Origin of the sequence: Aeromonas sp. S8(2024), assembly GCF_041403085.1 — a bacterium.
Lineage (GTDB): Bacteria > Pseudomonadota > Gammaproteobacteria > Enterobacterales > Aeromonadaceae > Aeromonas > Aeromonas dhakensis.
In genome coordinates, this window is sequence record NZ_JBGLRF010000011.1 from 56,553 (window position 1) to 112,271 (window position 55,719).

Annotated in this window: 53 protein-coding genes and 1 tRNA gene (2 of these 54 running past the window's edge); 31 read left to right on the forward strand and 23 right to left on the reverse strand. The window is 62.0% G+C overall.

Annotated elements, in window-relative coordinates; genetic code table 11:
• The 6 genes in view from agaF to kbaZ are tightly spaced (at most 46 nt apart) and all read right to left on the reverse strand, a layout consistent with a single transcriptional unit that may run on beyond the window.
• Positions 1-126, reverse strand: the beginning of a protein-coding gene (agaF, locus tag ACB031_RS20250) for a PTS galactosamine/N-acetylgalactosamine transporter subunit IIA (RefSeq protein ID WP_010635027.1). 309 nt of this gene lie to the left of the window's left edge; the window shows 126 of its 435 coding nt (coding positions 1-126); the start codon lies at positions 124-126; its stop codon lies beyond the left edge, outside the window.
• Between the two features lie 46 nt (positions 127-172).
• On the reverse strand, positions 173-1,051 hold the full coding sequence (gene agaE, locus ACB031_RS20255; RefSeq protein WP_371140137.1) for a PTS N-acetylgalactosamine transporter subunit IID: 879 nt from the start codon (positions 1,049-1,051) through the stop codon (positions 173-175).
• Positions 1,041-1,817: a PTS N-acetylgalactosamine transporter subunit IIC gene (gene agaW, locus ACB031_RS20260; RefSeq protein ID WP_371140138.1), complete on the reverse strand. Its 777-nt coding sequence runs from the start codon at positions 1,815-1,817 to the stop codon at positions 1,041-1,043. Before agaW ends, agaE begins: the two co-directional genes overlap by 11 nt.
• Positions 1,818-1,832: 15 nt before the next feature.
• On the reverse strand, positions 1,833-2,306 hold the full coding sequence (gene agaV, locus ACB031_RS20265; RefSeq protein WP_005309404.1) for a PTS N-acetylgalactosamine transporter subunit IIB: 474 nt from the start codon (positions 2,304-2,306) through the stop codon (positions 1,833-1,835).
• The gene (locus tag ACB031_RS20270; protein WP_017780936.1) at positions 2,306-3,475 is read right to left on the reverse strand and encodes an SIS domain-containing protein; all 1,170 of its coding nucleotides are present in this window, start codon (positions 3,473-3,475) and stop codon (positions 2,306-2,308) included. Before ACB031_RS20270 ends, agaV begins: the two co-directional genes overlap by 1 nt.
• Before the next feature lie 12 nt (positions 3,476-3,487).
• The gene (kbaZ, locus tag ACB031_RS20275) at positions 3,488-4,801 is read right to left on the reverse strand and encodes a tagatose-bisphosphate aldolase subunit KbaZ (RefSeq protein ID WP_371140139.1); all 1,314 of its coding nucleotides are present in this window, start codon (positions 4,799-4,801) and stop codon (positions 3,488-3,490) included.
• Positions 4,802-5,073: 272 nt separating this feature from the next.
• On the opposite strand from kbaZ, the gene ACB031_RS20280 reads away from it, so the two are divergent.
• A complete protein-coding gene (locus ACB031_RS20280) occupies positions 5,074-5,871 on the forward strand; it encodes a DeoR family transcriptional regulator (protein WP_017764749.1) in 798 nt (265 codons plus the stop codon).
• Between the two features lie 176 nt (positions 5,872-6,047).
• Here ACB031_RS20280 and ACB031_RS20285 read toward each other — a convergent pair whose 3' ends face one another.
• From ACB031_RS20285 to barA, 3 genes are all read right to left on the reverse strand, one after another.
• Positions 6,048-6,947, reverse strand: coding sequence for an N-acetylmuramoyl-L-alanine amidase (locus ACB031_RS20285; RefSeq protein WP_371140140.1), 900 nt, complete (start codon positions 6,945-6,947; stop codon positions 6,048-6,050).
• Positions 6,948-6,950: 3 nt separating this feature from the next.
• Positions 6,951-7,430 (reverse strand): DUF1456 family protein, encoded by a 480-nt coding sequence (locus ACB031_RS20290; protein WP_005309414.1) that lies wholly within the window; start codon positions 7,428-7,430, stop codon positions 6,951-6,953.
• Positions 7,431-7,501: 71 nt separating this feature from the next.
• Positions 7,502-10,213 carry a two-component sensor histidine kinase BarA gene (gene barA / locus ACB031_RS20295; protein WP_371140141.1) on the reverse strand — a complete coding sequence of 904 codons (2,712 nt, stop codon included), beginning with the start codon at positions 10,211-10,213 and terminating at the stop codon, positions 7,502-7,504.
• A gap of 153 nt (positions 10,214-10,366) precedes the next feature.
• Between barA and rlmD the strand changes: the two genes are divergently transcribed.
• The 14 genes from rlmD (at position 10,367) to rpoS (ending at position 24,991) form a co-directional block, all read left to right on the forward strand.
• Complete coding sequence (gene rlmD, locus ACB031_RS20300) at positions 10,367-11,689, forward strand: 23S rRNA (uracil(1939)-C(5))-methyltransferase RlmD (RefSeq protein ID WP_371140142.1); 1,323 nt, start codon at positions 10,367-10,369, stop codon at positions 11,687-11,689.
• 264 nt (positions 11,690-11,953) lie between these two features.
• Positions 11,954-14,167 carry a GTP diphosphokinase gene (relA, locus tag ACB031_RS20305; RefSeq protein WP_005309420.1) on the forward strand — a complete coding sequence of 738 codons (2,214 nt, stop codon included), beginning with the start codon at positions 11,954-11,956 and terminating at the stop codon, positions 14,165-14,167.
• Positions 14,168-14,249: 82 nt separating this feature from the next.
• Positions 14,250-15,047: a nucleoside triphosphate pyrophosphohydrolase gene (gene mazG / locus ACB031_RS20310; protein ID WP_371140143.1), complete on the forward strand. Its 798-nt coding sequence runs from the start codon at positions 14,250-14,252 to the stop codon at positions 15,045-15,047.
• A 141-nt stretch (positions 15,048-15,188) separates the two neighbouring features.
• The gene (pyrG, locus tag ACB031_RS20315) at positions 15,189-16,826 is read left to right on the forward strand and encodes a glutamine hydrolyzing CTP synthase (protein ID WP_005309423.1); all 1,638 of its coding nucleotides are present in this window, start codon (positions 15,189-15,191) and stop codon (positions 16,824-16,826) included.
• Between the two features lie 89 nt (positions 16,827-16,915).
• Positions 16,916-18,217: a phosphopyruvate hydratase gene (gene eno / locus ACB031_RS20320; RefSeq protein ID WP_005309426.1), complete on the forward strand. Its 1,302-nt coding sequence runs from the start codon at positions 16,916-16,918 to the stop codon at positions 18,215-18,217.
• A 178-nt stretch (positions 18,218-18,395) separates the two neighbouring features.
• On the forward strand, positions 18,396-18,713 hold the full coding sequence (gene ftsB, locus ACB031_RS20325; protein WP_005309428.1) for a cell division protein FtsB: 318 nt from the start codon (positions 18,396-18,398) through the stop codon (positions 18,711-18,713).
• A complete protein-coding gene (ispD, locus tag ACB031_RS20330) occupies positions 18,706-19,437 on the forward strand; it encodes a 2-C-methyl-D-erythritol 4-phosphate cytidylyltransferase (RefSeq protein ID WP_371140144.1) in 732 nt (243 codons plus the stop codon). Before ftsB ends, ispD begins: the two co-directional genes overlap by 8 nt.
• Positions 19,434-19,910 carry a 2-C-methyl-D-erythritol 2,4-cyclodiphosphate synthase gene (gene ispF / locus ACB031_RS20335; RefSeq protein ID WP_005309431.1) on the forward strand — a complete coding sequence of 159 codons (477 nt, stop codon included), beginning with the start codon at positions 19,434-19,436 and terminating at the stop codon, positions 19,908-19,910. Before ispD ends, ispF begins: the two co-directional genes overlap by 4 nt.
• Positions 19,910-20,968 (forward strand): tRNA pseudouridine(13) synthase TruD, encoded by a 1,059-nt coding sequence (truD, locus tag ACB031_RS20340; RefSeq protein ID WP_017764740.1) that lies wholly within the window; start codon positions 19,910-19,912, stop codon positions 20,966-20,968. The genes ispF and truD overlap by 1 nt, the downstream gene beginning before the upstream one ends.
• Positions 20,949-21,695: a 5'/3'-nucleotidase SurE gene (gene surE / locus ACB031_RS20345; protein WP_005309435.1), complete on the forward strand. Its 747-nt coding sequence runs from the start codon at positions 20,949-20,951 to the stop codon at positions 21,693-21,695. The genes truD and surE overlap by 20 nt, the downstream gene beginning before the upstream one ends.
• 4 nt (positions 21,696-21,699) lie before the next feature.
• Positions 21,700-22,317 carry a protein-L-isoaspartate(D-aspartate) O-methyltransferase gene (locus tag ACB031_RS20350; protein ID WP_005309437.1) on the forward strand — a complete coding sequence of 206 codons (618 nt, stop codon included), beginning with the start codon at positions 21,700-21,702 and terminating at the stop codon, positions 22,315-22,317.
• The gene (locus tag ACB031_RS20355; RefSeq protein ID WP_026141142.1) at positions 22,314-22,895 is read left to right on the forward strand and encodes a YqaA family protein; all 582 of its coding nucleotides are present in this window, start codon (positions 22,314-22,316) and stop codon (positions 22,893-22,895) included. The genes ACB031_RS20350 and ACB031_RS20355 overlap by 4 nt, the downstream gene beginning before the upstream one ends.
• A gap of 9 nt (positions 22,896-22,904) precedes the next feature.
• Positions 22,905-23,960, forward strand: coding sequence for a peptidoglycan DD-metalloendopeptidase family protein (locus ACB031_RS20360; RefSeq protein ID WP_025202185.1), 1,056 nt, complete (start codon positions 22,905-22,907; stop codon positions 23,958-23,960).
• Between the two features lie 47 nt (positions 23,961-24,007).
• On the forward strand, positions 24,008-24,991 hold the full coding sequence (gene rpoS, locus ACB031_RS20365) for an RNA polymerase sigma factor RpoS (protein ID WP_005309444.1): 984 nt from the start codon (positions 24,008-24,010) through the stop codon (positions 24,989-24,991).
• Positions 24,992-25,075: 84 nt separating this feature from the next.
• On the opposite strand, the gene tsaD is transcribed toward rpoS, so the two are convergent.
• Positions 25,076-26,089: a tRNA (adenosine(37)-N6)-threonylcarbamoyltransferase complex transferase subunit TsaD gene (gene tsaD, locus ACB031_RS20370; protein ID WP_017764738.1), complete on the reverse strand. Its 1,014-nt coding sequence runs from the start codon at positions 26,087-26,089 to the stop codon at positions 25,076-25,078.
• Positions 26,090-26,268: 179 nt separating this feature from the next.
• Between tsaD and rpsU the strand changes: the two genes are divergently transcribed.
• From rpsU to ACB031_RS20395, 5 genes are all read left to right on the forward strand, one after another.
• On the forward strand, positions 26,269-26,484 hold the full coding sequence (gene rpsU, locus ACB031_RS20375) for a 30S ribosomal protein S21 (protein WP_005309452.1): 216 nt from the start codon (positions 26,269-26,271) through the stop codon (positions 26,482-26,484).
• Positions 26,485-26,499: 15 nt separating this feature from the next.
• Positions 26,500-26,943 (forward strand): GatB/YqeY domain-containing protein, encoded by a 444-nt coding sequence (locus ACB031_RS20380; RefSeq protein WP_017780947.1) that lies wholly within the window; start codon positions 26,500-26,502, stop codon positions 26,941-26,943.
• An 88-nt stretch (positions 26,944-27,031) separates the two neighbouring features.
• Positions 27,032-28,819 carry a DNA primase gene (gene dnaG, locus ACB031_RS20385; protein WP_206866453.1) on the forward strand — a complete coding sequence of 596 codons (1,788 nt, stop codon included), beginning with the start codon at positions 27,032-27,034 and terminating at the stop codon, positions 28,817-28,819.
• Positions 28,820-29,002: 183 nt separating this feature from the next.
• A complete protein-coding gene (gene rpoD, locus ACB031_RS20390) occupies positions 29,003-30,898 on the forward strand; it encodes an RNA polymerase sigma factor RpoD (protein ID WP_322111590.1) in 1,896 nt (631 codons plus the stop codon).
• 194 nt (positions 30,899-31,092) lie between these two features.
• A tRNA-Ile gene (locus tag ACB031_RS20395) sits at positions 31,093-31,169 on the forward strand.
• Between the two features lie 67 nt (positions 31,170-31,236).
• Here the strand turns inward: ACB031_RS20395 and ACB031_RS20400 are convergent.
• The 4 genes from ACB031_RS20400 to purH all read right to left on the reverse strand — a co-directional run bounded on the left by ACB031_RS20400 (position 31,237) and on the right by purH (position 35,403).
• A complete protein-coding gene (locus tag ACB031_RS20400) occupies positions 31,237-31,800 on the reverse strand; it encodes a cytochrome b/b6 domain-containing protein (protein WP_279701872.1) in 564 nt (187 codons plus the stop codon).
• Complete coding sequence (locus ACB031_RS20405; protein WP_005309462.1) at positions 31,781-32,155, reverse strand: cytochrome b562; 375 nt, start codon at positions 32,153-32,155, stop codon at positions 31,781-31,783. The genes ACB031_RS20400 and ACB031_RS20405 overlap by 20 nt, the downstream gene beginning before the upstream one ends.
• A 255-nt stretch (positions 32,156-32,410) precedes the next feature.
• Complete coding sequence (gene purD / locus ACB031_RS20410; RefSeq protein WP_095592088.1) at positions 32,411-33,700, reverse strand: phosphoribosylamine--glycine ligase; 1,290 nt, start codon at positions 33,698-33,700, stop codon at positions 32,411-32,413.
• 110 nt (positions 33,701-33,810) lie between these two features.
• Positions 33,811-35,403 carry a bifunctional phosphoribosylaminoimidazolecarboxamide formyltransferase/IMP cyclohydrolase gene (gene purH, locus ACB031_RS20415; protein ID WP_201990357.1) on the reverse strand — a complete coding sequence of 531 codons (1,593 nt, stop codon included), beginning with the start codon at positions 35,401-35,403 and terminating at the stop codon, positions 33,811-33,813.
• 408 nt (positions 35,404-35,811) lie between these two features.
• On the opposite strand from purH, the gene zntR reads away from it, so the two are divergent.
• From zntR to ACB031_RS20430, 3 genes are all read left to right on the forward strand, one after another.
• Entirely contained in the window at positions 35,812-36,249 is a 438-nt protein-coding gene (gene zntR / locus ACB031_RS20420; RefSeq protein WP_005309469.1) for a Zn(2+)-responsive transcriptional regulator, read from the forward strand.
• Positions 36,239-36,793: a dihydrofolate reductase family protein gene (locus ACB031_RS20425; protein ID WP_371140145.1), complete on the forward strand. Its 555-nt coding sequence runs from the start codon at positions 36,239-36,241 to the stop codon at positions 36,791-36,793. Before zntR ends, ACB031_RS20425 begins: the two co-directional genes overlap by 11 nt.
• A gap of 135 nt (positions 36,794-36,928) precedes the next feature.
• On the forward strand, positions 36,929-37,147 hold the full coding sequence (locus tag ACB031_RS20430) for an alternative ribosome-rescue factor A (protein ID WP_005309473.1): 219 nt from the start codon (positions 36,929-36,931) through the stop codon (positions 37,145-37,147).
• Between the two features lie 254 nt (positions 37,148-37,401).
• On the opposite strand, the gene hemW is transcribed toward ACB031_RS20430, so the two are convergent.
• Both hemW and rdgB read right to left on the reverse strand, forming a co-directional pair.
• The gene (hemW, locus tag ACB031_RS20435) at positions 37,402-38,547 is read right to left on the reverse strand and encodes a radical SAM family heme chaperone HemW (RefSeq protein ID WP_324043934.1); all 1,146 of its coding nucleotides are present in this window, start codon (positions 38,545-38,547) and stop codon (positions 37,402-37,404) included.
• A 133-nt stretch (positions 38,548-38,680) separates the two neighbouring features.
• The gene (gene rdgB / locus ACB031_RS20440; protein WP_005309479.1) at positions 38,681-39,277 is read right to left on the reverse strand and encodes an RdgB/HAM1 family non-canonical purine NTP pyrophosphatase; all 597 of its coding nucleotides are present in this window, start codon (positions 39,275-39,277) and stop codon (positions 38,681-38,683) included.
• A 221-nt stretch (positions 39,278-39,498) separates the two neighbouring features.
• On the opposite strand from rdgB, the gene ACB031_RS20445 reads away from it, so the two are divergent.
• From ACB031_RS20445 to ACB031_RS20455, 3 genes are all read left to right on the forward strand, one after another.
• Positions 39,499-40,662, forward strand: coding sequence for a multidrug effflux MFS transporter (locus tag ACB031_RS20445; RefSeq protein ID WP_054544163.1), 1,164 nt, complete (start codon positions 39,499-39,501; stop codon positions 40,660-40,662).
• A 108-nt stretch (positions 40,663-40,770) separates the two neighbouring features.
• Complete coding sequence (locus ACB031_RS20450; RefSeq protein ID WP_017786488.1) at positions 40,771-41,820, forward strand: oxidoreductase; 1,050 nt, start codon at positions 40,771-40,773, stop codon at positions 41,818-41,820.
• Positions 41,821-42,129: 309 nt separating this feature from the next.
• Positions 42,130-42,375: a hypothetical protein gene (locus ACB031_RS20455; RefSeq protein ID WP_005309486.1), complete on the forward strand. Its 246-nt coding sequence runs from the start codon at positions 42,130-42,132 to the stop codon at positions 42,373-42,375.
• 101 nt (positions 42,376-42,476) lie between these two features.
• Here ACB031_RS20455 and rimJ read toward each other — a convergent pair whose 3' ends face one another.
• Positions 42,477-43,028 carry a ribosomal protein S5-alanine N-acetyltransferase gene (rimJ, locus tag ACB031_RS20460; protein ID WP_371140146.1) on the reverse strand — a complete coding sequence of 184 codons (552 nt, stop codon included), beginning with the start codon at positions 43,026-43,028 and terminating at the stop codon, positions 42,477-42,479.
• Positions 43,028-43,582 (reverse strand): GNAT family N-acetyltransferase, encoded by a 555-nt coding sequence (locus tag ACB031_RS20465; RefSeq protein WP_065017345.1) that lies wholly within the window; start codon positions 43,580-43,582, stop codon positions 43,028-43,030. The genes rimJ and ACB031_RS20465 overlap by 1 nt, the downstream gene beginning before the upstream one ends.
• Before the next feature lie 352 nt (positions 43,583-43,934).
• Between ACB031_RS20465 and ACB031_RS20470 the strand changes: the two genes are divergently transcribed.
• Positions 43,935-45,704, forward strand: coding sequence for a M4 family metallopeptidase (locus tag ACB031_RS20470; protein WP_010634996.1), 1,770 nt, complete (start codon positions 43,935-43,937; stop codon positions 45,702-45,704).
• Positions 45,705-45,756: 52 nt separating this feature from the next.
• Here the strand turns inward: ACB031_RS20470 and ACB031_RS20475 are convergent, their stop codons facing one another.
• Positions 45,757-46,656, reverse strand: a complete 900-nt coding sequence (locus ACB031_RS20475; protein WP_017764724.1) for a LysR family transcriptional regulator — start codon at positions 46,654-46,656, stop codon at positions 45,757-45,759.
• Positions 46,657-46,865: 209 nt separating this feature from the next.
• On the opposite strand from ACB031_RS20475, the gene mdtH reads away from it, so the two are divergent.
• A complete protein-coding gene (mdtH, locus tag ACB031_RS20480; RefSeq protein ID WP_005309498.1) occupies positions 46,866-48,059 on the forward strand; it encodes a multidrug efflux MFS transporter MdtH in 1,194 nt (397 codons plus the stop codon).
• A 61-nt stretch (positions 48,060-48,120) separates the two neighbouring features.
• On the opposite strand, the gene ACB031_RS20485 is transcribed toward mdtH, so the two are convergent.
• From ACB031_RS20485 to aspA, 3 genes are all read right to left on the reverse strand, one after another.
• The gene (locus ACB031_RS20485) at positions 48,121-49,212 is read right to left on the reverse strand and encodes a porin (protein ID WP_268027229.1); all 1,092 of its coding nucleotides are present in this window, start codon (positions 49,210-49,212) and stop codon (positions 48,121-48,123) included.
• 201 nt (positions 49,213-49,413) lie between these two features.
• Positions 49,414-50,733 carry an anaerobic C4-dicarboxylate transporter gene (locus tag ACB031_RS20490; RefSeq protein ID WP_005309503.1) on the reverse strand — a complete coding sequence of 440 codons (1,320 nt, stop codon included), beginning with the start codon at positions 50,731-50,733 and terminating at the stop codon, positions 49,414-49,416.
• A gap of 127 nt (positions 50,734-50,860) precedes the next feature.
• On the reverse strand, positions 50,861-52,303 hold the full coding sequence (gene aspA, locus ACB031_RS20495; protein WP_005309505.1) for an aspartate ammonia-lyase: 1,443 nt from the start codon (positions 52,301-52,303) through the stop codon (positions 50,861-50,863).
• A gap of 449 nt (positions 52,304-52,752) precedes the next feature.
• Here aspA and ACB031_RS20500 point away from each other — a divergent pair, with 449 nt between their 5' ends.
• Positions 52,753-53,229, forward strand: coding sequence for an FxsA family protein (locus tag ACB031_RS20500; RefSeq protein ID WP_371140147.1), 477 nt, complete (start codon positions 52,753-52,755; stop codon positions 53,227-53,229).
• A gap of 23 nt (positions 53,230-53,252) precedes the next feature.
• Here the strand turns inward: ACB031_RS20500 and ACB031_RS20505 are convergent, their stop codons facing one another.
• Positions 53,253-54,653 carry an MATE family efflux transporter gene (locus ACB031_RS20505; protein ID WP_019839813.1) on the reverse strand — a complete coding sequence of 467 codons (1,401 nt, stop codon included), beginning with the start codon at positions 54,651-54,653 and terminating at the stop codon, positions 53,253-53,255.
• Positions 54,654-54,834: 181 nt separating this feature from the next.
• Here ACB031_RS20505 and ACB031_RS20510 point away from each other — a divergent pair, with 181 nt between their 5' ends.
• A complete protein-coding gene (locus ACB031_RS20510) occupies positions 54,835-55,128 on the forward strand; it encodes a co-chaperone GroES (protein WP_005309514.1) in 294 nt (97 codons plus the stop codon).
• Between the two features lie 42 nt (positions 55,129-55,170).
• Positions 55,171-55,719, forward strand: the 5' portion of a protein-coding gene (gene groL / locus ACB031_RS20515; protein WP_005309517.1) for a chaperonin GroEL. 1,086 nt of this gene lie beyond the right edge of the window; the window shows 549 of its 1,635 coding nt (coding positions 1-549); the start codon lies at positions 55,171-55,173; its stop codon lies beyond the right edge, outside the window.

Here is a 55,719-nt window from a genome sequence, read left to right on the forward strand (position 1 = left end):
GGCCGTGGTGGAGGACTCGGGAAAGTCGATGGCGACCACCGCCTCCTGCTCGCCGAGGATCTGCAACATGGCCTGTTCCATGCCGCTGGCGAAGCCGCCGTGTCCGCAAATGATGATGCCCAACATAATCTGTTCCTTTACAGCAAAGGGCCGGCCTGGTGCCGGCACCGGATTAGAGGAAGCCTGCAAACTTGCCGACGATGCCGAGCACGACCGTGATGACGATGAGGCGCAGCGGGCTCCAGCCGCGGCGGATCAGCCCATACATGGCCAGGGTGTAGAGCAGCGGCAGGAAGGCGGGCATCAGCTTGTCGAGCACGTCCGCCTGCAGCTTCACCACCGCATCGCCGGCGGTGATCTCCAGGGTGGTGCCGAGTCGCACATAGGTGGCGACCAGGGCGCCTATCACCGTCATGCCGACGATGGAGGCGGCATGGCCCACCTTGCGGGTGTTGGCCTTGATGAGCGGAATGGCGGCCACCCCCATGCGGTAGGCGTAGTGCGCCAGCCCGAAGCGCAGGCCGAAGTGCACCAGGTTGAACAGCAGGAAGAAGACCACAGCTCCCATGATGGAACCCTGCAGGGCAAGATCTGCCCCGATGCCGCCGCAGATGGGCAGCAGGGTGAGCCAGAACATGGCATCGCCGATCCCGCCGAGCGGGGCACCGACCGCGATCTTGGTGCTCTGGATGCTGTTGACGTTCTGCTTGGAGCGCTCCATCGCCAGCACTATCCCCATCACGAAGGTGACCAGGAAGGGGTGGGTGTTGAAGAAGCCCATGTGACCCTTCATCGCCCGGGAGAGATCCTTGGGGTTGGTGTGGATCTTCTGCAGTGCCGGCAGCAGGCTGTAGAGCCAGCCGGAGGCCTGCATCCGCTCGTAGTTGAAGGAGGCCTGCAGCAGCAGGGAGCGCCAGGCGAAGCGGTTGATGTCCTGGCGGGTCAGCTCGGCCCCCAGTTGCTGATCTTCGTAGACGTCGTCGGAGACGGTGCGGGTCGGTTGCGGCTCGGCCGCCTGGGTCAGCCGGGTGGCGGTGTTGTTAGATGCCATCTTCAGTTTCCTCCTGGGTGGGGCGGGCTTGTGGCGCCGGGTCCTTGCGCATGAAATCGATCAGGGCCATGGCCAGGGCGGCCGCAGCGATGGCCAGCACCGGCAGCTTGAGCCAGGCGGCGGCAACGAAACCGAGGATGAAGTAGGGGATGTAGACGTTCTTCATCATGATCTTGAGCAGCACGGCGAAGCCGATGGCGGGCATGATGCCGCCGGCGACGCCGAGGCCGTCGATGAGGCGGGCGGGCAGCACGTCGATGGCGGTCTTGGCGTGTTCTGCCCCGAAGTAGGTGGGCAGGAAGGCACACAGGAAGTAGAAGGAGCCGAGTGCCAGCAGCGCCAGGTAGTTGACCCGCTCGATGCCGCGCACATCCCTCTGTTCCGCCATCCGGTCACAGCGGGACATGACCCCCGACATCACCGAGAAGAGGAAGGTGATCCCCATCTGGACCGCCACCGCGAACGGTACCGCGACCCCGACCGCCACATCCGGCTTGACCCCGGTGGTGATGGCGAAGGTGGCGCCGACTATGGTGCCGATGATGACGTTGGGCGGCTGGGCGCCTGCCAGCGGGGCCAGCCCCATCCAGACCAGCTCCAGGGTGCCGCCCACCAGAATGCCGGTGGGCAGGTCGCCGAGGATCAGGCCCACCAGCGGGCCCAGTACCACGGGCCGGTGGAAGTGGGTCAGGCCGTTGAACAGGTCAAGCCCGGCGAAGAACGCCAGCATGCCCAGCAATAGCCCTTGCAACAAACTGATTTCCATCACAATTGTCCTTAATCAGATGAGGTTGAAAATGTCCTGTGCCGGTTCGGTCGGCACCCCCTGGACAAAGCAGGCGACGTGGGCGTCCTGCAGGGCGCGAAACGCCGCTATGTCCGACTCGTCCACCGATACCGTCTTGTGGATCTGACGCTTGCCGTCGGCGTAGTGCATGTTGCCGACGTTGATGCGGGGGATGGGCACCCCGCCCTCCACCAGGGTGCGAAAGTCCGCCGGACTCTTGCACACCAGCAGGATCTTCTGGCGATCGGCGGCCTTGCCGATGTTGTCGATCACCTTCTGCAGTGGCCAGAAGCGCACTGCGATGCCTTCCGCCAGCACCATCTCCATCAGGTTCTGCTGGATGGGGTCCTCTGCGACTTCGTCGTTGGCTACCAGCACCAGATTGGCGCCGGCGAAGCCTACCCATTGCACGCCGACCTGACCGTGGATCAGGCGCTCGTCGATACGGCTCAGCACTATGTTCGGCATCAGACGCCTCCTTGCTGGTTGAACGGATAGATGTTGACCCCCTGCACGACCCGGTTGACCCGCCCGCTCGGGCAGGGATTGTCCGGGGTGATGCCCAGCACCAGCGCGGTGTGGAAGGCGTAGTACTGGGCATAGAGCAGGTAGCAGAGTGCCAGCTCGGCGTCGTCACCGTTGAGGGGGGTGGGCAGATAGATGTGCTCGCCGGCGCTGATGAGCGGATCCGGCCGGTCGGCCAGGGCGACCACCCGGGCGGCATGGCCGTCCTGGCGCAGCTCGCCGAGCAGGTCCAGGTCGTACTGGCGGGTATAGGGATCGTTGGACACCATCAGCACGATCAGGGTCTGCCGATTGATGGCCGACTTGGGCCCGTGGCGAAAGCCGGTGGGGGAGTCGTGCATGGCCATCACCTGGCCGGCGGTGAGCTCCAGCAGCTTGAGCGCCGCCTCCTGGGCCACCCCCTGCAGGCTGCCGCTGCCAAGGTAGATGACCCGCTCCGGCAGCGGTCGATCCCACTCGGGCACCTTCAGTTCGGCCTGGGGCAGGATGGCGTCCCCCAGCGCGATGAGTGGCTGACTGGCGATCGGGTTGAACTGGCGCGGCAGGAACACCGCCAGGCAGCTCAGCATCATGCTGGTCAGGCTGCTGGTCATGGCAAAGCTGCGGTCGTGGGTCTGGGGCGGCATCAGCAGCGCCAGGGAGCGGGCATCCTTCTGGCAGCGGCGATAGAGCTCCCCCTCACCGTTGCAGGTCAGCACCAGGTGGTGGCATTCGCTCAGCAACTGGCTGGCCAGCTCCACCGCCGCCACGCTCTCCGGGCTGTTGCCGGAGCGGGCGAAGGAGATGAGCAGGGTCGGGCAGTCCTGTGCCAGGTATTCGCCCGGATCGGTGACGATGTCGGTGGTGGCGATCGCCTCGAAGCGGCCGTTGAGGCGGGCACTGAGATAGGGGGCGAGGGCGCGGCCGGCAAAGGCGGAGGTGCCGGCGCCGGTCAGGATCACCCGCAGGTTGCCCCGTGACAGCAGGGGCAGCAGGAAGCGCTCTATGGTGGCGCGGCACTCCTCCACCATGGTGAGGGTCTCCCGCCAGGTGGCGGGTTGCTGGCGAATTTCACGGGCGGTGGCCAGGCCGTTGGCCGACCGCAGCGTCTCTTCTGGATAACCAAGGATCATCTCTACAACTCCTTATACAACCGGGGTCAGCCGGGAGTGGCTGGCGGGGACGGCGCTGCAGGCCGCCGCGTATTGGCGCAGCACCTCCTGCACCTGATCGAGAATGAGGTCGTGCACCCGGGGCGACAGCGTGCCCTGGCGCACCTTGCGGTATTGCAGCGGCAGGTGCTGGCTGAGCAGCGGCAGGGGAATGGGTTCGGCGGCCAGGTTGGCGAGCAACCGGGCGTAGCACTCATCGACCCGGCTGTCGGGCCAGTAGTAGCGAATGCGATCGGAGTAGCTGTAGCCGCGGGCCAGCCGGCACTCGTTGGGGCTGCCCTGATAGTGGCTGCGCCAGAAGTCGGGGCGATCCAGCATGGTCTCTTCCAGCACCTGGCGCAGGCCCGAGCAGGCCTTGGCCACCACTAGCTCCTCCTCGATGGCGGCGAGGGCAAACAGTGCCTCGCGCAGGGCGAAGGTGAGGGCGGGGCCGACCTTGAGGATGGCGAAGTGATCGCGCACCAGCTGGTGGTAGGCATCCGGGGTCTGGTAATCGGTGGAGTGGGCCTCGAACACCAGATGGGGATAGGCCTCGATCATCCGGCTCAAGGGGGCGGCCCGCTCGGGGCGGTAGTCGATGACGTGGGTGTGGTCGAACTCCACGCCGGGCTGCACCACCAGACCGATCACCCGCGGCCAGAGCTGGGCCAGTCCGGCCTGCTCGAAGGCCTGCTGGTGGGCGGCCAGGGTGTGGTGCGCCGCCTCCGGCGTGGTGACCGCCAGCTCGGCCAGCTCTTCGTGGGCACCGCCCGGTACCGGCACTTCGGTGCCAATCACATAGACCAGGTCGCTGTGGCCAAACTGCCGGATGGCGGTCTGCTCGGCCACGTTTGCCAGCCGGGCTGCGCGCGCCGCCACCAACTCGTCGGTCAGCGGCACCGGATCCCCCTGGCAGGGCATGCTGCAGTCGAGGTGGATCTTCTTGAAGCCGGCCGCAACATAGCTGGCGACGAGATCCTCGGCGTGGGCCATGGCCTGTTCGGCGGGTTCGCTCTGCCAGCGGTTGGGGCCGAGGTGATCCCCACCCAGTACCAGCCGCTGCACGGGAAAGCGGCACTCGGCGGCGAGCCGGTGCAGCAGGTCGCGAAAATCGGCCGGTGTCATGCCGGTGTAGCCGCCAAATTGATCCACCTGATTGGAGGTGGCCTCGACCAGCAGCAGCTGGTCTCCTTGCGCCGCCAGTCGCAGGGCCGCCTCCAGTACCAGCGGATGGGCGGAGCAGACGGCGTAGATCCCGACCTGTTCCCCCTGCTTGTGTTGTGCGACCAGATCCAGCATTGATTTCATTTCCCTCTTCCTCTTGGCCTGAACAAGATGCATTGCTTTCGATTTCTTTCTTTACCCTAGGCGTACGGCGTTCGAAACGAAATAAAAGCGTGTTCACATCTTGAGCAAGATCACAAAAAGAAATGAATCGAAAGAGTTTTGGCTGCTTCAGGGAGTCTGATGGCACTTTTCAATTCAATGAACGCTTGATTTGCCATCGAGGCTGAGTGTTAATAGGGAAACGTAACGAAGTGAAAGCTCTACTTTCACCACAGGACTCCGGCAGAGAGACTATGCAAATCACCGAAAAGAGCGTGCTCGGCACCAGCGAGCGACGGGAGCGCATCATTCAACAGCTGCGCAGCAATGGCAGCGTTCAGGTCAACGAGCTGGCCGGCCACTATCAGGTATCCACCGTCACCATCCGCAACGATCTGGCATTTCTGGAGAAACAGGGGGTGGCGGTGCGCGCCTACGGCGGTGCCCTGTTGTGTGAATCCGGCCAGCCGGTGGCCGAGCGCACCATAGCCGACAAGAGCGTGCTCAACACCCCGGTCAAACAGCGCATCGGCGCCATGGCGGCGAGCCTGGTGCAGCCGGGTTGTCGCCTCATTCTGGACTCGGGCACCACTACCCTGGAGGTGGCGCGCCACCTGCGCGATCACCAGGAGATAGTGGTGATGACCAACGGCATGAACGTGGCGAACGCCCTGCTGGAGGCGGAAGGGGTAGAGCTGCTGATGACGGGGGGCCACTTGCGCCGCAAGTCGCTCTCCTTTTACGGCGCTCAAGCGGATCTCTCCTTGCAGAACTATCACTTCGATCTGCTGTTTCTCGGGGTGGATGGCATCGATCTGGAACGCGGCGTCAGCACCCATCACGAAGACGAGGCCAGGCTCAACCGCTGCATGTGCCATGTGGCCGAGCGGATCATCGTCGTGACCGACTCCAGCAAGTTTGGTCGGCTGAGCCTGCACAAGATCGTCGATACCCGGCGCATCCACACCCTGATCACCGATGACGCCATTGCGGCGGAGACCCTGGCCGGTCTGCGTCAGGCCGGGATAGAGGTACTGCTGGTGGAGGCCTGAGCCGGCTCTCGACGGAGAATGCAAAAGAGGGACGCCATGGCGTCCCTCTTTCGTGGTCGGGGGCGAAGCTCAGCGTTGCTCGGGAAAGTAACGCTCGAGCAGGAGAGGGAGGATGGCCTGACGTTCGGCGTTTTTCTGCTTTGGGCAGAATGGCGTGATACCGGTAGGGATGAGGGTCAGTCTGGCTCGGGAAAGTAACGCTCGAGCAGGGCAGTCAGGATGGCCTGGCTCTCGGCATCCGGTTCACCGCTGACCAGGGCGGGCCGAAAGTGGAGCTGGAAGGCGCGCAGGGCGGCGCGGCTCTGTTCGTCCCAGTGGCCGCTCGGGGTTACGCCATAGCCGTAGCGGGCCAGCCGTTGCTGCCAGCCGAGGGCATCCCAGGCTGGCGCCGGCTGCTGGCGCAATTCGGCCAGCCGGGTTTCGTCGGGCCAGGCGCCCACCCCGTAGTGCAGGGCCAGCTCGCGCCAGGGGAAGTGGGGGCCGGGATCCTGCTTGCGCTCGGGGGCGACGTCGCTGTGGGCCAGCACCTGGGTGGGGGGGATCTGGTAGCGCTCGACCAGCTTGCGGGTGAGGGCGCCGAGGGCGGCTATCTGTGCCCGGGTGTAGGGTTGCCAGCGCCGCTGGTGGGCGGGCAGCTGCTCATCCTGTGGCGGGTAGCCGAGGTTGACGATCTCGATGCCAAGAGAGCTGGCATTGAGCCCCGTATACTGGTGCCAGCGGCTGCGGCCGGCATGCCAGGCGCGCCGGTTGTCGGGCACCAGCTGGTAGACCGGCAGCGGCCTCTCATGGGTATCGCGCGGGATCAGGTAGTGGGCGCTCACCTGATGGGCCGGCTCGGTCAGCAGGCGCAGGGAACGCTCATCGTCTTCATCCGTGTAGTGCAGGATCAGAAAGGCGATGCGCTCGTTCTGGTTGGCGCTCTGATGGTCGTTGTTGAGCCGATAGGGGGCTGGCTGACAGGCGCTCAGCAGCAGGGTGAGGCAGAGGGCATACCAGTGCCGGCAGGTGCCCCATGGCCGACGGCGCCCACCCACCGCCAGCAGGCGGGATGATGGTGAGCGCAGACGCCGGCCCATGGTTCAGCCGCGATACTTGGCGGTGAGGCCGATGAGGAAGTTGCGCAGGATCTGATCCCCGCAATCCTGGTAGTGCTTGTGGTCCCGTGAGCGGAACAGGGCGCTCAGCTCGGACTTGGAGAGGTTGAAGTTCGCCAGCTTGAGGGTGGCGAGCATCTCCTCTTCCTTGAAGTTGAGGCCGATGCGCAGCTTGCGCAGGATCATGTTGTTGTTGATCCGGTTCGGGATCACCTGGGGCGGTGCATCTTCCCGTGCGCCGCGGCGCACCAGGATCAGGCCGTCGAGGAACTGGCTCAGGGCCGAATCCGGGCAGGCGGCAAAGCCAGCCTCCTGCACCTCACCCTCTTCTGCCTCTTTCATCAGCCAGCCGTGTAGCTGGGCGTGGGTGACGGTCAGGTTGCCCTTGGCGAACATGTCGACCATCTGGTCGTTGCTGATGCTGAGGGCGTAGCGCAGGCGGCGCAAAATATCGTTGTTGGTCATGTCGACTCCTGTGGAAACGGCGCAACTTTACCATCTGGCGGGGCCCGCGTCAGAAAAAGCGGGCCGCCGGGTCAGGCGAGGTAGCGGGGAGCCTCCTGGCGCACCTGCTCCATCGCATCCTGCAGCTCCAGCAACTCGGGCTCGAGTTCGGCCACCGCCACCCCGTCTCGCAGCTGCTGCTCCAGCTGGGAGAGCAGCCGCTGCAGACGAGGCACCCCCGAGTAGGCGCAGCCGCCGTTGAGTCGATGGAGCTGGGCCAGCACCTCGCTGTCCTCCACCTGGCCGGCGAGCGCCGCCTCCAGCACAGGATCCACCTCGTCGAAACTGGTCATCAGCATGGTCAGCATCTCCTTGGCGAGATCCAGCTTGCCCGCCGCCTGGCGCACCGCCAGCGACCAGTCGATCTGCTGGCTGGCGTGATTCTGGTGGCGACGATGGGCGAAGTCGGTGATGAGCTTGGCCAGCATGGCCTCGTCGATGGGCTTGGCCAGGTAGTCGTCCATGCCCTGGCGGATCAGCCGCTCCCGCTCGCCGGGAATGGCGTGGGCGGTGACCGCGACTATGGGAGTCTCGGTGTTGAGGGACTGGCTGCGAATAGCCTGGGTGGCGCTGATGCCATCCATGATCGGCATCTGGATATCCATGAAGATGATGTCGAACGGCTGGCTCTGGGCCAGTCTGACCGCCTCCTTGCCGTTCTTGCACACCACCACCTGACTCACCATCTCCTTGAGCATGGCGGCGATGAGCTTGAGGTTGGCGGCGTTGTCGTCCACCGCCAGCACCTTGATCTCCTGCACGCTGCGCGGGGAGGGCTCTGGCAGCGGGGCGCTGCGCGCCGCCTCGGGGGAGAGCAGGGCGTGCAGCAGCTTGCGATGGTTGATGGGTTTGGAGAGGCAGTGCTGGGCACCGTGGGCCAGCATGGCCTCGTAGAGCGAAGGCTCGTGGCTGCTGAGCAGCACTATGGTGTTCTGCTGGCCATCCAGCCCGTCGAGGCGTGCCACCACCTGCTGCGGGCTGTGCTGGGTACCGCTGCCGATGATCACCATGTCCTGGCTGCTCATCTCGGGCCAGGGGGTGTCGCCGGTCAGGGAGTGCACCTGCAACTGCCACTCCGCCAGCAGGGCGCAGATGGCGGAGTGGCTGAAGGGATCCGGCTCCAGCAGCCAGACCCGCTTGCCCTGGATGCGATCCAGCGGCAACCGGTCGGTCTGGGGCAGGGGGGAGACCTCCAGATCCAGGCTGAAGGAGAAGACAGATCCCTTGCCGAGTTCCGATTCGAAGCGGATCTGGCCCCCCATCTGCTGCACCAGCTTCTGGGTGATGACGAGACCCAGGCCGGTGCCGCCATAGCGGCGGGAGATGGAGGAGTCGGCCTGGTTGAAGGCCTGGAACAGCTGGCGCTGCTGCTCTTCCGAGATGCCGATGCCGGTGTCGCGGATCAGCACGTTGAGCCGCACCTTGTTGCCGCTGAGGCTGCCGGTCTGCTCGATGCGCACGTCCACGTTGCCGCGCTCGGTAAACTTGATGGCGTTGCCGGTGAGGTTGGTCAGCACCTGTTGCAGGCGCATGGGGTCGCCGGTGAGGTAGTCAGGCACCTCGGCATCCACCTGCAGGGAGAGCTCCAGCTGCTTGTCGTGGGCGCTGGGGCCGAGCAGGTGCATGGTCTCGTTGAGGGTGTCGCGCAGGCTGAACGGGATGTGCTCCAGCTGCAGCTTGCCCGCCTCCAGCTTGGAGAAGTCGAGGATGTCGTTGATGATGCCAAGCAGGTTGCGGGCCGACTTCTCGATGGTCTGCATGTAGTCGGTCTGGCTCGGGGTCAGGCTGGTCTTGAGCAGCTGGCGGGTAAAGCCGATGACCCCGTTGAGCGGGGTGCGCAGCTCGTGGGACATGTTGGCGAGGAACTCCGACTTGACCCGCGCCGCCTCCTGCGCCCGCTTCTTGGCCATGTCGAGCTCGACGTTCTGGATCTCGATCTGCTCCAGCGTCTCGCGCAAGTCGGAGGTGGCCTGATCGATGTTCTGCTGCATCTCCTCGTGGTATTCCGAGAGCGCCTTGGCCATGGCGTTGATGCCGTTTTTCAGCATGTCGAGCTCGCCGGTGAGCTGACCGCTGACCCGGGTATCGAGCCGCCCCTCCCTGATCTTGTGCACCGCCTGCACCATGTCGGTGATGGGTTGGGTCACGCTCTTGACCAGTCTAAAGCCGAACAGAGTACTGAAGGCGATGCCGATGAGCACCATGATCACCGCGAAGAAGGTGTCGCGGTATTGCAGGATCATGGCCCGGTCGGTGGTCATCTGCATGGAGATGTAGCCGATCATCGGCGGTTCCACGTCGCTTGGCAGCGGGAAGCCGTCCATGCTGGTCTCGGCCTGGATCGGGGTGCGCAGTATGATGTCGTCGCCATAGAGGGTGACGCTGGTGAGCTCGGGGATCTGGCTGCCGTCCGGCAGCCGCAGCCGGGTGAAGTCTCTGTGGTAGTTGGACGTCACGAACAGCTGGTTGTCCTGGGTGAAGACGGCGATGGACTTGATGAGCGGCGAGTTCTTGCGGTGAGTGAGGCCGATCAGCCGCTTGAGCGACTCGCGGCTGTGCTGGGTCATCCCGTATTCGCTGGCGATGGCCAGCGGCTCTATGATGTTGATGCCCTGATCGATGAGGTTGTTTTCCAGCTGCTGATAGCGGTGGAAGGTGAAATAGCCGGCCATCAGGCCGCCGATGATCAGGGTCGGCAAGATGGTAAAGGCCAGCACACGCGCCCGAAGGCCGTATTTGGTCATGCGGATGATCCCCCGAAGAGCAGGGTTGGCAATGGCGTAAACGAGCGGGTGCGGGCCCACAGGCCGTATTTGGTCATACTATTATTCTTGTGGGACAATAGCCTGCTGCAGATTCCACAATCATGACATAGCCACCTATAGGCACCAAGTTTTATGGCCCAGTTTTTCAAGCCCCAAAAGAAATCCACCCAGCCCCAACGTATTGAATTTACGGTAGACAGCCTGGATCACCACTGCGTCGGGATCGGCCGCCATCAGGGCAAGGCGATCTTCATCGAAGGGGCGCTGCCCGGTGAGCAGGTCAAGGCCCGCATTCTCGAAGACAAGAAGCAGTATGCCCACGCCGCCCTGCTACAGGTGGTGACGCCGGCGGCCAATCGCATCGCCCCCTTCTGCAGCCACTACCGCGAGTGTGGCGGCTGCAGCGCCCAGCATCTGGCCGAAGCGGATCAGCGCGCCGCCAAGGAGGCCGGCCTGGTCAGCCTGTTCGAGCGGCTCGGCAACATCCAGCCCCCGGCGCTCGAGCCCGTGTTGGGCGGGGAGTCCCACGCCTATCGCCGGGTCTGCCGGTTGGCCATCAAGTTCGACAAGAACGGCCGCTGCACCCGGGTGGGCTTTCGTCGTCGCCAGTCGAACGATCTGGTGGAGATCAGTGGCTGCCCCGTGCTGGCTGAACCGCTCTCCGCACTGATCGCCCCGCTGCGCGAATGCCTCAACCGCCTCAAGAGCCAGCGTGAGCTGGGCCATGCGGAGCTGATCCAGGCCGAGCAGGGGATCCTGATGCTGCTGCGCCATACCGGCCGGCCGACCGAGGCGGATCGGGCGCAGCTGATCGAGTTCGCCAAGGCGCAGGGGATCGACCTCTATCTACAGGCGGCCGACGAGCAGATTGAGCCGCTGCACCAGCAATTTGCGCCCTCCTACTCGCTTGATGGCCTGTCTCTTGCATTCGCTCCCGGTGACTTCATTCAGGTCAACGGCCCGGTCAACCAGCGCATGGTGGAGCAGGCACTGAACTGGCTCGAGGCGGGCAAGGATGACAAGGTGCTCGATCTCTTCTGCGGCATCGGCAACTTCACCCTGCCGCTGGCCCGTCAGGCCCGCGAAGTGGTGGGGGTAGAAGGGGAGCTGGCCATGGTGGCGCGCGCCGAAGAGAACGCCCGTCGCAATGGCATCGAGAACGCCCGTTTCTACAAGGCGGACCTGAGCGGTGACATCGCCGGCATGTCCTGGGCGCGGGAAGGGTTTGATCTGGTGCTGCTGGATCCGGCCCGTCCCGGTGCGTTCGAGGTGATGGAGCACGTCGTGAAACTTTCACCCAGACGGGTGGTCTACGTTTCCTGTAATCCGGTCACCCTGGCGCGCGACAGCCAGGTGCTGGTGAAAGGGGGCTATCGGCTGGTGCGCCTCGGCATGCTCGACATGTTCCCGCACACCGGCCACCTGGAGTCCATGGCGCTGTTCGAGCGCAAATAGACGGGCGGTAATGGGCAAAACGGGCGTGGTGGCGGTGCCATGAAAGGGCAGCCGTCAGCTGACGATGGTGGCGTCCATAACGCTGTCTGGGCAGGCATGATTGGGGTAATCTAGACCCTTGTAAATCGGCAGGGCCTGGCGGAGAACTCTATTGTTTTTCTTGACAATATGCCTTGAAAAATTCTCCGTAGATCCCCATTTGAGGCAATCTCATGAGGGGAGGGGGCGACAGCCTTCGGCCCAATAATTTAAAGGATTGATACCATGGTTGCGGTTCGCGATATTCATTTGAAAGACAACTTCACCCTGGAGGAGTGGGTCAGCTCGCTCACCCTGAGTGACAGTGACAAGGATCAACTGCGAACCGTCTACCAGTACTGTCTGACGCTCGGTGACGAAGCGCTCACCAACCGGCTGCTGGTGCGCGGGGTCGAGATGGTAGGCATCCTGCTGATGCTCAGCATGGATCTCGGCACCCTCAAGGCCGCCATCATCTACCCCTTCGTCGAAGCCGGTCTCATCAGCCAGGAGCGGATGGACGAGGACTTCGGTCCCAAGATCGCCAAGCTGGTGGAAGGGGTGCTGGAGATGGAGGCCATCCGCTCCCTGCAGACCCTCCACCGCAGTGAAACCTCGCCGGAGCAGGTCGACAACGTGCGGCGCATGCTGCTCGCCATGGTCGAGGATGTGCGCGCCGTGGTGATCAAGCTGGCGGAGCGGATCGCCTGCCTGCGGGAGGCGAAGAAGGCGGATGAAGAGACCCGGGTGCTGATGGCCCAGGAGATCACCAACATCTACGCCCCGCTGGCCAACCGGCTCGGCATCGGTCAGCTCAAGTGGGAGCTTGAGGATCTCGCCTTCCGCTATCTGCACCCGGATACCTACAAGCAGATCGCCAAACAGCTCGACGAGAAGCGGCTCGATCGGGAGCGCTACATTCGCGAGTTCGTGCAGTCCCTGCGTGATGCCCTGAAAGAGGCGGGAGTCGAGGCCGAGGTCTACGGCCGGCCGAAACACATCTACAGCATCTGGCGCAAGATGCAGAAGAAGCACCTCGAGTTCAACGAGCTGTTCGACGTGCGTGCGGTGCGGGTGGTGACCAAGCGGCTGCAGGATTGCTATGCGGCACTCGGCATCGTTCACACCCACTTCCACCACATTCCCCGCGAGTTTGACGACTATGTCGCCAACCCCAAGCCCAACGGCTACCAGTCCATCCATACCGTGGTGGTGGGGCCCGAGGGCAAGACGGTGGAGATCCAGATCCGTACCGACCAGATGCACCAGGATGCCGAGCTTGGTGTGGCGGCCCACTGGCGTTACAAGGAAGGGGCTCAGGCCGGCGGCAAGGCCAACAATTTCGAAGACAAGATCGAGTGGCTGCGCAAGCTGCTCGCCTGGCAGGAGGATCTCTCCGAGAGCGGTTCCCTGCTCGAGGATCTGCGCAGTCAGGTGTTCGAGGACAGGGTCTATGTGTTCACTCCGAAAGGGGATGTCATCGACCTGCCAGCGGGGGCCACGCCTCTCGACTTTGCCTATCACGTCCACAGCATGATCGGCCACCGCTGCATCGGCGCCAAGATCGACGGCCGCATCGTGCCATTCACCTATGCGCTGCAGACCGGCGATCAGGTGGAGGTGATCACCCAGAAAGAGCCGAACCCGAGTCGCGACTGGATGAACCCCAATTCAGGCTTCCTGCGCTCCAGCCGGGCGCGGGCCAAGGTGGCCACCTGGTTCAGAAAGCTGGATCGGGACAAGAACATCGTTGCCGGGCGCGAGTTGTTCGACAAGGAGCTGGATCGCCACAACCTCAGCATGGCCAAGATCGACAAGGGCAACATGCTGCGCCGCTTCAATCTGGAGAGCACCGACGATCTGCTGGCCGGCATTGGCAGCGGCGACATCCGCATCAACCAGGTGATCAACTACCTGGACACCTGCTACAACAAGCCGACGGCGGAGGAGGAAGATCGCCGCCTGCTGGAGAAGCTGGAGCAGAAGGCCAATGCGCCGTTCCGCCACAAGCCCAAGGATCACATCGTAGTGGAAGGGGTCGGCAACCTGATGACCCACATCGCCCGCTGCTGCCAGCCGATCCCCGGGGATGCCATCCAGGGCTTCATCACCATGGGGCGCGGCGTATCCATCCATCGGGAGGATTGCGAGCAACTCAAAGAGCTGTCGCGCCGCAACCCGGAGCGGTTGATCGACGCGGTATGGGGGGAGAACTACTCCGGCGGTTACGGTCTCACCATCCGCATCCTCTCCAACGACAGATCCGGCCTGCTGCGCGACATCACCACCGTGCTTGCCAACGAGAAGATCAACGTGATGGGGGTGCGCTCACGCTCCAACGTGCGCGAGCAGACCGCCGAGATCGACATGGAGCTGGAAATTTACAACATCAACGCCTTCAACCGGGCGTTGGCCAAGCTGAGCCAGCTCAACGACGTGATCAGCGCCAAGCGCCTCTGATCGTACGCAACACTGCACTCGTGACCGACCGCCAGGTCGGTCACTGTTTTCTCCCAGTAGCATCAAGAAAAGCGAACTTCCCATGTCCCAACGTTACGACCTGCCCCAACTGCTCGAGATTATGGCCAAACTGCGCGACCCGCACGGGGGCTGCCCCTGGGATCTCAAGCAGAGCTTCCAGACCATAGTGCCGCACACCCTGGAGGAGGCCTACGAGGTAGCCGATGCCATCGAGACCGAAGATTGGCAGGGGCTGAAAGGGGAGCTGGGGGATCTGCTGTTCCAGGTGGTGTTCTATGCCCAGCTTGGCAAGGAGCAGGGGCTGTTCGACTTTGCCGACATCGTCGACACGGTGAGCGAGAAGCTCATTCGTCGCCACCCCCATGTCTTCTCCGATGCCAACCTCGGCGACGAGCAGGCGGTGAAGGTGAACTGGGAGGCGGAAAAGGCCAAGGAGCGGGCGGCGCTCGATAAAGAGAGCGTGCTTGACGACATCCCCCTCTCGCTGCCGGCCCTGACCCGCGCCGCCAAGATCCAGAAGCGCTGCGCCACCGTCGGTTTTGACTGGAAGACGCTGGGCCCGGTGGTGGACAAGATCCACGAGGAGATCGACGAGGTGATGGAAGAGGCGCTGATGGCCGACGTGGATGAAGAGCGGGTGAGCGACGAGCTCGGCGATCTGCTGTTTGCCACCGTCAATCTGGTGCGCCATCTCGGCAAGGACCCGGAGCAGGTGCTGCGGGGCGCCAACGCCAAGTTCGAACGCCGCTTTCGTCAGGTTGAACAGTTTATCGCCGCGGAAGGGCTGAAAATGACCGACTGCAGCCTCGAGAAGCTGGATGCCGCCTGGGTCAAGGCCAAGGAAACCGAACAAAGTTGATTTGGCGCAAGATGGGGGCGCCGGGAGCCTGATAGATTTTTGTTCATTGTTTGGGAGAGGGGGTTTTGGTATACTGTTTCCCCGTCCTGCTTCATCCCCGAAGCACCCCTTAAAATTCCCTAAACTTCTTTCAGGTTCAGCATGACGACAAAATATATTTTTGTAACTGGTGGCGTTGTTTCATCCCTCGGCAAAGGCATTGCCGCAGCTTCTCTGGCAGCCATTCTGGAAGCCCGTGGTCTGGATGTGACCATCATGAAACTGGACCCCTATATCAACGTGGATCCGGGCACCATGAGCCCGACCCAGCACGGTGAAGTGTTCGTAACCGAGGACGGGGCCGAGACCGATCTGGACTTGGGCCACTACGAGCGTTTCATCCGCACCAAGATGACCCGCCGCAACAACTTCACCACCGGTCGCATCTATGCCGACGTGCTGCGCAAAGAGCGCCGCGGCGACTATCTGGGCGCCACCATTCAGGTGATCCCGCACATCACCAACGCCATTAAAGAGCGGGTGATTGCCGGTGCCGAAGGCCATCAGGTTGCCATCGTCGAAGTGGGCGGTACCGTGGGCGATATCGAGTCCCTGCCGTTCCTCGAAGCCATTCGTCAGCTGGCTGCCGAAGTGGGTCGCAACAACGCCATGTTCATGCACCTGACTCTGGTGCCTTATCTGGCCGCCGCCGGCGAAGTGAAGACCAAGCCGACCCAGCACTCCGTGAAGGAGCTGCTCTCCATCGGTATCCAGCCGGACGTGCTGATCTGCCGTTCCGACCGCGCCATTCCGGCCAACGAACGTGCCAAGATCGCCCTGTTCTGCAACGTGCCGGAGCGTGCCGTCATCTCCATGAAGGACGTCGACTCCATCTACAAGATCCCGGCGCTGCTGAAATCCCAGAACCTGGACTCCTACATCACCGAGCGCTTCGGCATCGAGTGCAAGGAGGCCGATCTGGCCGAGTGGGAACAGGTCATCTATGAAGAGGCCAACCCAACTGCAGAAGTGACCATCGGCATGGTGGGCAAGTACGTCTCCCTGCCGGATGCCTACAAGTCCGTCAACGAGGCGCTCAAGCACGGCGGTCTGAAGACCCGTCTCTCCGTCAACATCAAGTACATCGATTCCCAGGACATCGAGACCCGTGGCGCCGAGCTGCTGGAAGGTCTGGACGCGATCCTGGTGCCGGGTGGCTTCGGCGAGCGCGGCGTGGAAGGCAAGATCCTGGCGGCCCAGTATGCTCGCGAGAACAAGATCCCGTATCTCGGCATCTGTCTCGGCATGCAGGTTGCCATGATCGAATTTGCCCGCAACGTGGCCGGCATGGCCGGGGCTCACTCCTCCGAATTCAAGAAAGATTGCGCCTACCCGGTAGTGGGTCTCATCACCGAGTGGGTGGATGACGAAGGCAACGTCGAGACCCGGACCGAGAAGTCCGATCTGGGCGGCACCATGCGTCTGGGTTCCCAGCTCTGCCACCTGGTGGAAGATTCCAAGGTGCGTCAGATGTACGGCAGCCCGACCATCTACGAGCGCCACCGTCACCGTTATGAAGTGAACAACAAGCTGCTGCCGCAGATCGAAGCAGCGGGCCTGAAAGTGACCGGTCTCTCCGCCGACAAGAAGTTGGTGGAAATCATCGAGATCCCGGATCACCCCTGGTTCGTGGCCGCGCAGTTCCACCCGGAGTTCACCTCGACTCCTCGTGATGGCCACGCCCTGTTCGCCGGTTTTGTGAAGGCGGCGGGCGAGTATCAGAAGCGTAATCTGAAGTAATTGAAAATAAATGCGGTTGGGGCCCTGTGCCACAGCCGCTTTTTTTGGCATATTTTTGTTGTTTTTTTACGAAACCTGAGGAAATACACATGTCCAAGATCGTTAAAGTGATCGGTCGTGAAATCATCGACTCCCGTGGTAACCCGACCGTTGAGGCCGAAGTTCACCTGGAAGGTGGTTTTGTTGGTATGGCAGCCGCTCCGTCTGGCGCGTCCACCGGTTCCCGCGAAGCGCTGGAACTGCGTGACGGCGACAAGAGCCGTTTCCTGGGTAAAGGCGTGCTGAAAGCCCTCGAAGCCGTCAACGGCCCGATCGCTCAAGCGCTGCTGGGTAAAGATGCCAAGGACCAGGCCACTGTCGACCAGATCATGATCGACCTCGACGGTACCGAGAACAAATCCAAGTTCGGCGCCAACGCCATCCTGGCTGTTTCCCTGGCCAACGCCAAAGCTGCCGCTGCTGCCAAAGGCATGCCGCTGTACGCCCACATCGCCGAGCTGAACGGCACCCCGGGTGTCTACTCCATGCCGCTGCCGATGATGAACATCATCAACGGTGGTGAGCACGCCGACAACAACGTCGACATCCAGGAGTTCATGATCCAGCCGGTTGGCGCCAAGACCCTGAAAGAAGCCGTTCGCATGGGCGCCGAAGTGTTCCACAACCTGGCCAAAGTGCTGAAGTCCAAGGGCTACAACACCGCCGTTGGTGACGAAGGTGGTTTCGCTCCGAACCTGAAATCCAACGCCGAAGCGCTGGAAGTGATCGCCGAAGCCGTTGCTGCTGCCGGTTACAAGCTGGGCACCGACGTGACCCTGGCCATGGACTGCGCTGCTTCCGAGTTCTACGACGCAGAGAAGAAAGAGTACAACCTGAAAGGCGAAGGTCGTGTCTTCACCTCCAACGGTTTCTCCGACTTCCTGGAAGAGCTGACTGCCAAGTTCCCGATCGTCTCCATCGAAGACGGCCTGGACGAATCTGACTGGGAAGGCTTCGCCTACCAGACCCAGAAACTGGGCAAGAAAATCCAGATCGTGGGTGACGACCTGTTCGTAACCAACACCAAGATCCTGAAGCGCGGTATTGACAACGGCATCGCCAACTCCATCCTGATCAAGTTCAACCAGATCGGTTCCCTGACCGAAACTCTGGCTGCCATCAAGATGGCCAAAGACGCTGGCTACACTGCCGTCATCTCCCACCGCTCCGGTGAGACCGAAGACGCGACCATCGCCGACCTGGCCGTGGGTACCGCTGCTGGCCAGATCAAGACCGGTTCCATGAGCCGTTCTGACCGTGTTGCCAAGTACAACCAACTGATCCGCATCGAAGAAGCCCTGGGTGCCAAGGCTCCGTTCCGCGGTCTGAAAGAAGTGAAGAACCAGGCTTAATCGTCGCCTGTTCTCCTGCTTCACAAAGCCCCGCCATCCGGCGGGGCTTTTTCGTCTGTGTCACCCCCATCCCCGGATTCTGGATTTTTTGTTCCGACCGAACCCATCCGGGACACAGGCTTTCTTTTGTCTTGCCTGCGAATATGGGAAACTAGGCCGCTTGAAGGAGACTCAGTGCATGCGGCTACTCACTCTTATCCTGCTCTTCCTGTTGGGAGGGCTTCAATACGACCTCTGGCTGGGGAAGAATGGCCTGTCTGACTATCGTGAGCTGTCCGATGCCATCACCCGGCAGCAGCAGGACAATCTGGTTCTCAAGGACCGCAACAACCTGATCTACCGGGAGATCGACGATCTGACCTCGGGCCTGGAAGCCATCGAGGAGCTGTCGCGCAACGATCTTGGCTACATCAAGCAGGGCGAGACCTTCTACCGCATCATTCCCAAGGACAAAGACAAGGGCTCCAGTTCCGGAGACGCAGCCTACGATGACTGATCATCACAGCGGACTGACCGCCATCGTGCCGGCCGCCGGCATCGGCAGCCGGATGGGGGCCGAGTGCCCGAAACAGTATCTGCAGCTGGCGGGCATGACCATTCTGGAGCACACCCTGACCCGGCTGCTCTCCCACCCGGCCATCGGTCAGGTCATCGTGGCACTGGCTCCCCATGATCGCTGGTTCGACACCCTGGCCGTGGCCGCCGATCCGAGGATCCTGCGAGTGGAAGGGGGCGCCGAACGCGCCTTCTCCGTGCTCAATGCGCTGCACGTGGCGCAAGGGGAGTGGGTGCTGGTGCATGACGCTGCCCGCCCCTGCCTGACCCACGGCGATCTCGATCGCCTCATCGCCACCGCCATGGCCTGTGGCGGAGCCATCCTCGGCAGCCGGGTGCGCGACACCATGAAGCGCTCCGACGCCGCCGGCAACATCCTCGCCACCGTCGAGCGCGAGGAGCTCTGGCACGCCCTGACCCCGCAGATGTTCCCCACCGGCCCCCTAATGCGGGCGCTGGAGGAGGGGCTGGCGCTGGGGGCCACCATCACGGATGAGGCCTCCGCCATGGAGCGGGTCGGCTTCCCGGTGCGGATGGTGGAAGGGCGGGCCGACAACATCAAGGTGACCCGGCCGGAGGATCTCTCCCTGGCGGGGCTCTATTTGCAGCAACAGGACGCGCGCCGGCCGGCGCGACCCGATTCACCCACAGAGGAGCTGGCATGATCCGGATTGGACATGGTTTTGATGTACACAAGTTTGGCGGGGTTGGCCCCTGCATGCTGGGCGGGGTGGCGGTGCCGTATGAACAGGGCCTGCTGGCTCACTCCGATGGTGACGTGGTGCTGCATGCGGTGAGCGATGCCCTGCTGGGGGCCATCGGCGCCGGCGACATCGGCCGCCATTTCCCCGATACCGCGGCCGAATTCAAGGGCATCGACAGCCGCATCCTGTTGCGTGACGTGTTTGCCCGGGTGCAGAAGGCGGGTTATGCCATCGGCAATCTGGATGTGACCATCATCGCCCAGGCGCCCAAGATGGCGCCCCACATCGACGCCATGTGTGCCGTGCTGGCCGCCGATCTGCAATGTGATTTGAACCGGGTGAACGTCAAGGCGACGACCACCGAACAGCTTGGATTCACGGGGCGCAAGGAAGGGATCGCCACTGAAGCCGTCGTCTTACTGGTGAAACAATAATGCTCGAACAACTGGCCTACCTGCACGGGGCGCCCACTGCCCGCGGCATCCTCAAGGCGCAAGCCGCCGACTTCGTGGTCAATGAAGATCTCGGGTTTGAACCCTGCGGCGAGGGTGAGCACATCTTCGTCCAGGTGCGCAAAACCGGCGAGAACACCGCCTGGGTGGCGGGCCTGCTGGCAGATGCGGCCGGGGTTGCCCGCAATGCGGTGACCTGGGCCGGGCTGAAAGATCGCCACGCGGTGACCGAACAGTGGTTCGGTATCCACCTGCCGGGCAAGGCAGAACCTGATCTTTCCGTTATCGAGAGCGACAGCATCCGGATCCTGCAGGTGAAACGCCACAACAAGAAGCTGCGGGTCGGCTATCTCAAGGGCAACCACTTCACCCTGCGCCTCACCGCGCTGGAACATGCCGAGGGACTGGAATCCCGCCTGCAGGCCATCGCCGATCAGGGCGTGCCCAACTACTACGGTGAGCAGCGTTTCGGCCGCGGTGGCAACAATCTGGAGGCGGCCAAGGCGATGTTTGCCGGCAAGCGGATCAAGGATCGCAACAAGCGCTCCCTCTACCTCTCCGCCGCCCGCAGCATGCTGTTCAACGCCATCGTCAGCGCCCGCATCGAGCAGGGGCTGGCCCATCAGCTGCTGGCTGGCGACTGCGTGATGCTCAAAGGCAGCCACTCCATCTTCAGCGAAGAGAGCGTGACGCCCGAGCTGGAGGCGCGTCTCGCCTCCGGCGACGTGCAGCTCACCGCGCCCCAGTGGGGGCGTGGTCGCTCTGCCAGCCAGGGCGCCGCCGCCGAGTTCGAGCAGGCGGTGCTGGCACCCTATAGCGATTGGTGCGAGGGGCTGGAGAAGGCGGGGCTGGATCAGGATCGCCGTCCCTTGCTGCTCAAGCCGCAGGCCATGAGCTGGCAGCTGGAAGGGGCCGTGCTGACCCTGTCGTTCTTCCTGCCGGCCGGGGCGTTTGCCACCAGCGTGGTGCGCGAGTTAATGCAGGCCGAAGAGGCCGATCATGGTTTCAGGAATCAGTCCGATGAGAATTCTGGTCAGTAATGACGACGGTGTGCATGCCGAGGGGATCCGTGCTCTCAGCGAGGCGCTGGCCGCCTGCGGCGAGGTCATCGTGGTGGCGCCGGATCGCAATCGCAGCGGGGCGAGTCACTCCCTGACGCTGGAAGTACCGCTGCGGGTCACCCGCATCGCCGAAACCGGATATCATGCGGTGAAGGGAACGCCGACCGATTGCGTACACCTGGCCGTCAACGAGCTGGTGCGTCCGGAACCCGACATGGTGGTGGCCGGCATCAACCACGGTGCCAACCTGGGGGATGACGTCATCTACTCGGGCACGGTGGCGGCCGCGACCGAGGGGCGCCACCTTGGATTCCCCTCGCTGGCCATCTCGCTGGTAGGCAAAACCCATTTCGCCACGGCGGCCCACTACGCGGCCCTGCTGGTGAAAGGCATGATGGTGCACCCGTTGCCTGCCGATCAGATCCTCAACGTCAATGTGCCCGACCTGCCCCTCGACCAGATCAAGGGGATCAGGGTGACGCGCCTTGGCAACCGCCACCGGGCGGAGTCGGTGATCTGCACCGAGGATCCCCGCGGCCAGCCGATCTACTGGATCGGCCCCCCCGGCAGCCAGCAAGATGCGGGCGAAGGCACGGATTTCGCCGCCATCGAGCAGGGCTACGTCTCGATCACCCCCCTGACCATCGATATGACTGCCTACAGCAGTCTGGCGGGGCTGGGGGCTTGGTTGGACCTGCAGGGATGAAGGTGTGATAGTACAGCGCCTGTTAAACCAGCTGATCGCGCAGGACATTCGCGATTTCCGCGTACTCGCGGCGATTGCCAAGGTGCCGCGCCAGCTGTTCGTGGATGAAGCCATGGCCCACAAGGCCTGGGACAATACGGCCCTGCCCATCGGTCACGGCCAGACCATCTCGCAGCCCTACATGGTGGCGCGCATGACCGAACTGCTGATCCAGAACAACCCGGCCCACGTGCTGGAGATTGGCACAGGATCGGGTTATCAGACGGCGGTGCTGGCTCATCTGGTGGAGCACGTCTACACGGTGGAGCGGATCAAGTCGCTGCAGTTTCAGGCCCGGCGCCGGCTGCGCCAGCTCGACCTGCACAATGTCTCCGCCAAGCACGGCAATGGCTGGCTGGGCTGGCCCAATAAAGGACCGTTTGACGCCATTCTGGTCACGGCGGCCGCCAGCGAGGTGCCGACGGCCCTCACCGATCAGCTGGCCGACGGTGGCCGGCTGGTGTTGCCGGTGGGGGATAGCCAGCAGACCCTGCAGCTGATCGAGCGGTCGGGCTCCCAGCTCACCAGCCGGATCCTGGAGCCGGTCCGTTTTGTTCCCCTGATTGACGGAGATGTCGAGTGAAGTTGTTTTCCCGCCTCTATGTGCTGGTGATGCAGTGGGCGCGCCACAAGTATGCCCCCTGGTATCTGGCGATCACCGCCTTCATCGAGTCGGTGTTCTGGCCCATCCCGGTGGATGTGATGCTGGCCCCCATGGCACTCGGCAAACCCCGGCGGGCCTGGCACTATGCCGCGCTCGCCACCCTGTTTTCGGTACTGGGTGCCCTGGTGGGTTACCTGCTCGGCTATGCCCTGTGGGAGCCTGTCGTCCAGCCGCTGGTTGCGTCGGTCGGCTATGAGGAGAAGATTGCCGTGGCCGAGCAGTGGTTCCAGCAGTGGGGTATCTGGGTGATTTTTATTGCCAGCTTCACGCCGATCCCCTACAAGGTGTTTACCGTGACGGCTGGTCTGCTGCAAATGGCACTGCTGCCCTTCATCGTGACCTCGCTGATCGGGCGTGGCATGCGCTTTTTCCTGGTGGCGGGTCTGATGCGCTGGGGTGGCGAAAAGATGGAGCGCAAGCTGATGCACTATGTGGATGTGCTGGGTTGGCTCTGTATTGGTTTGGCCGTCGTGGCCTATTTCTGGTTTAGTCGTTGAGGATCCACTATGCGTTCGCGTATTTGGCAAGGAAGCAGTGTCGTCGTGTTGTCATGGCTGTTGCTTGCTTGCGCTTCCAGCAAGACCGCCGCCCCCGTCCAGGGACTGGGCAATGACGGTCTCGTTTCTACTATTCCGGCGCGCCAGATGGCGGCCCAGCCCACCATTCAGGGCAACAGCTACACGGTGAAGAAAGGGGATACGCTCTACTCCATCGCCTTCAACTCGGGCAATGACGTGCCCTCGCTGGCCAGCCTCAATGGCATCAGTCCCCCCTACAACATCTATCCGGGTCAGCAGATCCGGCTCGACGCCTCCGGCAGCACCATGGCGGTGGCACGCAGCGCGGGCACCTATCAGGTTCGACCCGGTGATACCCTGAGCAGCATTGGTCGCCAGTTCGGCATGTCGAATCAGACCCTGGCCCAGAACAACAATCTGAGAGCCCCCTTTGCCCTTCAGGTGGGGCAAGTGCTGAACGTGCAGTCCTCCGGGGCGAGCAGTGGCCAGATGGTGGCGGCGACCTCGCCGGTGACCGCTCCGGTGGTCAGCCAGAGCAGTGGTCCCAAACCCCTGGCGCCGGCGACGTCAGGTACGACCACTCCGTTCATCAAACAAAAAACCGTTGCTCAGCCATCTTCAAAAGAATACGCTCAGGCAAAAGAACAAAAAAACGACAATAAGCCTCAGTCGAGACTTTCTTGGCACTGGCCGACCAAAGGCCGGATCGTCGAGGGTTTCTCTGTTGCGGAACAGGGGAACAAGGGCATAGATATCGCCGGCCAGAAGGGGCAACCCATCTACGCGGCGAGCGGCGGCAAGGTCGTCTATGCGGGTAGCGCACTAAGGGGTTATGGCAAGCTGATCATCCTCAAGCACGATGATGACTACCTTTCAGCCTACGCTCACAACGATGAGCTGCGGGTCAAGGAAGGGGATTCGGTGCAGGGCGGATCTGTCATTGCCAACATGGGTAGCACGGACGCGCCGGATGTGCGATTGCACTTTGAAATCCGGTACAGAGGCAAGTCGATCAACCCGATGAGCCATTTGCCAAAGCGTTAGACCCAGAGAGTTAAGTCTTACTCTGGTGCAGGTCAGGGAGACACGCCATGAGCCAAGAACAACTGGTAATGCAGGATGCAGAGTTAGAGTTCGACGAAGAGCTGGAGAGTCAGGAAGAAGAAGAGATACAGGAAGTTGCGGCCGAGGCCGAAGAGACGATTTCCGATGAGCTGATGGCACCTGAACTGAACAAGGTGATGGATGCCACCCAGCTCTATCTCGGGGAGATTGGCTTCTCCCCCCTGCTCACGGCTGAAGAGGAAGTCTATTATGCTCGCCGTGCCTTGCGGGGTGACAAAGCCGCCCGCAAGCGCATGATCGAGTCCAACCTACGACTGGTAGTCAAGATCGCCCGTCGTTACAACAACCGCGGTCTGGTACTGCTGGATCTCATCGAAGAGGGCAACCTCGGTCTCATCCGCGCGGTCGAAAAATTCGATCCGGAGCGCGGCTTTCGCTTCTCCACCTATGCCACCTGGTGGATCCGCCAGACCATAGAGCGGGCCATCATGAACCAGACCCGTACCATTCGTCTGCCCATTCATGTGGTCAAGGAGTTAAACGTTTACCTGCGCACCGCGCGCGAACTCTCTCATCGCCTCGATCATGAACCGACCGCCGAGGACATTGCCCAGGCGCTCGATCGCTCGGTGGATGATGTGAACCGCATGCTCAAGCTCAACGAGAAGATCACCTCGGTCGATACCCCAATTGGTGGCGATCGCGACAAGGCGCTGCTGGATGTGCTCTCTGATGAGCGCGGCATGGGCCCTGAGCTGGAGTCGCAGGATGACGACATGCGCGCCAGCATAGTGCACTGGCTGGAAGAGCTGAATCCCAAGCAGCGTGAGGTGCTGGCCCGTCGCTTCGGTCTGCTCGGCTATGAGCCGGCGACCCTGGAGGACGTGGGGGCCGAGATTGGCCTTACCCGGGAGCGGGTGCGCCAGATCCAGGTGGAGGGACTGCGCCGTCTGCGGGAGATCCTGCTGGGGCAGGGGCTCTCCATCGAGGCGCTGTTCCGCACCAACTAATGGCTGCGAGTGAGCGAAGATGCTTACCAGGCAAAACAAAAAGGGGCCCATGGCCCCTTTTTCATGTCGACTGGATCCACAGGATCAAACCGGATCCAGCGTATCCAGCGGCCAGCGCGGCACGGCCTTCACGGCCAGCGGCTCGAACACGCCCGCTTTCAGGCGCTGCATGCCGGCATAGGCGATCATGGCGCCGTTGTCGGTGCAATATTCGGTACGTGGGTAGAAGACTTCCCCCTTGAGGCTCTCCATCAGCTCGGCCAGCTGGGCGCGCAGGTGACGGTTGGCGCTGACGCCGCCGGCCACCACCAGGCGATTGAGACCGGTCTCCTTCAGGGCGCGGCGACACTTGATGGCCAGTGTATCGACCACCGCGTCTTCAAACGCTCTGGCGATATCGGCACGGGTCTGCTCGTCGTCGCCATTGGCTGCGATGGTGTTGGCGGCAAAGGTCTTGAGGCCGGAGAAGCTCATGTCGAGCCCGGGGCGGTCGGTCATGGGACGCGGGAAGGTGAAGCGGCCCTTGAGGCCTTTCTCAGCCAAGCGGGAGAGCAGCGGACCACCGGGATAGTCCAGACCCATCAGCTTGGCGGTCTTGTCGAACGCCTCGCCGGCGGCATCGTCGATAGACTCGCCCAGCAGCTGATAGCTGCCGATACCGTCGACCCGCACCAGCATGGAGTGGCCGCCGGAGACCAAGAGCGCCACAAAGGGGAACTCGGGAACCTTCTCTTCCAGCATGGGCGCCAGCAGGTGGCCTTCCATGTGGTGCACGGCGATTGCTGGCTTGTTCCATGCCATCGCCAGCGAGCGGCCTATGGTGGCCCCCACCAGGATGGCGCCAACCAGACCCGGGCCCGCGGTATAGGCGATGCCGTCGATGTCATCCTTGCCCAGTCCGGCCTCTTGCAACGCCGCCTGGATCAAGGGGATCGTCTTGCGCACATGGTCCCGGCTGGCCAGCTCGGGAACGACGCCGCCGTAGTCCGCATGCAGCTTGACCTGGCTGTATAACTGGTGGGAAAGGATCCCTTTTTGATCGTCGAAGATCGCGATCCCGGTTTCGTCACAGGATGTCTCTATGCCCAATACACGCATTGCTAAAAAATTTCACTGCTAAAATGAGACGGCTATGGTAACCTTCGCGGGTTTTTTAAACCAGAGCGATCTCTGCGGGTTTACTTTCATTCCCTGTCCAGAGTATAATTTCGCACCATTTTAAGACATGCTGATCGATTGAAGGTCAGCTAACAATTTATCACTGAGGTGAAAGGCACATGCCAGTAATCAAAGTCCGTGAAAATGAGCCGTTTGACGTTGCTCTGCGTCGCTTCAAGCGTTCTTGCGAAAAAGCCGGTATCCTGTCCGAAGTTCGTAGCCGTGAGTTCTACGAGAAGCCGACTACCATTCGCAAGCGTGCCAAAGCGTCCGCCGTTAAGCGTCACGCCAAGAAGCTGTCCCGCGAAAACGCACGTCGTATCCGCCTGTACTAATCAAGGGATCATGCCGTGTCTCTGAAGGATCAACTCAAGGATCAGCAAAAGCTCGCCATGCTTGCCAAAGACAAGCAGCGGTTGGGTGCGATCCGTCTGTTGATGGCTGAAATCAAGCAGCGTGAAGTTGACACCCGTGTCGAGCTCGATGATCAGGATATCCTCGCTGTGGTGACCAAGATGGTCAAACAGCGCCGTGATTCCATCAGTCAATTCGAGGCCGCCGGTCGCCAGGATCTTGCCGATAAAGAGTCCGCCGAGATCGCTGTGTTGCAGGAGTTCCTGCCGCAACAGCTGACCGCAGCCGAAATTGCCGCACTGATTGAGCAAGCCATCGCTGAAAGTGGTGCTGCCGTCATGGCTGACATGGGCAAAGTCATGGCTGTCTTGAAGCCGAAAATTCAGGGGCGTGCCGATGTCGGCGCCGTCAGTGCTCAGGTGAAAACCCGCTTGGCGTAACAGGCAACTCTCTTGTTTGGTCAAAGAAGCCGTGCTTCCCTGGGAATGCGCGGCTTTTTTATTTTCTATGCAATGAAACAGGACGGTTATGGCAGGCAGGATCCCACAATCCTTCATCGATGATCTGCTGGTACGCACCGATATCGTCGAGTTGATCGACTCGCGGGTGCGGCTGAAGAAAGCTGGTAAGAACTACCAGGCTTGCTGCCCTTTTCATAACGAAAAAAGCCCCTCGTTTACCGTCAGTCAGGAGAAGCAGTTCTATCACTGCTTTGGTTGCGGCGCTCACGGCAATGCCATCGGCTTTGTCATGGAGTATGACGGGCTCGAATTTCCCGATGCCATTGAAGAACTTGCCAGCCTGCACGGCATGCAGGTCCCCCGTGAGCAAACAACAGGTGGGGCTAGCAGCAGCCAACCAGCGGTCAGCAAGGATCTGTTCGAGCTGATGAACCAGATTGCCCGTTTCTACGAGAGCAATCTCAAGAACGCGCCGCAGGCGGTGGAATACCTGAAGGGGCGCGGTCTGACCGGTGAAGTGGTCAAGCGATTCAACATTGGGTATGCCCCTGCCGATTGGGATCAGGTGCGTCGGCGCTTTGGCGCCAGCCGGGAGCACGAGCAGTTGCTCATCTCGGGCGGCATGCTGATCACTCGTGACAGCGGGCCCGGCAGCTATGATCGCTTTCGCGATCGCATCATGTTCCCGATCCGTGACAAGCGTGGCCGGGTCATCGGTTTCGGTGGCCGGGTGCTGGGGGAGGGGACGCCCAAGTATCTGAACTCGCCGGAAACACCCATCTTCCACAAAGGGCGGGAGTTGTTCGGCCTTTATGAGGTCAAACAGGCACACAAGGATCCGCGCCGGATCCTGGTGGTGGAAGGCTATATGGATGTGGTGGCGCTTGGCCAGTACGACATCGATTATGCGGTGGCTGCGCTGGGAACCGCGACCACCAGCGACCATATCCATACCCTGTTTCGCACCACGGCCGAGGTGGTCTGCTGCTACGACGGCGATAACGCCGGCCGTGAGGCGGCCTGGCGGGCATTGGATAACGCGCTGTCCCATCTGCAGGATGGCCGTGAACTCAAGTTCGTGTTTCTGCCGGATGGGGAGGATCCCGATTCCCTGGTGCGCCAGATCGGCAAGGATGGGTTCGAAGCGCTGCTCGACCAGGCTCAGCCGTTTGCCGATTTCATGTTCGAACGTCTCGGGCGCGATGCGGCTCTTTCCGGTGAGGCCGGCAAGTTCGAAGTGGCCAACAAGGCCGCGGATCTGATCCGCCGGGTGCCGGAAGGTTTTACCCGCGAGGGGTTGATCACCCGGCTCTCCAGCATGATGCGCTGGGGCGAAAACAAGCAGCGGATCGCCGAACTTTTTGCCCGCAACAGTCAGCCGAAGGCCGAGGTGAGCAAGCCCAAGGCGGCCAAGCTGACACCACTGCGCCGGGCATTGGCATTGATGGTGCAATATCCGGCGATCACCGCCGAGCTGCCGGCCATGCCTGAGCTGGCTGGCCTGCGTCTGCAGGGGATCCAGTTCCTGCTGCAACTGCATCAGCAGATCCTGACTCAGCCCGGGGTGACAACGGGTATCCTGCTGGAACACTGGCGCGGTACCAAAGAGGGAGAGATCCTGGCCCAGCTGGCGATGCACGATCTGTTTGAAGAGGTAAAGCTCGACCAGGAACCCGATATTCTGGGAGAATTGCAGGATACTTTCGTCGGTTTCATCAACCTGTTCCTGAAGCAGCGCATCGAGGAATTGCAGGCCAAGGTGGCGCAGGAAGGGCTAAGCTCTGAGGAAACTCAGGAGCTGATGATGCTGATCAGAGAGGTGCAGATTGAGAAAAGAAATGAGAGTGGGGCTTGATATTTGAGTGATTAACCCCAATATGAATACCGTTGCCCGAATGGACGGGATTAAAAGCAAACATTTTATAACCGCCTGGCCCCGACAATACTGCGGGCAGGGGTTTCTCATGACCGACGCCGCAACCAGACATAGCATGTCTGGCGGTTTTCTATTAGAATTGGCTATTTGCGCAGCAGCGCACTGTACGCGCAACCTAGCAACACCAACCGGATGAGTTCTATGGAGCAAACCCCGCAGTCTCAGCTTAAACTCCTCGTTGCCAAAGGTAAAGAACAGGGCTACCTGACCTATGCCGAGGTGAACGATCACCTCCCGCAAGACATTGTCGACTCTGACCAGATCGAAGACATCATCCAGATGATCAACGACATGGGTATCCAGGTGGTGGAGAACGCCCCGGATGCCGATGATCTTATCATGGCTGAAGGTGGTACCGCCGATGAGGACGCTGCCGAAGCAGCGGCCCAGGCTCTGGCATCTGTTGAATCCGAGATTGGTCGCACGACCGATCCCGTCCGCATGTACATGCGGGAAATGGGTACCGTCGAACTGCTGACCCGCGAAGGCGAAATCGATATCGCCAAGCGGATCGAAGACGGTATCAACCAGGTACAAAGCTCCGTCGCCGAGTACCCGGAAGCGATTACCTATCTGCTTGAACAATATGACAAGTATGAAGCCGAACAGCTGCGCCTGTCCGACATCATCTCCGGCTTCATCGATCCCAATGAGACCGACGACGTCGCACCGACCGCCACTCACATCGGCTCCGAGCTCAGCGAGGAAGATCTGGCTGACGAGGATGAAGACGAAGACGAAGACGAAGACGGTGATGGGGATGACTCCGACGATGATGGCGACGGTGGTCCGGATCCGGAAGTTGCTCGCGAGAAGTTCGGTGAGCTGCGCGCCCAGTACGAGGTAACCCGCCTCTCCATTCAGCAGAATGGCCGCGCGCACGAAGATACCCAGAATGCCATCTCCCAGCTGGCAGACGTGTTCCGTCAATTCCGCCTGATGCCTAAGCAGTTCGATCGCCTGGTCAACAACATGCGCGAGATGATGGAGCGGGTCCGCGTGCAGGAACGTATCATCATGAAACTCTGCGTTGAGCAGGCCAAGATGCCGAAGAAGACCTTCGTCGCGGCCTTCACCAACAACGAGTGCGAAACTGCCTGGTTCGAATACCAGAAGCAGGCCGGCAAGGCCTGGTCACCGCGTCTGGTGGAGATGGACGAAGACGTGCTGCGCGCCATTGGCAAGCTGCAGCAGATAGAGGAAGAGACCGGTCTGTCCATCGCCCAGATCAAGGACATCAACCGTCGCATGAGCATCGGTGAGGCCAAGGCCCGCCGCGCCAAGAAAGAGATGGTCGAGGCCAACCTGCGTCTGGTTATCTCCATTGCCAAGAAGTACACCAACCGCGGTCTGCAGTTCCTGGATCTGATCCAGGAAGGTAACATCGGTCTGATGAAGGCGGTCGACAAGTTCGAATATCGTCGTGGCTACAAATTCTCGACCTATGCAACCTGGTGGATCCGTCAGGCCATTACCCGCTCCATCGCGGATCAGGCCCGTACCATCCGTATCCCGGTGCACATGATCGAGACCATCAACAAGCTCAACCGGATCTCCCGTCAGATGCTGCAGGAGATGGGTCGTGAACCGAACCCGGAAGAGCTGGCCATGCGCATGGGCATGCCGGAAGACAAGATCCGCAAGGTACTGAAAATCGCCAAAGAGCCCATCTCCATGGAGACGCCCATCGGTGATGATGAAGATTCCCACTTGGGCGACTTCATCGAAGATACCACCCTGGCCCTGCCGGCCGATGCGGCCACCAGCGAGAGCCTGCGCAACGCGACCCGCGAAGTACTGGCCGGTCTGACCGCTCGTGAGGCCAAGGTACTGCGCATGCGTTTCGGTATCGACATGAACACTGACCACACCCTTGAGGAAGTGGGCAAGCAGTTCGACGTGACCCGTGAGCGTATCCGTCAGATCGAAGCCAAGGCGCTGCGCAAGCTGCGCCATCCGAGCCGCTCCGAAGTACTGCGCAGCTTCCTGGACGAGTAATCCTGGGCGGGTCCAACCCGTAACCGCTGTCAAAAAGCCCCGCCATGCGGGGCTTTGTTTTATCCGTGGCGATGGGGCGCTGACGATGAACCACGGAACCGCTTGAATATGGATGAAATCTCGCCAAGTGGTTGATATGCCTATGGACTGGCTAACGGACATCCCCTATAATCCACGCCGCAAAAGCACATTTCGGCCCCTTAGCTCAGTTGGTTAGAGCAGTCGACTCATAATCGATTGGTCGCCCGTTCAAGTCGGGCAGGGGCCACCAAATTTCCTAAAAAGGCCGCTCATCATGAGCGGCCTTTTTGCTTGCTGGCGTTTCGCCTCAAACAGGGTCAGGAGCCCTGATCCTGTTGGATGGGGGCCTGCTTGGGGGCGCCCGGACGTCGGGCGGGCAACATGCGCCTCACCAGATTGCTGCGCTGGCGCCAGGAGGTGTACAGGATGGCCAGCAGGTGCAGCGCTATCATCCCCTGCAGGGCCCAGGTGCACCAGACGTGCCAGTCGTCAGCCCCCAGTTCGAACCCCATCTCGGTATTCTGGAACCAGCCGGTGCCGGCGGTGGCCAGGATCAGCAGCCAGAGCGTCCATACCGCCAGCTTGCCGCTGCCGTGGTGACCGGGGGCCGGTGGCGTGCGCTCGCGCAGCTCCACCGCTTGCTGGCGAAAATCTTCCCGGCTTGGGATGAGGGCTCGCAACCGGGCATGACCCCTGGCAAACGAGAGCCCCCACGCCAGGCGCAGGCTGATCAGGGCGATGGCCAGGTAACCCAGCCGCTCGTGCCACTCCTCGCCCGCCTCGTTGAGCCAGAGGTTGCCGATACAGATGGCCGCCACACCCCAGTGGGTGAGGCGGACCAGACTATCCCAGTGGAAGGGATCAGCCTTTTTGTTTGGCATATTTGTGGTACTCCTTCTTCAGGTCGTTGACCTTGGCCAGGTGCTCGCGCGCCTTGGCTTCGTCACCCGCCTTGAGAGCCGCCAGGCTGGCGTCCAGTTCGGTCTGCACTTCGTTCATGCCTTCCAGGAACTTCTCTTTCTTGGCGGCCGGCATGTTCTTCTGCTTGGCGATGTCGAACTGCGCCTTCATCTCGTTGATGTACTTCTCCATGGTGGCGGCATCCTCGGCCTTGACCGCCTGCTTGTAGTTGAAGCCGATCTTCTTCATCGGCTGCTCCAGCTCACCGGCCATGGCGGGCAGGGTCATCAGGCCAAACATCAGGGGCAGCAACAGGGGGCGTACAGTTTTCAACATGGGATTTCCTTATTTAAACGACATGCTTATCGATTCTATGTGGCTTCTTATGAACCCTTATCTGGATTCATCACAGGCATGATGCCATGACAGTACGTGAACTGTTTGTGAATATTGCTGTTTTTTGTCACAAAGGGTAACAGGGAGGGGAGAGATGCAAGGAGGATGTTGAGCCAATCGAACCATGCCATTTGATCCATGCTGTCAGGCTGGCCGAGGGCAAGCTAAAGAGAGGGCCCTTGCGGGCCCTGTTCATTACTGCTGCTGTTCACGCTCGATGGCGCGCCAGCCGATGTCGTTGCGGTAGAAGACGCCGTCCCACTTGATGCGCCCGGCCAGCTGATAGGCCCGCTGCTGCGCCTCGGCGACCGTGTGGCCGAGGGCCGTGGCGCACAGTACGCGCCCCCCGGCGGTGACCACGGTATCACCTTCCATGCGGGAGCCGGCGTGGAATACCTTCTCGCCGCTTGCCTCTTCCACCGGCAGGCCGCTGATGGGCTTGCCCTGCTGGTAGTCGCCGGGATAACCGCCGGCGGCCAGCACCACGCCGATGGCGACGCGGGTGTCATAGATGGCCTCGACCTGATCCAGCTTGCCGGCACAGGCCGCCAGGCAGAGCTCCACCAGATCGGAGCGCATGCGCAGCATGATGGGCTGGGTCTCGGGATCGCCGAAGCGGCAGTTGAACTCGATCACCTTGGGATTGCCCTGGCCATCGATCATCAGACCGGCGTAGAGGAAGCCGGTGTAGACGTTGCCTTCGGCCGCCATGCCGCGCACCGTCGGCATGATCACCCGCTCCATCACCTTGCGATGCACCTCGTCGGTGACCACGGGGGCCGGGGAGTAAGCCCCCATGCCACCGGTGTTGAGGCCGGTATCGCCATCGCCCACCCGCTTGTGGTCCTGACTGGTGGCCATCGGCAGCACGTGCTCGCCGTCCACCATGACGATGAAGCTAGCTTCTTCCCCCTCGAGGAACTCCTCGATCACCACCCGGGCCCCGGCGTCACCAAAGGCGTTGCCGGAGAGCATGTCGCGTACCGCCTCTTCCGCCTCGCTCAGGGTCATGGCAACGATGACCCCCTTGCCGGCGGCCAGGCCGTCAGCCTTGATGACGATGGGCGTGCCCTTCTCGCGCAGGTAGGCCAGTGCCGGCTCCACCTCGGTGAAGTTCTGGTACTCGGCGGTCGGGATGGCGTGACGGGCCAGAAAATCCTTGGCAAAGGCCTTGGAGCCTTCCAGCTGGGCGGCGGCGGCGGTCGGGCCGAAGATGGCCAGCCCCTCGGCGCGGAATGCATCGACCACCCCTTTCACCAGTGGTGCTTCCGGTCCGACGATGGTCAGACCGATGCGCTGCTCCTTGGCAAACGCCAGCAGGGCCGGGATGTCGGTAGCCGAGATGGCCACGTTCTCGATGCTCCCTTCGTGGGCGGTGCCGGCATTGCCGGGGGCGACGAAGACCCGGGTTACCAGGGGGGATTGTTTGGCCTTCCAGGCCAGGGCGTGTTCACGGCCACCGTTGCCAATGATCAGTACTTTCATCGTATCGCTCGCTTCTATTCGTGGTCACGGGCGGGCCTGGGGCCTGCGCCAGTGAAAATAGCCAGGTGAAAAGAGACAACAAAAGGGCCGCCGGCGGCGGCCCTGATCCATCAGTGACGGAAGTGGCGCATGTTGGTGAACAGCATGCACATGCCGTGTTCGTCGGCGGCGTCGATCACCTCCTGATCGCGCATCGAGCCACCGGGCTGGATGACGCAGGAGATACCGGCGGCGGCCGCGGCGTCGATGCCATCGCGGAACGGGAAGAAGGCGTCGGAGGCCATGACGGAGCCCGCCACGGTTAGCCCTTCATCCTCGGCCTTGATGCCGGCAATCTTGGCCGAGTAGACGCGGCTCATCTGGCCGGCGCCGACGCCGATGGTCTGGCCGTCTTTGGCGTAGACGATGGCGTTGGATTTGACGAACTTGGCCACTTTCCAGCAGAACAGCAGGTCGTTTAGCTCAGCTTCGGTGGGCTGGCGCTTGCTGACCACGGTCAGATCCCCTAGGGTCACCATGCCAAGGTCGCGCTCCTGCACCAGCAGGCCGCCGTTGACGCGCTTGAAGTCAAAGCCTTGTGCCGGCGTGATCCATTGGCCGCACTCGAGCAGCCGTACGTTCTGCTTGGCGGCGACCGCGTCGCGAGCCGCCTGGCTCACGGTGGGGGCGATGATCACCTCGACGAACTGACGCTCGACGATGGCCTTGGCGGTGGCGCCATCCAGTTCACGGTTGAAGGCGATGATGCCACCAAAGGCGGAGGTGGGGTCGGTCTGCCAGGCGCGCTCGTAGGCGCTCAGCAGGTCACTGCCGATGGCCACGCCGCACGGGTTGGCGTGCTTGACGATGACGCAGGCCGGTTGGTCGAATTCCTTGACGCACTCCAGCGCCGCGTCGGTGTCGGCGATGTTGTTGTAGGAGAGGGCCTTGCCCTGCAGCTGGATGGCGCTCGCCACCGAGCCCGGTGCGGCCTGCTCTTCGGCATAGAAGGCGGCGGCCTGGTGGCTGTTCTCGCCGTAGCGCATGTCTTGCTTCTTGATGAACTGGCTGTTGAAGGTGCGCGGGAAGCGGGACTCCTCGTCACCCTCCTTGTTGTCACCGTAAGAGGGAACCAGGGTGCCGAAGTAGTTGGCGATCATGCCGTCGTAGGCAGCGGTGTGTTCGAAGGCGGCAATGGCCAGATCGAAGCGGGTGGCCAGTTTCAGGCTGTTGCCGTTGCCATCCATCTCGCGGATGACGCGGTCATAGTCGGCAGCCTTGACCACGATGGCCACATCTTTGTGGTTCTTGGCGGCGGAGCGAACCATGGTCGGCCCGCCGATGTCGATGTTCTCGACCGCATCGGCCAGGGTGCAATCGGGCTTGGCGACGGTGGCGGCGAAGGGATAGAGGTTGACCACGACCATGTCGATGGGGGAGATAGCGTGCTGGGCCATGATGGCGTCGTCTTGTTCGCGCCGGCCGAGAATGCCGCCGTGGACCTTGGGATGCAGGGTCTTGACCCGGCCGTCCATCATCTCGGGGAATCCGGTGTAGTCGGAGACCTCGGTCACCGGCAGACCCGCCTCGGCCAGCAGCTTGGCGGTACCACCGGTGGAGAGCAGGGCCACGCCGCGCTCGTTGAGTGCCTTGGCAAATTCCACGATGCCAGTCTTGTCAGACACACTCAGCAGTGCACGGCGAATGGGTCGAGCTTGTTCCATCACACTATCGTCCTCAGCATAACGGGGACCGTTCCATGGGAGGCGAGGCTCAACACAGAGAGTCCCCAAATAAATGGAAGTGGGGGATTTCGCAAACCGCTCTCGCCTGAAACCTGCCGCCAGGCAAAAGCGTTTTAGGAAATACCCGCTTGACGCGTCGCTCTCTTGTGGGCGCGTATTCTACACAAAAAATGTGACCCGTGGTGGATTTTTTAAAGTGACAAAGCCTTATCTGGTGCGGTGTTAAACGTTTTCTGGTGGTTTTTTGTGAAACGTTTGTCTTTTCAGTGTCTTGATGGCAAAAGTGTGGCCGCATCCTCTTTCCCGCTGCCGACTGGCAATCGTCCGGCAAAGGGGCGATAGTGGGTGCCGGTTGTGGTTCTTGACTCATTTGGGAGGGAGAAAGGCATGTATCGGATCGGGGAGCTGGCCAAGGCGTGCGGGGTGAAGGCGGATACTCTGCGCTTTTACGAGAAAAACGGTCTCATCTCGCCGGGCATTCGCAACGAGTCCGGCTATCGCCTCTATGGCGAGCAGGACAAGCGGCGGCTGGAGTTCATCATCCGCGCCAAGTCGGTGGGGTTTTCGCTGGCCGACATCGGCGAGCTGCTGGATCTCGACACCAACAAGGCCAAGGTCACCTGCCAGGAGGTGAAGGCGGTGGCCGACACCAAGCTCGAACAGGTGGAGCAGAAGATCGTCGAGCTGACCCGTTTTCGCGACAACCTGCGGGAGCTCTCCAACATCTGCTGCGGTGGCCCGCGCTCGGCGGAGCACTGCGCCATCCTCGAGACGCTGGAGTCCGGTGCTCCCTCCCGCCACGAGCATCACGACCATGAGCACTGAGCAGCACCGGCCCCGGGTATCCGCCTTTCTCGCCCTCTCCCTCGACGGCTTCATTGCGGGAGAGGGGGGCGATCTGACCTGGCTTGACCCCTACAACGGCGACTCCCAGGAAGAGACCGGCTACGGCGCGCTGATGGCGAGTGTTGATACCCTGCTGATGGGGCGCAACACCTATGACATTGTGAGCGCCTTTCCCGAATGGTTCTATGGTGACAAGCCGGTGGTGGTATTGACCCACAGGCCCGCCGCTCCCCGTGAGCACGTCTCCTTTCGGCAGGGGGCGCTGGCGCAGGTGCTGGACGAGCTGTGGCAGGCGGGCAGCCGCCACCTCTATCTGGATGGCGGGGAGCTGGTGAGGCAGGGTCTGCAGGGGGCCCTGGTGGACGAGCTGATCCTGTTCTGGGTGCCGGTCACCCTGGGGGCCGGCGTGCCGCTGTTTGCCGGGGCCCTGCCCGGCGGCCTCAACCCCGTCTCCAGCACTCTGCTGCCGAGTGGTCTGGTGCGGGTCGTCTATCGGCCCGAACCCTTGCCGCCCGCCGCGTGAATCCTTGCACCACCCTCAGCTTGCACTCGGCTTCGGGGAGGCGCACAATCGGCGCGTTTTTCGCCACCGTGGGATCCACTTCGGCCAGGCGTTGAACAATCGCTTACTAGAGTCAGTCATCGTAAAGGAGCCGATATGGCCAAGAAGAAGGTGACTTCCGTCACCGCCGAACCCGCCTGCGAACATCAGCGCGGCATCATTCAGGACAACCACCTCAAGGCACTGGTGACCTCCCCCCTGTTCCAGGCCCGGGTCGAGCCGAGCAAGAAGGGCAAGGGCAGCTATCAGCGCAAGGCCAAGCACGGCAAGCGGTGGGAGCCCGGCCAGCAGCAGATGGTAAGCGTCTGCTGCTGAGCGGGTTCCTGCTTTGGCACCTGTCCACGATCTTGCTGCGAGGCCGTGATCAAGGCTCATGTGCTGCTCGCAATCCTCATGTGTACTTACACACTCCGGTTCCTGCGCTGCTCTTCACCTTGCTGACAGCCTCTCGTGACAGACCGTGAACAGGTTCTTGGAACCAAAACAATCAGGGCGCAAATGGCGCCCTGATTGTTTTTCTATTCGCTGGTGCTGATTCACTTTCTTGCCGCAAGAGAGTGAACCCGTATTCACTCGTCCATAAAGAGCTCGAGCAGCACGTTGAGATAGCGATGGCCGAGGGGGGTGAGCTGCCAGCTGTCGCCGAGATCTTCGATAAGCTCCTTGCTCTGGGCGATGGTCAGCATGGTTTCTACCCGCTCCAATTCAAGGCCGGTGTAGGCCTCGAACTCCGCCTTGGGGGCCGGTTCAAACAATCTGAACCGGTTCATGAAGTACTCGAGCGGCAGATCGTCCGCGCTCACCTGCCACTGCTCGTCCAGATAGGGGCGGCTCGGGTCCAGATATCCCTTGGGATGCTTCACCTTGGCGGTGCGCAGGATCTGCTGGTTGGCGAGATCCGTCACCTTGCCGTGGGCGCCGCAGCCGATCCCCAGATAGTCGCCGAAGCGCCAGTAGTTGAGATTGTGGCGGCACTGGTAGCCCGCCTTGGCATAGGCCGAGATCTCGTACTGCTGATAGCCCTTGGCGGTCAGCATGGCGTGCCCCTGCTCGTAGATGTCCCACAGGGTGTCATCTTCCGGCAGTTTGGGCGGCTTGGAGGCAAACGCCGTGTTCGGCTCTATGGTGAGCTGATACCAGGAGAGGTGCGGCGGCGCGCAGTCGATGGCCTGCTGCAGGTCGTAGAGGGCATCGTCCAGACTCTGATCCGGCAGGCCGTGCATCAGATCCAGGTTGAAGGTGGGCAGTGCGATGGCGTGGGCCAGTTCGGCGGCCTTGCGCGCTTCCTCGGGGCCGTGGATGCGGCCGAGGCGGGTCAACTTCTCCTGCTGGAAGCTCTGTACCCCGATGGAGATGCGGTTGATGCCGGCCCGCTGGAAGCCAGCGAACTTGTCCGCCTCCACCGTGCCCGGGTTGGCCTCCATGGTGATCTCGCAGTCCGCGGTGAGTACGATGCGCGCGCGCACCCCGTCCAGCAGCGCCTGCATGGCCTCCACGGAGAGCAGGCTCGGGGTGCCGCCGCCGATAAAGATGGAGGAGAGCGGGCGCCCCTGGGCCCAGTGCAGGTCCTGTTCCAGATCCTCCAGCAGGGCCGCCACATACTCGAGGTGGGGCAGCTCCCCCTTCTGGGCGTGGGAGTTGAAGTCGCAGTAGGGACACTTCTGGACACACCAGGGCACGTGGATATAGAGGGAGAGGGGCGGCAGTTGCAGCATGGGGTTTCCAGTATTCAACAATCAAAAGGGGTCGGGTTGCCCTTGTCGTCGATGACAACGGGCCGGGGCGCCGCGAACGAAACGGGGGCCGACGGCCCCCATTGTAGATGACAACGCGGCGGGAGACAGCGCTTTAGTTGACCGCCGCCAGGGCCGCTTTCAGCTTGGCCAGCGCCTGACCGCGGTGGCTGAGCTGGTTCTTGAGCTCGGCCGGCATCTGGGCCGAGGTGCAGTCATGGTCGGGGACGAAGAACACAGGGTCATAACCAAAGCCGTGCTGACCGCGCGGCTCGTCGATGATCATCCCCTCCCAGCTTGCCTGGCAGATGATGGGGGTGGGATCGTCGGCGTGGCGCATGTAGACCAGCACGCACCAGAAGCGGGCGCTTTTGAGATACTCGGGGGCCCCTTTCAGCTCGCCCAGCAGCTTGTCGATGTTCTCCTTGTCGCTGGCACCGGCGCCGGCAAAACGGGCGGAGTAGACGCCGGGGCGGCCGTGCAGCAGATCCACTTCCAGGCCTGAGTCGTCGGCTACGGCCGGCAGGCCGGTGACGCGGGCGGCATGGCGGGCCTTGATGATGGCATTCTCGACGAAGGTGGTGCCGGTCTCGTCGGCATCGGAGACCGCAAACTCGCTCTGTGGGATCACCTGGATCTTCATATCGGCCAGCATGGCGGCCAATTCTTTCACCTTTTTCTGGTTCCCTGTTGCCAGGACAAGCTTGTTCATCGAGCACCTCCGCAAAAATAATCTGCGCATTCTATGCGGGGCTGGCGCCCAGGAAAAGCGCCAATTGCCCTGGATCACCCTCGCCGGGGTCATGGCAAGATGTGGATAAAATGAATGTTTCCCGAATGGAATAACAGAAGTGATTAAATACCATTTCAATTCATTACTGTGAGTCAGTAGACTCGCGCCCCAATCCATTTCCCCATGCCACGAGGTGACTGATGCCATTGATTCTTCTGCTTGTACTCCTGGTGCTGTTCAGTCCGCTGGCCATCGACATCTACCTGCCCGCCATTCCGCAGATGGCCGAGCAGCTAGGCGCCGAGGTGACCCTGATGCAGGGCACCATTACCTGGTTCCTGTTCAGCATGGGACTGGGGCAACTGTTGGTGGGGCCGCTGGCCGACCGCTACGGCCGCAAGCCCATCGCCCTCGGCGGCGTGCTGCTCTACGGTCTGAGCGCCCTGGGTGCCGGCTTTGCCGCCAGCCTCGGCGAGCTGATGCTGGCGCGGGTGCTGCAGGGCCTCGGCGCCTGTGCCACCTCGGTGGCCGCCTTCTCGGTGGTACGTGACAGCTACGGCCCCAAGAAGAGCGGTCAGATGATCTCCTACCTGAACGGTGCCATCTGCTTCATTCCGGCGCTGGCCCCCCTGCTCGGTGGCTGGCTCACCGCCAAGGCGGGCTGGTCGGCCAACTTCTGGTTTATGGCCGGATACGCCGTCGTGGTTGGCAGCTGGCTGCTGTGGCGGATGCCGGAAACCCGTCCGGAAGAGACCCGCAGCGGCGGCCCGCTCATCAGCTGGTCGCGCTACAGCCCGGTGCTGCGCTCTCCGAGCTTCCTGTTCAACGCGACGCTGTGCATGCTGGCGATGGCGGTGATCCTGGCCTATGTCACCGCGGCGCCGGTGCAACTGATGGTGCGGCTGGGGCTGGACATGAGCGGCTTCAGCTACTGGTTTGCGGCCAACGCAGCGCTCAACATCCTGGCCTGCTTCCTGGCGCCCCGTTTCATCGCCAAGGTGGGGCCAAGACGCACCCTGCGCATCGGCCTGCTGGTGCTGCTGCTCTCCGCCATCTCCCTGAGCCTGTCGATGCACATCGATCATCCGCTGGCCATGATGGGCCCGGTGTTCCTCTCCAGCATCGGCTTTGCCATGATCCTGGGTTCTGCCGCCGGCATGGCGCTGGCACCGTTCGGTCACTGCGCCGGTACCGCCGCCGCCCTGCTCGGCCTGTTCCAGATGAGCGGCTCCGGTGCGCTGGTGGGCTTTATCGGCGCGCTGATGCACGACCCGCTGAACCAGCTGGCGCTGCACATGTGGCTGTTGCTGCCCCCGCTGCTGGTGCTGATGACCCGCCAGGGCCGGCGCTTGTGTTTGCAATAAATCCTGTGCTCTGATGGGCACACTCAGGGGGCCTTGGGCCCCCTTCTCTTTTGGCAGGCCAAAGGTTCGCCTGCATCTCATGACACAGCTACCCGTGGAGAAAACCGGATGAGCCACACAATCAATGCCGCCCTGGTGGGCTACGGCTTTGCAGGCCAAACCTTTCACGCCCCGTTTCTGACCAGCACGCCCGGGCTCTCCCTCGGCTGGGTGGTGAGCCGGGATGCCGCCAGGGTGCAGAGCGATCTGCCCGGCTGCCGGGTCGGTTCGCTGGCCGAGGTGCTGGCAGACCCCTCGGTCGATCTGGTGGTGATCGCCACCCCCAACGACACCCATGCCCCCATCGCCCGCGAGGCGCTGCTGGCCGGCAAGCACGTGGTGATCGACAAGCCGTTCGCCCTGGACCTGGCCGAGGCGCAGGCGCTGGTGGAGCTGGCGCAGAAGCAGCAGCGACTGCTCAGCATCTTCCACAACCGGCGCTGGGACGGGGACTTTCTTACCGTACGCCGCTTGCTGGCGGAGGGGGCGCTCGGTCAAGTTGCCCAGTTCGAATCCCACTTCGATCGCTATCGTCCCGAGGTGCGCCAGCGCTGGCGCGAGGCGGGCGGTCCGGGCTCCGGCCTCTGGTTCGATCTCGGCCCCCACATCCTCGATCAGTCGCTGCAGCTGTTCGGTCAGCCGGACTGGCTGCAGGCGGATCTGGCCCAGCAGCGCCCCGGTGCCCTGGCGGATGACTACTTCCACGTGGTGCTGGGCTATGGCGAGATGCGGGTCGTGCTGCACGGCAGCTGCCTGGTGTCGGCCACCATGCCGCGTTTCGTCATCCACGGTAGCGAGGGCTCCTTCATCAAGTTCGGCATGGATGTGCAGGAGGAGCAGCTCAAGCTCGGCAAGCGGCCGCCTGCGGCAGACTGGGGAGTGGACAACGAACCCGGCCAGCTCAGCCGGATCCGCGATGGTCAGCTGCAGCAGCAGAGCGTGGCCGGCGAGGCGGGGGATTACGGCGCCTACTATCGCGGCGTCTGTGCCGCCATCCGTGGGGAAGGCGACAACCCGGTGCCGGCCGGCGAGGCGCTGGCGGTGATGGCGCTGCTGGACCTGGCCCGCGACAGCGCTCGCGAGGGTAAGCGCCTGGCTTGTCAGATCCTGTCTGACTGAGGCGGTCTATGTGCGTGATGGCCGGCACCATGCAATAACCGTTTATTGCCAGCAATCACGGGGCCTGTGGCGTTTTATTGTACAAAACTGCGCCGTTTACAGTGTTTTGTATTAATGTTTGTCGCTGTAGTAGTTCTTTTCATCCAACCAACGAGAAAATATCATTGTGATACTCGTTTTCATTGGGCGCGTATGGGGATATATTTCGCGCGCCTCTTGGCTCCCGGCATATGGTTTTTTCACCGGGTGAAAGGACGCACTGTGATGGTTGTACCGACCATCTCTCCATATTTTTCTGAGGGTATGCACATGAACAAAGTACTGGTAGCCGGTATCCTGGGTCTGATGTTGACCGCTTGTGGTCAGAAAGAAGAAGCCGCCGCACCGGCCGCTACTCCGGCCGCCGACGTTGCTGCAACTGTTGAGAAAGCCGCTAGCGAAGCCACCTCTACCGTAGAGAAGGCTGCTTCCGAAGCGACTGCAACCGTTGAGAAGGCTGCCGCTGACGTAGCCACCAAGGCAGAAGCCGCAGTGAGCGATGCCAAGGCCAACTAAGCCTGCACCTCATCTGAAAAACGGGCCCGAAGGTAACTTCGGGCCCGTTTTTTATGTCCGTTCCCCGCCTTTGACGGGATTCTTGCCGGCTCGGGAACCGGTTAGAGCGCGGGGTTGAGGCGCGCGGTGAGGATATGATCCTCCCAGCGGCCGTTGATCATCAGGTAGCCTTTGGCGTACCCCTCCCGCTCGAAGCCGAGCCGCTCGAGCAGGGCGCCGCTGCGCTGATTGGCCGGCATGTAGCTGGCCATGATGCGGTGCAGGCCGTGCTCCCTGAACAGATAGTCGATGCCGGCCCCGACGATCTCCTGCATCAGCCCCTGTCCCTGGTGGGCCTGATCGATGGCGTAGCCCAGGTGGCAGGCCTTGAAGGCCCCCATCAGGATATTGGTGAAGTTGCAGGTGGCGATCACCTGCTCGCCATCCGGCTCGAGCGCTACCAGGTGCACCCCGCTGCCGTTGAAGAACTGGCCGTAGCTGTCGCGCAGCCGGCCGTGCCAGTGGCTCAGGGTATAGAAGCTCTCGTCCCGGCTGGGCTCCCAGGGGGTGAGGTGAGCGCGGTTGCGCAGATAGAAATCCAGCATCAGATCGGCCCGCTCGGGAGGCAGTACGGTGAGCCGGCTGCGGGCCGTGCACAGGTGTGGCAGTGCCATCAGTGATCCCTCTGCCCAAGCCACTCGTCGCGCAGCAGGCTGTAGTGAACGTGATCCACGACTCTGTTGGCCAGCCGCTCGGCACGGCGGGTGATCCCCTCCTGCTGCATGCCGAGGCGCTCGCAGACTGCCCGGCTGGGCTCGTTGTCGATGGCGGCGCTGATCTCCACCTTCTCCATCCCCATCTCTTCGAAGGCGTGATGGATCAGGGCCTGGCAGGCGCGGGTGATGATGCCGTTGCCCTGCCAGCGCTCGGCCAGCCAGTAGCCGATGCTGACTTTGGCCAGCGCCTTGTCGATCTGGTTGTAACCGATGACGCCGACTACCTCCCCCTGATACTCGATGGCGGTGGTCAGCCCCTCGCCGCGGGCGAATTTCTCGATGGCGTGGCGGATGAAGGTGGCGCTGTCGGCGGGTTGCTGAATGTAGGGGGGCCAGGGTAGCCACTGGGTCAGGTAGTCGCGATTCTCCCGACAGAGGGCAAAGAGTTCGCTGGCCATGTCGGGCTGCAGGAACAGTAGCGCCAGCTCGTCATCCAGTTGCCATGAAAACATCCGCACCTCCCGTTGCAGCAGGGGCCCGCAATGGGCCGTCGAACCGCCAATGTAGCCAATCAACCCCTTGTTAGCCAAGGACTTTCAGCCGTTATCAAGGCTGCGCTATCCCCATATGGAGGGGCGGCTCCGACCGTCATTGGGGCGCTTTGTCATTGTTCGGCCTTTCCTGGTGTTATTCGCCATTTTTTCGGCTCTTTACGCTACCAAAAACAGGCAACAGCAGATTCTGCTATGGATTCATGCTGGGCTGTCACATATGACAGGCAGCAATTCCGATCGCGCCAACTAGTGTAGGAGCGCTGGGCAACGGACCCGGCGTGTAATCTTCATCGACTTAAGGAAAAGACGGATGAACAAAGTCTATTTGGCCGTGGTATTGGCCTGCTGGGGAAGCGCAGCCTTGGCTGCAGAACAGGTTGACGTACATCAGGTTGCCGGCATTCAGGGAGCACCGAGCGGTGCCGCCGGCGTCAGCGCGCTGGCCGGGGATGGCGAGTTCCGCCAGGTGCGGGCAGTCAAGCTGCCCAACGGCCAGCAGCGGGTACGCTATGAGCAGACCTGGCACGGTATCCCGGTCTGGGGTCAGGTGCTGGTGGCCGAACAGTCCCTCGGTGGCCAGATCAGCCAGGTCTCCGGCCAGATCCTGCGCCAGATCGATGCCGATCTGGCCAGCCCGACCGCGGCCCTGTCGCCGGCCGATGCCGCCAGCAAGGCGCGGGCCGGGGCCAAGGGCAGCAACGAGCGGGTCAAGCTGTTCGTGATGCAGGATGACGCGGGTCAGGCCAAGCTGGTCTATCTGGTCTCTTGGCTGGCGGCGAGCGAAGAGCCGAGCCGTCCCTTCGTGATGATCGATGCCCAGACCGGCAACGAGCTCAAGCGCTGGGAAGGGATCAACCACAAGGATGCCACCGGCCCGGGCGGCAACATCAAGACCGGCAAATATTTCTACGGCTCCGACTTCGGCCCGCTGCAGGTGGATGACAACTGCCGCATGACCAGTGCCAACGTTGACACCCTCAACATGAATCACGCCACCACGGGCGGCACCATCCACCAGTTCACCTGCCCGGAGAACACGGTCAAGGAGATCAACGGTGCCTACTCGCCGCTCAACGATGCCCACTACTTCGGCAACGTGGTGTTCGACATGTACCGCAACTGGTACAACACGGCGCCGCTGACCTTCAAGCTGAAGATGCGGGTGCACTACAGCCGCAACTACGAGAATGCCTTCTGGGACGGCAGCCAGATGACCTTCGGTGACGGCGCCACTACCTTCTATCCGCTGGTGAGCCTGGACGTGGCAGCCCACGAGGTGAGCCACGGTTTCACCGAGCAGAACTCGGGGCTGGTCTACTCCGGCCAGTCGGGCGGCATCAACGAGGCCTTCTCCGACATGGCGGGGGAAGCGGCCGAGAACTACATGAAGGGCAGCAACGACTGGCTGGTGGGCGCCCAGATCTTCAAGGGCAACGGCTCCCTGCGCTATTTCGAGGATCCGACCCGGGATGGCAGCTCCATCGGCCACGCCAGCGACTACTATGACGGCATCGACGTGCACCACAGCTCGGGTGTCTACAACCGCGCCTTCTACCTGCTGGCCAACACCAGCGGCTGGAATACCCGCAAGGCCTTCGAAGTGTTCGTGCTGGCCAACCGTCTCTACTGGGGCGCCAACACCACCTTCGATCAGGGGGCCTGTGGCGTGACCAAGGCGGCGACCGATCTCGGTTACAGCGTGACCGACGTGGCGGCCGCCTTTACCACTGTCGGGGTCAATGCCACCTGTGGCGGCACCACTCCGCCCACTGGCAGCGTGCTGCAAAACGGGGTACCGGTGACCGGTCTCTCCGCCGCCAAGGGTGGCAAGCTGAACTTCACCATCGACGTGCCGGCCGGCAAGAGCCAGCTGGTGATCGCCAGCAGCGGTGGTACCGGCGATGCGGACCTCTATGTGAAGTTTGGCAGCGTGCCGACCAGCAGCAGCTATGACTGCCGTCCGTACAAGAGTGGCAACGCCGAGACCTGCACCCTGAACTCGCCCAAGGCGGGGACCTGGAACGTGCAGCTGAGCGCCTTCAGCGCCTTCTCCGGAGTGACCCTCAAGGCTAGCTACTGATCATCAGTGGCCGTTGACAACAGTGAAGCGCCGGACTTGTCCGGCGCTTTTTTTATGCGGGTTTGCCCGCCCAGCGGGCGGCCAGGGTGCGGGCGGCCTCCAGTACCCGCTCCTTGGCAGGGTTGGGGCGCTTGCCGCTGCGCCAGGCCATCATCACGTCCCAGTGATCCGGCGGCAGATCCACCACGTCCAGCTGCACCAGCCGGCCAAATTCCAGATCCCTGGCGATGGCGAGCGCCGGCATCAGGGTGATGAAGCCGTGTTCCAGCGCCAGCTCCCGCGCCGCGCTGGCGGGCTGGATGGCGTGCAGCGGGCTCGCCACCTGGCGCAGCAGACGCAACTGCAGGATCAGCTCGTCGCAGCCGGTGCCCCACTGCTGGGGGGCCAGCCGCTCGTTGGCGATGTCCTGCAGGGTCAGGCCCTGCCGCCCGGCCAGCGGATGGGTGGCACAGGCCACCGCTATGATGGGGGAGCGATAGAGCAGCTCGAGCTGGATGCCGGCGATGGCCGGACACTTGAGGATGAAGCCGACGTCGGTCTCGCCGGTCAGCAGCTCCTGCATGATGATGCCGGAGTGATCCGTGTTGCAGCGGATCTCGAAGGTCTCGTCGACCAGTGCCAGCAGCAGGGGGCCGAACACCACTGTCGTCAGGGAGGGCAGGCAGGCGAGCCGGATGCGCGGCAGGGCCGGTGCCCCCTGCATGGCCAGCCGGCCCCCTTCCAGCGCGCTGAGGGCCGCGCTCGCCGCGGGCAGAAACTGCTCGCAGGCCGGGGTGGGGGTGGCGCCGCGCCGGTGACGGCGAAACAGAGGCTGGCCCAGATCCTGCTCCAGTACGGCGATCCGCTGGCTCACCATGGGTTGCGACCAGCCGCGCACGGCAGCCGCCTTGCTGAAACTGCCGCGATTGACCACATCCAGCAGCAACTGCAGATCGTCGAGGGTCATAGCCATAAGATAATCCAATATGAAATATAGCCAGTTGTCGGCTACCACTATATCTGGCGTCCTTCCAGAATAGCAGTATCAATCGTTGTGCTTTGGCATATTGCCACACCGACTCAGGGGCTTGCAGCACCTTGAGTCCGTTTGGTGACGGCGTCATTCGGGCGACGAGCAGTAATCGATATGAATGTCATCAGAGCAGCAGGGGACGGGTAGTCATGGTGGATCGGGCAAGGCGGTTGGGGCGGTGGTTTTTGGCGTTGGATTCCCTGTTGGTGATCCTGGGGTTCTTCGTGGTGATGCCCATGATCAGCCTGCGCTTCGTGGATCAGCTCGGCTGGGCGGCCGGGGTGGTCGGGTTGGCGCTGGGGTTGCGTCAGCTGACCCAGCAGGGGCTGGGCATTCTGGGGGGCTCGCTGGCGGACAAGTTCGGGGCGCGCCCGCTCATCGTGGGCGGCATGCTGCTGCGGGCGGCGGGGTTTGCCAGCCTGGCCTATGCCCAGAGCGGCCTTGAGCTGATCCTCTCCTGCATCATCTCGGGGCTCGGCGGCTGCCTGTTCGACCCGCCCCGGGCGGCGCTGGTGATCAAGTTCACCCGGCCGCGGGAGCGGGGTCGCTACATCTCCTTGTTGATGATGCTGGAGAGCGCCGGCGCCGTGGTGGGGGCCCTGCTCGGCAGCTGGCTGCTCAACTTCGATTTCGAATACGTCTGTCTGCTGGGGGCCGGCCTGTTTGTCTGCGCCGCCCTGTGCAACCTGCTGATCCTGCCCCCCTACAAGCTCTCGGTGCGGCCGACCCCGATCCGCGCCGGTCTCGGCCAGGTGCTGGCCGACAAGGCATTCTGCCGACTGGTGCTGATCCTGAGCGGCTACTATGCGCTCTGGGTGCAGGTGATGCTGATCTTCCCCATCCTGGTCAAGCAGATGGCGGGCAGTACCACGGCGGTTGGCTGGATGTATACCCTGGAGACCGCCATCTCGCTGGCGCTGCTCTATCCGCTGGCGCGCTATGGCGAGCGGCGCTTCAAGCTGGAGAGCCGGCTGATGGCCGGGGTACTGCTGATGACCACCGGCATCGGGCTGGTGGCCTTTGCCAACACCCTGCCAGCCGTGTTTATGCTGCTGGCCTGCTTCTATCTGGGGATCGTCATCGCCGAGCCGGCGCGGGAGACCCTGATGACCAAGCTGGCGCAGCCGGGGGCGCGCGGCAGCTACATGGGCTTCAGCCGGCTGGGGCTGGCGCTGGGAGGTATGACGGGGTATGTGGGGGGCGGCGCCCTGCATGACTACGCCATGGCTCAGGGGCAGCCCTGGTTGCCCTGGCTGGTGCTGGGCACAGTGGGCGTGACCACCTTGCTGCTGCTGGCCAACTGCTTTCATCGCGAGTCGAGTCTGGCGCGGGTCAACGTCTGAATGGGCATAAAAAAACCGGCCGCAGGCGGCCGGTAAAAAATACAGTAGGCTACAGGAAGACTTAGAAGTTGTACTGCAGGGCCACGGCGACCACGTCGTCGGTGTTCTTGCCCAGCGAGTTGGTGTGGGTGCCGTTGACGTTGTCCAGCAGGTTGATCTTGTAGTCAACGTAGGCGTTGAAGTTGTCGGTGAAGTTGTACCAGGCACCGATGGAGACGTATTCGGTGGCGGTGTCATCGATGCCGCGAGCGTTGTCCTTCACGTCGGTGCGCAGGTAGGCCACGGACGGCTTGAACTTGCCGAAGGCATACTGGGCCACGGCTTCGTAGCCATCCATCTTCTCGGCGTAACCGTTGAAGGTGCTGACGTACATGTGGTCTTCACCGTGGGAGTAGGTGGCAGCCAGGTAGAGGTCGCCGACGGCGTACTTGGCGCCCACGCCGTACAGTTTGGCGTCGCTGTCGCCACCGAAGGAGGCGTTGGCAGCCTGCTCGTCGGTCTTGCCGGCCTGGTTGTAGGCGGCACCCAGGCTCAGGCCCATGTCGAAGTCATAGTTGGCAGACACGGCGAAGCCTTCGGCGGAACCCTTCGGATTCCAGGTGCTGTTGGTGCCAGTCAGGTTGGAGCGATCGGCGTTCTGCGGATCGTTGTTGCCGGTGAACTGGGCACCCAGGGTCAGGCCCTGATAGGTGTAGACGTACTGAGCCAGGCCATTGGTACGACCGGTGCCGAACACTTCGGTGTCCTTGCCCAGGCCGTCACCGCCCCACTCGGGCAGCACGTCGGTGTAGTTGTTCACGGCTTTGGTGAACAGGCCGTCCTGACGACCGTAGCTGAAGGCTCCGAAGCGATCGTGCTTGATGCCGGCGTAGGCATAACGCAGCTCGTCATTGTCGGAACCGGAGGTCGGCAGGTTGTACTCGGCAAAGCCGAAGGCCTGCATTTCCGGAGCAATCTTGGTTTCGCCGGCAACGTGCAGACGCAGGTAGCTGGCGTCGCCTTCAGAACCGTTGTCATCAGTGCCGTAGTACATGCCCTGGGCGCGACCACCGATGTCGAGCTTGGTGTCGTTCTGGTTGTAAACGGTCGCGGCTTGCGCACCACCGGCCAGCAGCAGGCTGGAGATGGCCATGGTCAATGCTGTTTTTTTCATTGTTCGTTCCTCTGGTGTAAACACTGTCGGACCTGTGCTCGGCCCTGTTGATCGGTTATCTGTTCCGATAGCCCAGAGTAGCCCTGCGAACCTTGATAGAAACTGAAGCGGACAAGGATTAATTAATGGTTTGACCAGAAAGGCAGGCATAAAAAACGGCCCAGAGAGGGCCGTTTGAACATTTGTGGAATTAAATGCTGTTTAGAGCATCATGCCACCGAAGAAGAAGCCGAGCGCCACGGCGATGGCGATGGTGGCCACACCCGGTACGAAGAAGGGGTGGTTGAACACCGCCTTGCCGATGCGGGTGGAGCCGGTGTCGTCCATCTCGACCGCGGCCAGCAGGGTCGGGTAGGTGGGCAGCACGAACAGGGCGCTCACGGCGGCGAAGGAGGCAATCGCGGTCAGCGGGCTGACACCCAGTGCCAGGGCGGCCGGCATCAGGGCCTTGGTGGTGGCGCCTTGTGAGTAGAGCAGCATGGCGGCGAAGAACAGCACCACGGCCAGCAGCCAGGAGTACTGGTTCAGCAGGTCGCCGGCGATGAGCTGGATGGTATCCATGTTGCCCTTCACGAAGACGTTGCCGAGCCAGGCCACACCCAGTACGCAGATACAGGCAGACATACCGGACTTGAAGGTGGGCATGTTGGTGACCTGGGTCACGTCCAGCTTGCACACCAGAGTCATGATGGTGGCCGCGGCCAGCATGATGCCCATGATGGCGCCGTCACGGGGGATCGGCGGGTTGGTGATGAGGCCCACTTTACCGGAGATGGCAGTGGCATAGGCCATCACGGCCACGATGGCGGCGATGAAGATCCAGACCGACAGCTTGGCGTAGGGTTTGATCTCGAGCTGGGTGGTACCACGCAGCTTGATCTGCCCCTTGGCCTTGCGCTCCAGGTAGACTTCATCCTGGTCCAGCGGCTTGCCCAGCATGTTGGCGACGAAGGCGCCGAGGATGCAGGCGATGAAGGTGGAGGGGATGCAGATGGCCAGCAGGGTCAAGTAGTCAACACCGAACGGCTCCAGCATGCCGGAGAAGGCGACCACGGCTGCGGAGATGGGCGAGGCAGTGATGGCGATCTGGGAGGCGACGACCGCGATGGAGAGCGGACGGGACGGGCGGATGCCCTGCTCCTTGGCCACTTCGGCGATCACCGGCAGGGTGGAGAAGGCGGTGTGACCGGTACCGGCCAGCATGGTCATCAGGTAGGTGACGACCGGGGCGGCGAAGGTGATGTATTTGGGGTTCTTGCGCAGGGCTTTTTCGGCCAGGTGCACCAGGTAGTCCATCCCGCCGGCCAGCTGCATGCAGGCGATGGCGCAGATGACGGACGCGATGATCATGATCACATCCCAGGGGATGTAGGTGACCAGCTGATCGCTCGGGATCTGCACCCCGAGGCCCCAGGTCAGCACCAGTACCCCCAAACCACCGGCAAAGCCGATGCCGATGCTGCCTATCCGGGCCCCCAGATAGATAGCGGCGAGCACGACGAGCAACTCGATTCCAATCATAGTGAACACTCCATTTTCCAGTTTTTTTAGGTTTTATTTGGCAGAAAAGCCAATTCCCGATGGGGCTGGGCAAGACCTATCGGGAACTGACTCTATGGGCCGGGATGATCCCGGCCCATTTGCTCGCTTATACGGTGGCTTCGCGGGTGTAACGCTTGGCCTTGTATTGCGGGTTCATCAGGTTCTCGATGGAGAGGATTTCGTCCAGCTGTTCGGCGGTCAGCAGGCCGCGTTCCAGCACGACTTCACGGACGTTCTTGCCGGTCTGTGCACAGATCTTGCCGACGATGTCGCCCTCGTGGTGGCCGATGAAGGGGTTCAGGTAGGTCACGATACCGATGGAGTTCAGCACGTGGTTCATGCAGATTTCCGGGTTGGCGGTGATGCCTTCCACGCACTTCTCGCGCAGGGAGATACAGGCCTTTTCCATCAGGCTCAGGGATTCGAACATCGCCTGACCGATCACCGGCTCCATGACGTTCAGCTGCAGCTGACCGGCTTCGGCGGCGAAGGTGATGGTGACGTCGTTGCCAAAGACCTTGAAGCAGGACTGGTTGACCACTTCCGGAATGACCGGGTTGACCTTGGCCGGCATGATGGAGGAGCCAGCCTGCATTTCCGGCAGGTTGATCTCTTTGAGTGCGGTGCGCGGGCCGGAGGAGAGCAGACGCAGATCGTTACAGATCTTGGAGAGCTTCATCGCCATGCGCTTGATGGCGCCGTGCAGCATCACATAGGCGCCGCAGTCGGAGGTCGCTTCGATCAGATCTTCAGCTGGCACATAGGCGCGACCGGTGATTTCGGCCAGGCGCTTGATGGCCAGGGCGGAGTACTCGGGCGGGGTGTTGAGGCCGGTACCGATGGCGGTGGCGCCCAGGTTCACTTCCAGCAGCAGCTCCTGGCAACGCTTGATGGACTTGATCTCTTCACGCAGGGTGACGGCGAAGGCGTGGAACTCCTGACCCAGGGTCATGGGCACCGCGTCCTGCAGCTGGGTACGACCCATCTTCAGGATGTTCTTGAACTCGGCAGCCTTGGCATCGAAAGCGGCGATCAGCGCTTCCAGGGCAAACAGGGTGGTGTCGGTGCTGTTCACCACGGCGACGCGGAAACCGGTGGGGTAGGCGTCGTTGGTGGACTGGCACTTGTTGACGTGATCGTTCGGGTTGATGACGTCGTAGCGGCCTTTTTCCAGACCCATCAGCTCGAGGGCGATGTTGGCCAGTACTTCGTTGGTGTTCATGTTGACGGAGGTGCCGGCACCGCCCTGGTAAACGTCGACCGGGAACTGGTCGAAGCATTTGCCGGTGTTCAGCATCAGGTCGCAGGCTTCCACGATCTTGTCTGCAATTTCAGGACGGATGGTGCCCAGCTCGCCGTTTGCCAGCGCGGCGGCCTTTTTGGTCAGCACCATGCCGCGGACGAATTCCGGAACGTCAGAAATCTTCTGAGAGCTGATCTTGAAGTTCTCGACGGCGCGCAGGGTGTGTACGCCGTAGTACATGTCGTTGGAAACTTCTTTGGTGCCCAGCAGGTCTTCTTCAATGCGGACGTTCTTGATGTCGCTCATTGTAATGCCTCAGAAATCAGATAAATGGAAACGATCCTCACCGAGTGGTCGCGAGTTCCTTACGCACGGTTCATCCTGAAGCACCACACATCGAGTGGGGCGGTTGGAGGCCTTTTTTGCCTCCTTCATTACTGGCGTCGATATTACCCCAATTGAGGTATCTGATATTAGACCTGGATCACTAAATTTGAGACAACCTCAAATAACTTGTGGTCATTAAACAGATATTGCAATCGACCGATTAACTTTGACAGAACAATGACTTCAATCACAGTCCGGCAAGCCGGTTTTTCTGCGGATCCGGCGCTGCGTCACCCTCCGCACTTGAAAAGTGCGCGCTGACCCCCATTTTAATCAACAGGAACCGATATCATGGTGGGTTGGCAGCGGCATCGACGGCTGTCTGGTCTGCCGGCGGTTCATTCACATTCACCCGCACTGAGGTTGTTATGGGCAAGTTGTTTCTATTGTTGGTCGGTCTGGTGGTGCTCGAGCTCACCGTGATGATCGAGGTGGGCTCCGTGATCGGCGCCTTGCCGACCGTCGGCCTGCTCATTCTGACGGCGGTGCTGGGCTCCTCTCTGGTGCGCAGCGAAGGGATCAAGACCCTGTTCAACGCGCAGCAGAAGATGCAGCAGGGGGAGATGCCTGGACGTGAGGTGATGGGGGGCATGATGCTGGCGCTGGCCGGTCTGCTGCTGATCATTCCGGGCTTCGTGACCGACTTCTTCGGCATCCTGTTGCTGCAACCCTGGCTGCGCAACAAGCTGGCCGACAAGCTGATCGGCAGCAACCAGTTCAGAATGCAGATGGGCGGTTTTCAAAGCCGTCAGCAGCCGTTCGACGAGGTGCCTGGCAGTGACCAGCCGGGTCAATCCCAGCGCGCCGGTACCACCATCGAAGGGGAGTTCGAGCGCAAGGAGTAAGTGCTGCGCTCAATCCCAGGCCATCAGGGCTTGCCCTGATGGCACAACTGCTCGAAGCGGTGGCGGGCATACCACCAGGCCAGAGTGCCCGCCGCCAGGTTCGCCAGCAGGATCCCCAGATAAATCCCCTGTTCTCCCCCCAGTTTTGCCCCCAGCCAGGCTCCTGGCAGCAAGAAGACAAACAGTCGCAAGCCGTTGAACAGAAAAGAGATGCTGGATGCCCTCACGCCATTCAAGGCGGATGCCAGCAGCATCACCATGCCCTGAAAGCCATAACCGATGGGTACCAGGTGCAGATAGAGCACGATGAGGCGCACCACCTGCGGGTGATCGCTGAACAGATCGGCGATGAAGGGGGCCAGCAGCCAGGTCAGCGCGTAGACCGCCAGCTGGAACAGCAGGGCGAAGCGCATGCAGAGCTGCAGCGCCGCCTTGGCGCGGGCCGGGTTGCCGGCGCCGCAGTTTTGCGAGATGAAGGGAGCCAGCACCGAGGAGAGCGCCATCATCACGATGAGCAGCAGGGCCTCGACTCTCGAGGCGGCGCCGTAGGCGGCCACCACCTCGGTGCCCAGTCCGGCGAAGATGGTCATCAGCACCGCATTGGCCAGCGGGTTGAGCATGTTGGTGAAGGAGGCAGGCACGGCCACGTGCAGCAGGGCGCGCCAGTGGGCCAGCAGCTGCGGGCGCGGGGAGAGGCGCCAGCGCAGCAGGCCCTCGCGGTGGCGCAATATATAGAGGCTGACCAGCATGGCCATCAGCCAGGAGAGGGAGGTGGCGATGGCGGCGCCGCGGATCCCCCACTCGGGAAAGGGGCCTATACCGAAGATGAGCAGGGGATCCAGCACGCCGTTGACCAGCCCGGCCACCGTCATCACCAGGCTCGGGGTCTTGGTATCGCCGGTGGCCCGGATGGCGGCATTGCCCACCATGGGCAGCACCAGCATGGGGACGGTCAGATACCAGATCAGCATGTAGTCGTAGATGAGGGCGATCAGCGCATCGCTGGCACCGAGCAGCCGGAACAGCGGGTGTATGGTGAGCGCCCCCGCCACGGCGATGAGGGTGACCAGCAGCACCGCCAGGAACAGGTTGTCGGTGGTGATGCGGGCGGCCTCTTCATGCTTGCCCTGGCCGAGGGCATGCCCCATCACGGCGGAGAGGCCGGCCCCCAGCCCCATGGCCAGCGAGGTGACCACGAAGGTGACCGGAAAGGTGAAGCTGATGGCGGCCAACGCCTGGGTGCCCAGCATGCCGATGAAGAAGGTATCGACCAGGTTGAAGGCGAGGATGGCGACGATGCCGAGGATCATGGGACCCGTCATGCGCAGCAGTACGGACGTCATGGGGGCTGTCAGCAGGGGATTGGGTCGGGTCACGGGCTGGTCTCTGTACATCTGGCGGAGTTCTGGCTGCTGGCAGCACAAACCGGTTTCCTGACCGGGACTCGGGCGATCCATCAAAGACCTTCATAGTACGTGAAAATATTTTTTTTGTATTTGCCCTTGAAGGGTTAACAAACGTACCCCACATCGGAGACATATCTAATTTGGCCAGGAATGGCCATTCCTCAAAGCAACACAGAGACTCATTTTGGGAGAGTTATCGATGAAAATTCGTCCACTGCACGACCGCGTCATCATCAAGCGCATCGAAGCTGAAGCCAAATCCGCTGGCGGCATTGTCTTGACTGGTACGGCGGCCCAGAAGTCCACCCGTGGTGAAGTTCTTGCCGTGGGGACTGGCCGAATTCTGGATAATGGCGACGTCAAAGCCCTCGCCGTCAAGGTTGGTGACAAGGTTATCTTCAACGAAGGCTACGGTGTGAAGACCGAGAAGCTGGATGGTCAGGACGTGCTGATCCTGTCTGAAACCGACATCCTGGCGATTGTCGAAGAGTAATCCACCCCTTTCCCCCAAGAATTGATTGAAGGACTGAACAAAATGGCAGCTAAAGAAGTCAAGTTTGGCAACGAAGCCCGCATCAAGATGCTGGAAGGCGTCAACATCCTGGCCGATGCAGTCAAGGTGACCCTGGGCCCGAAAGGCCGCAACGTGGTGCTGGACAAATCTTTCGGCGCTCCGACCATCACCAAGGATGGCGTCTCCGTCGCTCGCGAAATCGAACTGGAAGACAAGTTCCAGAACATGGGCGCCCAGATGGTTAAGGAAGTCGCTTCCAAGGCCAACGATGCCGCCGGTGATGGTACCACCACCGCGACAGTACTGGCCCAGGCCATCGTCAACGAAGGCCTGAAGGCCGTTGCCGCCGGCATGAACCCGATGGATCTGAAGCGCGGTATCGACAAGGCCGTGGTAGCCGCCGTTGCCGAGCTGCAAGCGCTGTCTCAGCCCTGCGCAGACAACAACGCCATCGCTCAAGTAGGCACCATCTCCGCCAACTCCGACGAGAAAGTCGGCAAGCTGATTGCCGAAGCCATGGACAAAGTGGGCCGTGATGGCGTCATCACTGTAGAAGACGGTCAGGGTCTG

What these genes read in the sequence shown, in the direction of transcription:
- agaE (WP_371140137.1), bottom strand. Translation starts at nt 1,051, where the DNA reads ATGGCATCTAACAACACCGCCACCCGGCTGACCCAGGCGGCCGAGCCG.
- agaW (WP_371140138.1), bottom strand. Translation starts at nt 1,817, where the DNA reads ATGGAAATCAGTTTGTTGCAAGGGCTATTGCTGGGCATGCTGGCGTTC.
- agaV (WP_005309404.1), bottom strand. Translation starts at nt 2,306, where the DNA reads ATGCCGAACATAGTGCTGAGCCGTATCGACGAGCGCCTGATCCACGGT.
- ACB031_RS20270 (WP_017780936.1), bottom strand. Translation starts at nt 3,475, where the DNA reads ATGATCCTTGGTTATCCAGAAGAGACGCTGCGGTCGGCCAACGGCCTG.
- kbaZ (WP_371140139.1), bottom strand. Translation starts at nt 4,801, where the DNA reads ATGAAATCAATGCTGGATCTGGTCGCACAACACAAGCAGGGGGAACAG.
- ACB031_RS20280 (WP_017764749.1), top strand. Translation starts at nt 5,074, where the DNA reads ATGCAAATCACCGAAAAGAGCGTGCTCGGCACCAGCGAGCGACGGGAG.
- ACB031_RS20285 (WP_371140140.1), bottom strand. Translation starts at nt 6,947, where the DNA reads ATGGGCCGGCGTCTGCGCTCACCATCATCCCGCCTGCTGGCGGTGGGT.
- ACB031_RS20290 (WP_005309414.1), bottom strand. Translation starts at nt 7,430, where the DNA reads ATGACCAACAACGATATTTTGCGCCGCCTGCGCTACGCCCTCAGCATC.
- barA (WP_371140141.1), bottom strand. Translation starts at nt 10,213, where the DNA reads ATGACCAAATACGGCCTTCGGGCGCGTGTGCTGGCCTTTACCATCTTG.
- rlmD (WP_371140142.1), top strand. Translation starts at nt 10,367, where the DNA reads ATGGCCCAGTTTTTCAAGCCCCAAAAGAAATCCACCCAGCCCCAACGT.
- relA (WP_005309420.1), top strand. Translation starts at nt 11,954, where the DNA reads ATGGTTGCGGTTCGCGATATTCATTTGAAAGACAACTTCACCCTGGAG.
- mazG (WP_371140143.1), top strand. Translation starts at nt 14,250, where the DNA reads ATGTCCCAACGTTACGACCTGCCCCAACTGCTCGAGATTATGGCCAAA.
- pyrG (WP_005309423.1), top strand. Translation starts at nt 15,189, where the DNA reads ATGACGACAAAATATATTTTTGTAACTGGTGGCGTTGTTTCATCCCTC.
- eno (WP_005309426.1), top strand. Translation starts at nt 16,916, where the DNA reads ATGTCCAAGATCGTTAAAGTGATCGGTCGTGAAATCATCGACTCCCGT.
- ftsB (WP_005309428.1), top strand. Translation starts at nt 18,396, where the DNA reads ATGCGGCTACTCACTCTTATCCTGCTCTTCCTGTTGGGAGGGCTTCAA.
- ispD (WP_371140144.1), top strand. Translation starts at nt 18,706, where the DNA reads ATGACTGATCATCACAGCGGACTGACCGCCATCGTGCCGGCCGCCGGC.
- ispF (WP_005309431.1), top strand. Translation starts at nt 19,434, where the DNA reads ATGATCCGGATTGGACATGGTTTTGATGTACACAAGTTTGGCGGGGTT.
- truD (WP_017764740.1), top strand. Translation starts at nt 19,910, where the DNA reads ATGCTCGAACAACTGGCCTACCTGCACGGGGCGCCCACTGCCCGCGGC.
- surE (WP_005309435.1), top strand. Translation starts at nt 20,949, where the DNA reads ATGAGAATTCTGGTCAGTAATGACGACGGTGTGCATGCCGAGGGGATC.
- ACB031_RS20360 (WP_025202185.1), top strand. Translation starts at nt 22,905, where the DNA reads ATGCGTTCGCGTATTTGGCAAGGAAGCAGTGTCGTCGTGTTGTCATGG.
- rpoS (WP_005309444.1), top strand. Translation starts at nt 24,008, where the DNA reads ATGAGCCAAGAACAACTGGTAATGCAGGATGCAGAGTTAGAGTTCGAC.
- tsaD (WP_017764738.1), bottom strand. Translation starts at nt 26,089, where the DNA reads ATGCGTGTATTGGGCATAGAGACATCCTGTGACGAAACCGGGATCGCG.
- rpsU (WP_005309452.1), top strand. Translation starts at nt 26,269, where the DNA reads ATGCCAGTAATCAAAGTCCGTGAAAATGAGCCGTTTGACGTTGCTCTG.
- dnaG (WP_206866453.1), top strand. Translation starts at nt 27,032, where the DNA reads ATGGCAGGCAGGATCCCACAATCCTTCATCGATGATCTGCTGGTACGC.
- ACB031_RS20400 (WP_279701872.1), bottom strand. Translation starts at nt 31,800, where the DNA reads ATGCCAAACAAAAAGGCTGATCCCTTCCACTGGGATAGTCTGGTCCGC.
- ACB031_RS20405 (WP_005309462.1), bottom strand. Translation starts at nt 32,155, where the DNA reads ATGTTGAAAACTGTACGCCCCCTGTTGCTGCCCCTGATGTTTGGCCTG.
- purD (WP_095592088.1), bottom strand. Translation starts at nt 33,700, where the DNA reads ATGAAAGTACTGATCATTGGCAACGGTGGCCGTGAACACGCCCTGGCC.
- purH (WP_201990357.1), bottom strand. Translation starts at nt 35,403, where the DNA reads ATGGAACAAGCTCGACCCATTCGCCGTGCACTGCTGAGTGTGTCTGAC.
- zntR (WP_005309469.1), top strand. Translation starts at nt 35,812, where the DNA reads ATGTATCGGATCGGGGAGCTGGCCAAGGCGTGCGGGGTGAAGGCGGAT.
- ACB031_RS20425 (WP_371140145.1), top strand. Translation starts at nt 36,239, where the DNA reads ATGAGCACTGAGCAGCACCGGCCCCGGGTATCCGCCTTTCTCGCCCTC.
- ACB031_RS20430 (WP_005309473.1), top strand. Translation starts at nt 36,929, where the DNA reads ATGGCCAAGAAGAAGGTGACTTCCGTCACCGCCGAACCCGCCTGCGAA.
- hemW (WP_324043934.1), bottom strand. Translation starts at nt 38,547, where the DNA reads ATGCTGCAACTGCCGCCCCTCTCCCTCTATATCCACGTGCCCTGGTGT.
- rdgB (WP_005309479.1), bottom strand. Translation starts at nt 39,277, where the DNA reads ATGAACAAGCTTGTCCTGGCAACAGGGAACCAGAAAAAGGTGAAAGAA.
- ACB031_RS20445 (WP_054544163.1), top strand. Translation starts at nt 39,499, where the DNA reads ATGCCATTGATTCTTCTGCTTGTACTCCTGGTGCTGTTCAGTCCGCTG.
- ACB031_RS20450 (WP_017786488.1), top strand. Translation starts at nt 40,771, where the DNA reads ATGAGCCACACAATCAATGCCGCCCTGGTGGGCTACGGCTTTGCAGGC.
- ACB031_RS20455 (WP_005309486.1), top strand. Translation starts at nt 42,130, where the DNA reads ATGAACAAAGTACTGGTAGCCGGTATCCTGGGTCTGATGTTGACCGCT.
- rimJ (WP_371140146.1), bottom strand. Translation starts at nt 43,028, where the DNA reads ATGGCACTGCCACACCTGTGCACGGCCCGCAGCCGGCTCACCGTACTG.
- ACB031_RS20465 (WP_065017345.1), bottom strand. Translation starts at nt 43,582, where the DNA reads ATGTTTTCATGGCAACTGGATGACGAGCTGGCGCTACTGTTCCTGCAG.
- ACB031_RS20470 (WP_010634996.1), top strand. Translation starts at nt 43,935, where the DNA reads ATGAACAAAGTCTATTTGGCCGTGGTATTGGCCTGCTGGGGAAGCGCA.
- ACB031_RS20475 (WP_017764724.1), bottom strand. Translation starts at nt 46,656, where the DNA reads ATGGCTATGACCCTCGACGATCTGCAGTTGCTGCTGGATGTGGTCAAT.
- mdtH (WP_005309498.1), top strand. Translation starts at nt 46,866, where the DNA reads ATGGTGGATCGGGCAAGGCGGTTGGGGCGGTGGTTTTTGGCGTTGGAT.
- ACB031_RS20485 (WP_268027229.1), bottom strand. Translation starts at nt 49,212, where the DNA reads ATGAAAAAAACAGCATTGACCATGGCCATCTCCAGCCTGCTGCTGGCC.
- ACB031_RS20490 (WP_005309503.1), bottom strand. Translation starts at nt 50,733, where the DNA reads ATGATTGGAATCGAGTTGCTCGTCGTGCTCGCCGCTATCTATCTGGGG.
- aspA (WP_005309505.1), bottom strand. Translation starts at nt 52,303, where the DNA reads ATGAGCGACATCAAGAACGTCCGCATTGAAGAAGACCTGCTGGGCACC.
- ACB031_RS20500 (WP_371140147.1), top strand. Translation starts at nt 52,753, where the DNA reads ATGGGCAAGTTGTTTCTATTGTTGGTCGGTCTGGTGGTGCTCGAGCTC.
- ACB031_RS20510 (WP_005309514.1), top strand. Translation starts at nt 54,835, where the DNA reads ATGAAAATTCGTCCACTGCACGACCGCGTCATCATCAAGCGCATCGAA.